The organism is Staphylococcus sp. Marseille-Q5304 (assembly GCF_943737015.1).
Taxonomy (GTDB): Bacteria; Bacillota; Bacilli; order Staphylococcales; family Staphylococcaceae; genus Staphylococcus; species Staphylococcus hsinchuensis.
On the sequence record NZ_CALSFP010000001.1, the window covers coordinates 1 to 57,671 of the forward strand.

The 57,671-nt window shown below is 32.9% G+C and carries 56 protein-coding genes and 5 pseudogenes (1 of these 61 running past the window's edge); 38 read left to right on the plus strand and 23 right to left on the minus strand.

The window, feature by feature from the left end; all coding sequences use genetic code 11:
• Positions 1–485: 485 nt before the first annotated feature.
• Positions 486–1,076, plus strand: a complete 591-nt coding sequence (locus NGI30_RS00005; protein WP_107385207.1) for a type 1 glutamine amidotransferase family protein — start codon at positions 486–488, stop codon at positions 1,074–1,076.
• A 152-nt stretch (positions 1,077–1,228) separates the two neighbouring features.
• On the opposite strand, the gene NGI30_RS00010 is transcribed toward NGI30_RS00005, so the two are convergent.
• Genes NGI30_RS00010 through NGI30_RS00020 form a run of 3 tightly spaced genes read right to left on the minus strand, consistent with a single transcriptional unit; the run spans position 1,229 to position 3,061 of the window.
• Positions 1,229–1,681, minus strand: a complete 453-nt coding sequence (locus NGI30_RS00010; RefSeq protein ID WP_057534294.1) for a DUF334 domain-containing protein — start codon at positions 1,679–1,681, stop codon at positions 1,229–1,231.
• 28 nt (positions 1,682–1,709) lie between these two features.
• On the minus strand, positions 1,710–2,699 hold the full coding sequence (locus NGI30_RS00015; RefSeq protein ID WP_070039660.1) for a relaxase/mobilization nuclease domain-containing protein: 990 nt from the start codon (positions 2,697–2,699) through the stop codon (positions 1,710–1,712).
• Positions 2,681–3,061, minus strand: a complete 381-nt coding sequence (locus NGI30_RS00020) for a plasmid mobilization protein (RefSeq protein WP_046838087.1) — start codon at positions 3,059–3,061, stop codon at positions 2,681–2,683. Before NGI30_RS00020 ends, NGI30_RS00015 begins: the two co-directional genes overlap by 19 nt.
• Before the next feature lie 393 nt (positions 3,062–3,454).
• Here NGI30_RS00020 and NGI30_RS00025 point away from each other — a divergent pair, with 393 nt between their 5' ends.
• The 4 genes from NGI30_RS00025 to NGI30_RS00040 all read left to right on the plus strand — a co-directional run bounded on the left by NGI30_RS00025 (position 3,455) and on the right by NGI30_RS00040 (position 5,895).
• The gene (locus NGI30_RS00025; RefSeq protein WP_057534308.1) at positions 3,455–3,883 is read left to right on the plus strand and encodes a plasmid mobilization protein; all 429 of its coding nucleotides are present in this window, start codon (positions 3,455–3,457) and stop codon (positions 3,881–3,883) included.
• A 66-nt stretch (positions 3,884–3,949) separates the two neighbouring features.
• Positions 3,950–4,486 (plus strand): hypothetical protein, encoded by a 537-nt coding sequence (locus NGI30_RS00030; protein WP_251942369.1) that lies wholly within the window; start codon positions 3,950–3,952, stop codon positions 4,484–4,486.
• A gap of 356 nt (positions 4,487–4,842) precedes the next feature.
• Positions 4,843–4,938 (plus strand): type I toxin-antitoxin system Fst family toxin, encoded by a 96-nt coding sequence (locus NGI30_RS00035; protein ID WP_002441941.1) that lies wholly within the window; start codon positions 4,843–4,845, stop codon positions 4,936–4,938.
• Between the two features lie 282 nt (positions 4,939–5,220).
• Positions 5,221–5,895 carry an IS6-like element IS257 family transposase gene (locus tag NGI30_RS00040; protein ID WP_048787266.1) on the plus strand — a complete coding sequence of 225 codons (675 nt, stop codon included), beginning with the start codon at positions 5,221–5,223 and terminating at the stop codon, positions 5,893–5,895.
• Between the two features lie 208 nt (positions 5,896–6,103).
• On the opposite strand, the gene NGI30_RS00045 is transcribed toward NGI30_RS00040, so the two are convergent.
• Positions 6,104–6,727 (minus strand): poly-gamma-glutamate hydrolase family protein, encoded by a 624-nt coding sequence (locus NGI30_RS00045; protein WP_107386234.1) that lies wholly within the window; start codon positions 6,725–6,727, stop codon positions 6,104–6,106.
• 130 nt (positions 6,728–6,857) lie between these two features.
• Positions 6,858–7,226, minus strand: a pseudogene (locus NGI30_RS00050) (poly-gamma-glutamate hydrolase family protein); the annotation flags it as partial.
• A gap of 295 nt (positions 7,227–7,521) precedes the next feature.
• On the opposite strand from NGI30_RS00050, the gene NGI30_RS00055 reads away from it, so the two are divergent.
• Entirely contained in the window at positions 7,522–7,962 is a 441-nt protein-coding gene (locus NGI30_RS00055) for an NUDIX domain-containing protein (protein ID WP_002476233.1), read from the plus strand.
• 251 nt (positions 7,963–8,213) lie between these two features.
• Here NGI30_RS00055 and NGI30_RS11425 read toward each other — a convergent pair whose 3' ends face one another.
• A complete protein-coding gene (locus NGI30_RS11425) occupies positions 8,214–8,489 on the minus strand; it encodes a hypothetical protein (RefSeq protein WP_353505247.1) in 276 nt (91 codons plus the stop codon).
• Between the two features lie 836 nt (positions 8,490–9,325).
• On the opposite strand from NGI30_RS11425, the gene NGI30_RS00065 reads away from it, so the two are divergent.
• From NGI30_RS00065 to NGI30_RS00095, 8 genes are all read left to right on the plus strand, one after another.
• Positions 9,326–10,021, plus strand: coding sequence for a lantibiotic protection ABC transporter ATP-binding protein (locus NGI30_RS00065; protein ID WP_251942371.1), 696 nt, complete (start codon positions 9,326–9,328; stop codon positions 10,019–10,021).
• A 1-nt stretch (position 10,022) separates the two neighbouring features.
• Positions 10,023–10,787 (plus strand): lantibiotic immunity ABC transporter MutE/EpiE family permease subunit, encoded by a 765-nt coding sequence (locus NGI30_RS00070; RefSeq protein ID WP_049428054.1) that lies wholly within the window; start codon positions 10,023–10,025, stop codon positions 10,785–10,787.
• Complete coding sequence (locus NGI30_RS11480; protein ID WP_049428056.1) at positions 10,777–11,469, plus strand: BsaG family lantibiotic immunity ABC transporter permease subunit; 693 nt, start codon at positions 10,777–10,779, stop codon at positions 11,467–11,469. The genes NGI30_RS00070 and NGI30_RS11480 overlap by 11 nt, the downstream gene beginning before the upstream one ends.
• A 206-nt stretch (positions 11,470–11,675) precedes the next feature.
• Complete coding sequence (locus NGI30_RS00075; RefSeq protein WP_251942372.1) at positions 11,676–12,779, plus strand: helix-turn-helix domain-containing protein; 1,104 nt, start codon at positions 11,676–11,678, stop codon at positions 12,777–12,779.
• Positions 12,779–13,585, plus strand: coding sequence for a membrane protein insertase YidC (gene yidC, locus NGI30_RS00080; protein WP_049428060.1), 807 nt, complete (start codon positions 12,779–12,781; stop codon positions 13,583–13,585). The genes NGI30_RS00075 and yidC overlap by 1 nt, the downstream gene beginning before the upstream one ends.
• Positions 13,586–13,819: 234 nt before the next feature.
• The gene (locus NGI30_RS00085; RefSeq protein WP_073346426.1) at positions 13,820–14,374 is read left to right on the plus strand and encodes a recombinase family protein; all 555 of its coding nucleotides are present in this window, start codon (positions 13,820–13,822) and stop codon (positions 14,372–14,374) included.
• 702 nt (positions 14,375–15,076) lie between these two features.
• Positions 15,077–15,772, plus strand: coding sequence for an ABC transporter ATP-binding protein (locus tag NGI30_RS00090; protein ID WP_002512557.1), 696 nt, complete (start codon positions 15,077–15,079; stop codon positions 15,770–15,772).
• On the plus strand, positions 15,772–16,545 hold the full coding sequence (locus tag NGI30_RS00095) for a DUF2705 family protein (protein ID WP_096811251.1): 774 nt from the start codon (positions 15,772–15,774) through the stop codon (positions 16,543–16,545). The genes NGI30_RS00090 and NGI30_RS00095 overlap by 1 nt, the downstream gene beginning before the upstream one ends.
• 132 nt (positions 16,546–16,677) lie before the next feature.
• On the opposite strand, the gene NGI30_RS00100 is transcribed toward NGI30_RS00095, so the two are convergent.
• Together NGI30_RS00100 and NGI30_RS00105 are read right to left on the minus strand one after the other, a co-directional pair.
• Positions 16,678–16,773, minus strand: coding sequence for a type I toxin-antitoxin system Fst family toxin (locus NGI30_RS00100; RefSeq protein ID WP_014287283.1), 96 nt, complete (start codon positions 16,771–16,773; stop codon positions 16,678–16,680).
• A gap of 142 nt (positions 16,774–16,915) precedes the next feature.
• Positions 16,916–17,752: a hypothetical protein gene (locus NGI30_RS00105; RefSeq protein ID WP_251942373.1), complete on the minus strand. Its 837-nt coding sequence runs from the start codon at positions 17,750–17,752 to the stop codon at positions 16,916–16,918.
• A 74-nt stretch (positions 17,753–17,826) separates the two neighbouring features.
• On the opposite strand from NGI30_RS00105, the gene NGI30_RS00110 reads away from it, so the two are divergent.
• From NGI30_RS00110 to NGI30_RS00120, 3 genes are read left to right on the plus strand one after another with little or no spacing between them, the layout of a single operon-like run.
• Positions 17,827–18,501, plus strand: a complete 675-nt coding sequence (locus NGI30_RS00110; protein ID WP_001105987.1) for an IS6-like element IS257 family transposase — start codon at positions 17,827–17,829, stop codon at positions 18,499–18,501.
• Positions 18,502–18,534: 33 nt separating this feature from the next.
• Positions 18,535–18,948 carry a restriction endonuclease subunit S gene (locus NGI30_RS00115; RefSeq protein WP_286009872.1) on the plus strand — a complete coding sequence of 138 codons (414 nt, stop codon included), beginning with the start codon at positions 18,535–18,537 and terminating at the stop codon, positions 18,946–18,948.
• A 34-nt stretch (positions 18,949–18,982) separates the two neighbouring features.
• Positions 18,983–19,906 (plus strand): DUF5655 domain-containing protein, encoded by a 924-nt coding sequence (locus NGI30_RS00120; RefSeq protein WP_251942374.1) that lies wholly within the window; start codon positions 18,983–18,985, stop codon positions 19,904–19,906.
• Positions 19,907–20,035: 129 nt separating this feature from the next.
• Here NGI30_RS00120 and NGI30_RS00125 read toward each other — a convergent pair whose 3' ends face one another.
• The 5 genes from NGI30_RS00125 to NGI30_RS00145 form a co-directional block, all read right to left on the minus strand.
• Positions 20,036–20,674, minus strand: a complete 639-nt coding sequence (locus NGI30_RS00125; protein ID WP_251942375.1) for an ABC-2 transporter permease — start codon at positions 20,672–20,674, stop codon at positions 20,036–20,038.
• Complete coding sequence (locus NGI30_RS00130) at positions 20,674–21,516, minus strand: ABC transporter ATP-binding protein (protein WP_251942376.1); 843 nt, start codon at positions 21,514–21,516, stop codon at positions 20,674–20,676. Before NGI30_RS00130 ends, NGI30_RS00125 begins: the two co-directional genes overlap by 1 nt.
• A gap of 56 nt (positions 21,517–21,572) precedes the next feature.
• A complete protein-coding gene (locus NGI30_RS00135) occupies positions 21,573–22,295 on the minus strand; it encodes a DUF3169 family protein (RefSeq protein WP_251942377.1) in 723 nt (240 codons plus the stop codon).
• Entirely contained in the window at positions 22,292–22,495 is a 204-nt protein-coding gene (locus tag NGI30_RS00140) for a helix-turn-helix transcriptional regulator (RefSeq protein WP_251521837.1), read from the minus strand. Before NGI30_RS00140 ends, NGI30_RS00135 begins: the two co-directional genes overlap by 4 nt.
• 379 nt (positions 22,496–22,874) lie before the next feature.
• The gene (locus NGI30_RS00145) at positions 22,875–24,872 is read right to left on the minus strand and encodes a DUF8508 domain-containing protein (RefSeq protein ID WP_251942378.1); all 1,998 of its coding nucleotides are present in this window, start codon (positions 24,870–24,872) and stop codon (positions 22,875–22,877) included.
• 241 nt (positions 24,873–25,113) lie between these two features.
• Here NGI30_RS00145 and NGI30_RS00150 point away from each other — a divergent pair, with 241 nt between their 5' ends.
• A complete protein-coding gene (locus NGI30_RS00150; RefSeq protein ID WP_251521843.1) occupies positions 25,114–26,190 on the plus strand; it encodes a YkvI family membrane protein in 1,077 nt (358 codons plus the stop codon).
• Between the two features lie 178 nt (positions 26,191–26,368).
• Positions 26,369–27,736: an MFS transporter gene (locus NGI30_RS00155; RefSeq protein ID WP_251521846.1), complete on the plus strand. Its 1,368-nt coding sequence runs from the start codon at positions 26,369–26,371 to the stop codon at positions 27,734–27,736.
• A gap of 125 nt (positions 27,737–27,861) precedes the next feature.
• Here NGI30_RS00155 and merA read toward each other — a convergent pair whose 3' ends face one another.
• Entirely contained in the window at positions 27,862–29,184 is a 1,323-nt protein-coding gene (gene merA, locus NGI30_RS00160) for a hypothiocyanous acid reductase MerA (protein WP_251521849.1), read from the minus strand.
• Positions 29,177–29,605 carry a redox-sensitive transcriptional regulator HypR gene (hypR, locus tag NGI30_RS00165; RefSeq protein WP_251521852.1) on the minus strand — a complete coding sequence of 143 codons (429 nt, stop codon included), beginning with the start codon at positions 29,603–29,605 and terminating at the stop codon, positions 29,177–29,179. Before hypR ends, merA begins: the two co-directional genes overlap by 8 nt.
• 373 nt (positions 29,606–29,978) lie before the next feature.
• On the opposite strand from hypR, the pseudogene NGI30_RS11430 reads away from it, so the two are divergent.
• A pseudogene (locus NGI30_RS11430) lies at positions 29,979–30,074 on the plus strand (YSIRK-type signal peptide-containing protein); the annotation flags it as partial.
• A 71-nt stretch (positions 30,075–30,145) separates the two neighbouring features.
• Here the strand turns inward: NGI30_RS11430 and NGI30_RS00170 are convergent.
• Positions 30,146–30,898 carry a hypothetical protein gene (locus tag NGI30_RS00170; protein ID WP_251942379.1) on the minus strand — a complete coding sequence of 251 codons (753 nt, stop codon included), beginning with the start codon at positions 30,896–30,898 and terminating at the stop codon, positions 30,146–30,148.
• 1,390 nt (positions 30,899–32,288) lie between these two features.
• On the opposite strand from NGI30_RS00170, the pseudogene NGI30_RS11485 reads away from it, so the two are divergent.
• From NGI30_RS11485 to NGI30_RS00185, 4 genes and pseudogenes are all read left to right on the plus strand, one after another.
• A pseudogene (locus NGI30_RS11485) lies at positions 32,289–33,377 on the plus strand (Rib/alpha-like domain-containing protein); the annotation flags it as partial.
• A 786-nt stretch (positions 33,378–34,163) separates the two neighbouring features.
• Positions 34,164–34,286 (plus strand): annotated as a pseudogene (locus NGI30_RS11490) (LPXTG cell wall anchor domain-containing protein); the annotation flags it as partial.
• 180 nt (positions 34,287–34,466) lie between these two features.
• Positions 34,467–35,465: pseudogene (locus NGI30_RS00180) on the plus strand (metal ABC transporter solute-binding protein, Zn/Mn family).
• 55 nt (positions 35,466–35,520) lie between these two features.
• Positions 35,521–36,729 carry a GTP-binding protein gene (locus NGI30_RS00185; RefSeq protein WP_251521854.1) on the plus strand — a complete coding sequence of 403 codons (1,209 nt, stop codon included), beginning with the start codon at positions 35,521–35,523 and terminating at the stop codon, positions 36,727–36,729.
• A gap of 40 nt (positions 36,730–36,769) precedes the next feature.
• Here the strand turns inward: NGI30_RS00185 and NGI30_RS00190 are convergent, their stop codons facing one another.
• Positions 36,770–37,051 (minus strand): GNAT family N-acetyltransferase, encoded by a 282-nt coding sequence (locus NGI30_RS00190; protein ID WP_285813507.1) that lies wholly within the window; start codon positions 37,049–37,051, stop codon positions 36,770–36,772.
• A gap of 422 nt (positions 37,052–37,473) precedes the next feature.
• On the opposite strand from NGI30_RS00190, the gene lip reads away from it, so the two are divergent.
• From lip to NGI30_RS00225, 6 genes are all read left to right on the plus strand, one after another.
• Positions 37,474–40,050, plus strand: coding sequence for a YSIRK-targeted triacylglycerol lipase (gene lip, locus NGI30_RS11400; protein ID WP_286009858.1), 2,577 nt, complete (start codon positions 37,474–37,476; stop codon positions 40,048–40,050).
• 371 nt (positions 40,051–40,421) lie between these two features.
• Positions 40,422–42,125 (plus strand): ABC-ATPase domain-containing protein, encoded by a 1,704-nt coding sequence (locus NGI30_RS00205; RefSeq protein WP_251521869.1) that lies wholly within the window; start codon positions 40,422–40,424, stop codon positions 42,123–42,125.
• 105 nt (positions 42,126–42,230) lie between these two features.
• Positions 42,231–43,043, plus strand: coding sequence for an alpha/beta hydrolase (locus tag NGI30_RS00210; RefSeq protein WP_251521872.1), 813 nt, complete (start codon positions 42,231–42,233; stop codon positions 43,041–43,043).
• A 252-nt stretch (positions 43,044–43,295) separates the two neighbouring features.
• Positions 43,296–43,619, plus strand: a complete 324-nt coding sequence (locus tag NGI30_RS00215) for a hypothetical protein (RefSeq protein WP_251942381.1) — start codon at positions 43,296–43,298, stop codon at positions 43,617–43,619.
• 168 nt (positions 43,620–43,787) lie between these two features.
• The gene (locus tag NGI30_RS00220) at positions 43,788–44,666 is read left to right on the plus strand and encodes a LysR family transcriptional regulator (RefSeq protein WP_251942382.1); all 879 of its coding nucleotides are present in this window, start codon (positions 43,788–43,790) and stop codon (positions 44,664–44,666) included.
• A 40-nt stretch (positions 44,667–44,706) separates the two neighbouring features.
• Positions 44,707–44,922, plus strand: coding sequence for a hypothetical protein (locus NGI30_RS00225; RefSeq protein WP_251521879.1), 216 nt, complete (start codon positions 44,707–44,709; stop codon positions 44,920–44,922).
• A gap of 75 nt (positions 44,923–44,997) precedes the next feature.
• Here NGI30_RS00225 and NGI30_RS00230 read toward each other — a convergent pair whose 3' ends face one another.
• On the minus strand, positions 44,998–45,990 hold the full coding sequence (locus NGI30_RS00230; RefSeq protein WP_251942383.1) for a DUF418 domain-containing protein: 993 nt from the start codon (positions 45,988–45,990) through the stop codon (positions 44,998–45,000).
• A 138-nt stretch (positions 45,991–46,128) separates the two neighbouring features.
• On the minus strand, positions 46,129–46,743 hold the full coding sequence (locus NGI30_RS00235) for a LysE/ArgO family amino acid transporter (protein WP_251942384.1): 615 nt from the start codon (positions 46,741–46,743) through the stop codon (positions 46,129–46,131).
• 133 nt (positions 46,744–46,876) lie between these two features.
• On the opposite strand from NGI30_RS00235, the gene NGI30_RS00240 reads away from it, so the two are divergent.
• From NGI30_RS00240 to NGI30_RS00250, 3 genes are all read left to right on the plus strand, one after another.
• Positions 46,877–48,283, plus strand: coding sequence for an aminotransferase-like domain-containing protein (locus NGI30_RS00240; RefSeq protein WP_251942385.1), 1,407 nt, complete (start codon positions 46,877–46,879; stop codon positions 48,281–48,283).
• Positions 48,284–48,369: 86 nt separating this feature from the next.
• The gene (locus NGI30_RS00245) at positions 48,370–48,624 is read left to right on the plus strand and encodes an autorepressor SdpR family transcription factor (RefSeq protein ID WP_251521887.1); all 255 of its coding nucleotides are present in this window, start codon (positions 48,370–48,372) and stop codon (positions 48,622–48,624) included.
• A gap of 14 nt (positions 48,625–48,638) precedes the next feature.
• Positions 48,639–49,286 (plus strand): SdpI family protein, encoded by a 648-nt coding sequence (locus NGI30_RS00250; RefSeq protein ID WP_251521888.1) that lies wholly within the window; start codon positions 48,639–48,641, stop codon positions 49,284–49,286.
• 61 nt (positions 49,287–49,347) lie between these two features.
• Here the strand turns inward: NGI30_RS00250 and NGI30_RS00255 are convergent, their stop codons facing one another.
• Positions 49,348–50,127 (minus strand): hypothetical protein, encoded by a 780-nt coding sequence (locus tag NGI30_RS00255; protein ID WP_251942386.1) that lies wholly within the window; start codon positions 50,125–50,127, stop codon positions 49,348–49,350.
• A 282-nt stretch (positions 50,128–50,409) separates the two neighbouring features.
• On the opposite strand from NGI30_RS00255, the gene NGI30_RS00260 reads away from it, so the two are divergent.
• From NGI30_RS00260 to NGI30_RS00280, 5 genes are all read left to right on the plus strand, one after another.
• Positions 50,410–51,099 (plus strand): ABC transporter permease, encoded by a 690-nt coding sequence (locus tag NGI30_RS00260; protein WP_251942387.1) that lies wholly within the window; start codon positions 50,410–50,412, stop codon positions 51,097–51,099.
• Complete coding sequence (locus tag NGI30_RS00265) at positions 51,099–51,998, plus strand: ABC transporter ATP-binding protein (RefSeq protein ID WP_251521895.1); 900 nt, start codon at positions 51,099–51,101, stop codon at positions 51,996–51,998. The genes NGI30_RS00260 and NGI30_RS00265 overlap by 1 nt, the downstream gene beginning before the upstream one ends.
• Positions 51,999–52,331: 333 nt before the next feature.
• Positions 52,332–54,806 (plus strand): MMPL family transporter, encoded by a 2,475-nt coding sequence (locus tag NGI30_RS00270; RefSeq protein ID WP_251942388.1) that lies wholly within the window; start codon positions 52,332–52,334, stop codon positions 54,804–54,806.
• Between the two features lie 17 nt (positions 54,807–54,823).
• The gene (locus NGI30_RS00275) at positions 54,824–55,753 is read left to right on the plus strand and encodes a glycine betaine ABC transporter substrate-binding protein (protein WP_251521899.1); all 930 of its coding nucleotides are present in this window, start codon (positions 54,824–54,826) and stop codon (positions 55,751–55,753) included.
• Positions 55,754–55,995: 242 nt separating this feature from the next.
• Entirely contained in the window at positions 55,996–56,547 is a 552-nt protein-coding gene (locus NGI30_RS00280) for a TetR/AcrR family transcriptional regulator (protein ID WP_251942389.1), read from the plus strand.
• Positions 56,548–56,610: 63 nt separating this feature from the next.
• On the opposite strand, the gene NGI30_RS00285 is transcribed toward NGI30_RS00280, so the two are convergent.
• The 3 genes from NGI30_RS00285 to NGI30_RS00295 all read right to left on the minus strand — a co-directional run.
• Positions 56,611–56,994 (minus strand): hypothetical protein, encoded by a 384-nt coding sequence (locus NGI30_RS00285; protein ID WP_251521904.1) that lies wholly within the window; start codon positions 56,992–56,994, stop codon positions 56,611–56,613.
• A gap of 9 nt (positions 56,995–57,003) precedes the next feature.
• Positions 57,004–57,528 carry an acyl-CoA thioesterase gene (locus tag NGI30_RS00290; protein WP_251521905.1) on the minus strand — a complete coding sequence of 175 codons (525 nt, stop codon included), beginning with the start codon at positions 57,526–57,528 and terminating at the stop codon, positions 57,004–57,006.
• Positions 57,529–57,637: 109 nt separating this feature from the next.
• Positions 57,638–57,671, minus strand: the 3' portion of a protein-coding gene (locus NGI30_RS00295; RefSeq protein ID WP_251521907.1) for a LysR family transcriptional regulator. 857 nt of this gene lie beyond the right edge of the window; the window shows 34 of its 891 coding nt (coding positions 858–891); the start codon falls outside the window, past its right edge; its stop codon occupies positions 57,638–57,640.

Here is a 57,671-nt window from a genome sequence, read left to right on the forward strand (position 1 = left end):
AACTATATGATTTACCCCTAAATCTTTAAAATGCCCCCTTAAAATTCAAAATAAAGGCATTTAAAATTCAAATAGTTCTTGTGATAAAGTTTTTTAAAAAAGGAGGTTATATTTTTATGTGGTTACGTTTTTCTGTGCAATTACTTCTGTCTATTTTGATGTTTGTTTTTATATATCAGCAAATAAATCAAAGTCATTTAGATTTTTGGTTTATTATTTATTTCTTATTTTTTATGGCTGTGGTTTTATTTTGGAAACCTTCAGAAAACAAAAAATAGAACACGCATTTATGCCGAGAAAATTTATTGTGCGTTGAGAAGAACCCTTAACTAAACTTGCAGACGAATGTCGGCATAGCGTGAGCTATTAAGCCGACCATTCGACAAGTTTTGGGATTGTTAAGGGTTCCGAGGCTCAACGTCAATAAAGCAATTGGAATAAAGCAATAAGGTTTATTAATCTAAAAATAAAAGGAGTTTTTAATTTTGAAAAAAGCTTTATTTCTTTTACTAGATGAATTTGCAGATTGGGAAGGAGCATATTTATCTTCAATTTTAAATCAAGATGATAATTGGTCTGTAAGCACTATTTCTGTTGAAGAAAATGTATCTTCTTTAGGTGGTTTTTCTGTTTTGGTAGATTATATTATTGGGGATGAACCTAAAGATTATGATCTGTTAGTTATGATTGGAGGTAATTCTTGGGATAATGATTCTGAGAACCTTTTAAAATTTGTTGAGGAAGCATTTAATAAAAATATAGTAATTGGTGCTATATGTGGAGCAGTTGATTATTTAGCTAGAAATGGTTTTTTAAACAAATATAAACATACTGGTAATTCGGTTTATATTTGGCAAAATTATAAAAAATATAAACCTGAGAATGAATTTTTAGAAAAGCAAAGTGTTGTTGATAATATGCTTATAACAGCAAATGGTACAGCATCACTTGAATTTACTGAATCAATTTTAAGAGAGATTGATTTTGATTCTGATAAAAGTATTGAAAAGACAATATTTATGAATAGGTTTGGTTTTTATAAGTATTGTGAAAAATACGGAAATCCATATTTATAAAGTTGGTTGTATTTGGGTTTTTAGAAACGAGTTGAAAACGAGTTTCTTCTTGTCTTGATACTATATAGAAATAACGTTCTTTTTGAAATAGGCATTCATCGATTTTATCGATGAATGCCTATTTATTTACTGACTTAATAATTTTTTAACTTTTACTTTTCAAATAGTCTTAAAAGACTTAAACAAGCCCATAAAACTAAAATAAAGAGTATATAAGGGACGATATAAGCGATATACCATAAGTAGCCCCATACTGATTGTGTATGTGTAATCGTATGATGTAAGGCACTGTACATGTTATCAATACCTAAAACGTTTCCAATCGGACCAGTCACAATGGAAACTAAGGCCATTAATAAAATAACGAAGTATAGGGCACCAATACCATGCGTCATACTTTTGATACTTGATTTAAACGTACTATTCAACTTTTGATTTTCTTTTAAACTGTTGTTCAATACTTCATGATGTTCTTGGTTGGCCATTCGAATCCCTTTAAGATCCTCATACATCCCATCTTTTTCTTGTCTAAACGCCTTTGCGACATCCTCAGTTATATGTTTGGTATCAATTTTTGCTAACATTTGATTGGAAATTTTAATCACTTTGGTTTCTGTTTTATCTAAGTAGTTTTTAAAGTTCGAGGTCGAAGCCTTTAGTTCGCTTACTAATTGTTGGTTCTGATTCGATCTGTTTTGCTCTCGCTGCTCGAGCTCGATCATCCTGTTCCCGAGCTTCGCGTTCTGCTCTTTCAGCTCGTTCACGACGTTTTCGTTCATTGAAGAGGGCTTGGGTTGATTGGTCGAAAGATGACCAGTTAAGCGTTGTTCTAGATTGTCTATGCGTTGATTGATCTGTTGGAGTTCGTTCAGGAGTTGTTGATTTTGATTCGTATTTTCTTCTTCTACGTTGTTTCTCGGCTTCAAAGCCATGTGTAATGCCTCCTTTGTCATAAATATCACCTAGTTTGCTGCCACGTACTTTTTTATCTGCTTCTATATGTCTATATGTGATGGTTTTATCCGTCACACGTTCAACAATGATGCCTTTCGGACGTAATTGTTCTTGGAAACTTTTCATATCTGTCGCTTGTGTTTCATCAACGGCTAACCGGATATCATTTTTCCATGACGATTTCCCTTTATCTATGAGATTTTGTTCAGCTTGGGTGTAGCGCATTTCTGCTTGATTGTTGGGAATAGATAAACCATGATGACGGCAGACCTCATCATTTGCTTGTCTGATGTCTTTAAGTGCTTGTTTATTATTATTGAATTTTTTACCTGTTTCTAAGTTGATGGCATTAATCACGATATGATTATGCACATGATCGGTATCACTATGCGTATAAATCGCAACTTGATGATCAGGGGCAATTTTTTCGGCGAGTTCTAAACCGAGGGCATTACACTGTTCAGGGGTCACTTCTCCTGGTTTGAATGACTGGATAATCACATGACCTTGGTTGCCGTCTGTTTTACCGTAAACTTCGCGAGAAGCTTTAAACGCACTTTTCGCATAATCGATGTCGCAATTTAAACCACTTTTTTCCTCAGCGCGTTTTTCTGCATAGTTAATGGCTCGTGATGTTGATTTCGTAGCACTTATTTTAGTTGTTGCCATATATGATTCAACTCCTCACGCATGATGGCGATATCTTGTTGCATTTGTTCCATATTTGCGCGTTCGCCATACGTATTTAAAGCTTTCGCGATTTGGTTTAAGTTGCTCCCCAACTTACCCATATCTTTGGCCATCGATTGGCGCGTGACTTTGTCTAATTTGGGCGCCACTAATCGAGCCCCTTGTGCTTTGTTTTTAACAAACAAAGGCACACTCATATTCAAAGTTTCAGCCGAAGCCTGTAACTTTGAATATTCGGATTCGCTCACACGAAAACTAATTTGTTTCGGTGCCTTGCGGTCGGGGATTTGGTTTTTCCCGACAGCTTCGTTACCTTCAGTCATTGTTTTACGTTCGCTCACAATTCCACCTCGCTTTCTAACGAAAGACACGTTGTTCCGTTGATTGTATTATAACATAATACAATCTTCCTCACATCGTTTCAGAGGTTTGGCAAGCAATGGGAATGCTAGCCACTTCGTGCCTAGATACCCTGCTTGTTGGTGGATAAATCCCCCAAGCCCCTTGGGATTTTTTCTGCGAAAAAATAGCAAATACTCATGAGTATTTGCTTAGTGGAACGCGCAAAAATGTGCGCGTTAAACAGTGAGTAATTACTAATTATTTAAATGAAGTTTAATATTAGTAATTACTCATTAAATATCCCCTCATATGTTAAAATAGTAACTAAGCAATCACTCAATAAAAATAGTGTTTATTTTTTGAGTATTTACTTAGTTATGGAGGGGATATCAATGCCAAATCAAAATCATAAAAAAGCTAAAACAATCAATATCAATTTAACTGAAGCCGAGTACGAAAAAGTAAAGCAACTTGCTGAAATCAGAGATTTAAATCCAACGGCATATACACGACTTACTGCATTAGGTAATCGGATTAAACCGACGGTTGTATATCCTGCCGATGAACGCATTGATGCACTTGAAAAAGAGAATCAAGATCTTAAAAAGCAACTTATGGCAGGTTATGGTCAATATGAAGTGACAAGAGAAGATTTCGATAATCTAGAAGAGCAATATTATCATTATGCAGGCTATGTGAATACATTTAAAGACTTCTTAAAGTATGTGCAAAACGATGCGGAATATATAAATTTGAAAGGCTATAAAAATGATGAAAAATTAAAAGAAGAGATTAGGGATGTTATTGAAAAGCTGAAATAAAGAGTTTGAAATTAAATTAATTAAAAATTTAGAATTACTTGTTTAAGTCGAAAAGAGGAGCATATCATGGTAGCAATTGTAGTACATGCGTTTAAGACATTATTAAAATTTGTGGATTTTGAAAAAAAGGTTGATTATTATTTTATATTATTGATGAATATCCTTATTGTTGGGATATGTTTTATGATTCCAGTATTTATAGATTATTTACTTTTATTAAAAATAAAAGACGAATTTCTTTCTATTATATTATCTATCACTACATATGCTCTTCTTTTTGTGTATTACTTAATGTGCATATTATTAATAAAAAAATCATTGAATTTCTTCATTGTTTTTATAGATAAAGATAAACGGTATTTTATAAAACGCAGTTTTAATAGAAATTATTATGAAGAAATGATTAGACTAGATACAGTTAGAGATATAGAAAAACAGATTAATAGTCAAGATGTAGATTATCTTTTAAGAAGATTATATAAGAGCTTACATTATAGATACTATAATCATCATGGAGAAAAATTTGAAGAAATAGCATGTATATTCAATAAATTTTTTATAAAAGATTTATATTCTCTAAAGAACATAAAAAGAAAAAAATAGCATGGTTGATACTGAGTGTATTTACAATTGTACTAACATTGTTATATTCTATCATCTCTAATATTACTTTTTTGAATGATTCAAGCGCTGCAATGTTAAATTTAATAATTTACAATATCTATTATTTTTTAAGCTTTGGGATACTTTCAATGATTATTGATAGTATAGATAAAAAGAATAATAGGGCGAAAATACTTTTATTAAATTATTTTTCTAAAAAAGATAAGAAATGTTAATGTAATTAAAATACATAATTCAACTTATCGGAAGTAGATATGCTTACGTGTTTACAGATGATATAATAATAGAGTCGCCTTAACTTCCGGCGATATTTTCGACGGAAGGAGGTGCTTCATATGCTTATGATCTTCGTTCACATCATTGCACCAGTCATTAGTGGCTGTGCAGTTGCGTATTTTACTTACTGGCTTAGTAGTAAACGCAATAAATAGAAGGCGACGTTAAGCCGCATCAAAAAATCCCCTCACTACCGCAAATAGTGAGGGGATTGGTGCATATATGCATATAATCTTCGTTAAATGTATTATAACATCATAGTGCATAGGAATGCAAAAAGATAATATTTTAAGTAGTCTCTTTGGATATTATCATATGATATATTTATATAATCTGATTTCGAAATTGATTATTTATTAAAGGAGCATATATGAGTAATAAGGTTCTGTTGCAAAGTTGAATTTATAGTATAATTTTAACAAAAAGGAGTCTTCTGTATGAACTATTTCAGATATAAACAATTTAACAAGGATGTTATCACTGTAGCCGTTGGCTACTATCTAAGATATGCATTGAGTTATCGTGATATATCTGAAATATTAAGTGAACGTGGTGTAAACGTTCATCATTCAACGGTCTACCGTTGGGTTCAAGAATATGCCCCAATTTTGTATCAAATTTGGAAGAAAAAGCATAAAAAAGCTTATTACAAATGGCGTATTGATGAGACGTACATCAAAATAAAAGGAAAATGGAGCTATTTATATCGTGCCATTGATGCAGAGGGACATACATTAGATATTTGGTTGCGTAAGCAACGAGATAATCATTCAGCATATGCGTTTATCAAACGTCTCATTAAACAATTTGGTAAACCTCAAAAGGTAATTACAGATCAGGCACCTTCAACGAAGGTAGCAATGGCTAAAGTAATTAAAGCTTTTAAACTTAAACCTGACTGTCATTGTACATCGAAATATCTGAATAACCTCATTGAGCAAGATCACCGTCATATTAAAGTAAGAAAGACAAGATATCAAAGTATCAATACGGCAAAGAATACTTTAAAAGGTATTGAATGTATTTACGCTCTATATAAAAAGAACCGCAGGTCTCTTCAGATCTACGGATTTTCGCCATGCCACGAAATTAGCATCATGCTAGCAAGTTAAGCGAACGCTGACATGATAAATTAGTGGTTAGCTATATTTTTTTACTTTGCAACAGAACCAATCTTTTTTTGGTCCCCTTGGTTATTAACCATAAATAACAATGCGTGTAAAGCATAATCAGTCGCTTTTGAAAATTTCATAAATTCATCATCTTCCTATTATAGATATAATAAATCTATAATAACTTATTAGATTTTCCTTTTCAATATTATGCAATGTTTTTAGTCGCATTAATGATTGCTTGTGCAAAATCATACATAAACTGAGTCCAATTACTGCTGTTTTCTCTACTTTTTTTATTATAGCGTCCATTTTCAAACAATTTTTTTCTTATTCCTGAGGTTAATTCGAGTTGTACACCTTTTTCAGTTTTACAACAATTAATAATATTGTCATCATGTGCACCAGACATATGTGATGGCGCTTGTCTGACATCTATCCCTAGTTTTTCAAATTCTTCTGTCATTGCATCCATTAATTGCTCGTCTTTACCACCCATATAAATAGTTTCATCTTCACCTTTACAACCATGTATAGCGATGGCGTATGGATTATTAGCAATCATTTTCATTAATTTAGGTTCATCATAGTTTCTGGAGGTCACATGTAATTCTGCATTAGCTTTTGTTCTAATTGCTTTAAAAGTAAAGTAGTCAAAACCACCTTTCTCAGCTGTTAATTCCGCCAATTCGGTAGTAGCAGGTTCAATAGCTCCTCCGTGAATTGCAGTTATTATAACATTGCTATTTCGCTCAATAGTATTAATGATCCAATCCGTATTTTCCTCTGTAAGATCCATTAATTCCGTCATAGACTTAAATCGATCAGACATATTCCACCTCCTATATAAATGTACTTTTTTATTTACCACACTTTAGCGTCCACTATCTTAAATTACTGTTAAGTTTTTGCTAGTTTATTAACAAAATTTTTACATTTGCTTCTGAGCAATTTGCAGTTAACTATTTATGGTATGTGATTGCCTTAATCATTGCTTCCGAAAATTCTTTTAAATAAGTTGACCAATTTGAACGATCTTCTCGATCTTTTAGATTAAATTTTTTATTAACAAAACATTGCTTCCTAAAGTTAACGGTCAATTCTAACTGTACTCCCATACCATTCTTGCCACAATTGACAAAGTTATCTTGTTGTTTACCAGAAATATGAGATGGTGCATCCTTTATAATGAATCCTGCTTCATTTAATACTTGTTTTATGTGCGTAATTAACGCTTCATCTCTACCACCGATATACACTTCATTTTTCTCACCCATACAACCATGAATAGATATAACTTGGGCATGTTCGCTCACAATCTTTTGGGTATTCGGATTATCGTGTGGAAAAACATTATAGCTGGTAGATTTTTGCTAAACTAAGGTCAGGCTAGTTGAAGAGTATCTTTTATTTTCTAAGTAATTGTGGTAGCATAAAAATGAACTAGAAAACTGTAGCTAGGGTTCCGCTATCTAGGTAGGTCAGTGACCGAGGGCTACATCTTTTACAATATGTAAAAGGCACCTATTGACATAAAAGGTCCGAGGGGGAAGGTTCAGCGTAGTTGTTATGCGTTGAAATCTTTCTCTTTGGCTCTTTTTTTATTATTTAGGAGGTATTTATCGTATGAAAAGGATCGATGATTTGAAAGCTGGTGTTGCAGTTATTATTTTGAATGAGGAGAACCAAGTTTTGTTGCAAAAAAGGTCCGATGTAGGACTTTGGGGTATTCCTTCAGGACATATAGAAATAGGGGAAACAGTTTCTGAAGCAGCTATTAGAGAAATAAAAGAGGAAACCAATTTAGATATTAGAATTAAAAAGCTTATAGGTGTGTACTCTGAGCCTGATTCTCAGGTTTTTACTTATCCAAATGGAAGAGTAGTGCATTTTATAACAACTTGTTTTCTTGCTGAAATTACTGGGGGTGAACTACGATGTAATTCTTCTGAGTCACAAGAAATTCAATTTTTTGAACAACAAAGTTTACCAAGAGACTTATTGAAAATGCATCCTCAATGGTTAAATGACGCCCTTGCCAATGATGACTTAGCTTTTATTCGTTAAAAAGTAAATCCTTGTTAAGTTAACGGGGGGATTAGTAAAAAGAGGGGTTCAGATAAAAAATTCCACACTATTTTCCGATTACCCATTTTAAATTAAGGGGATTTGTGTCAAAAACGATCTTTTTTGATACCGTATATTTTAACTATTTTTAATCATAATAAAGAACAAAAATTCTCTATATACATGGCAAATTAAATGGTTAGTTAACATAATAAATTTTTATAAGCGCTTATTGCGTTAAATTTACAATATTATTTTTGAATTTCTCGACTTTTAAACATATGTTGATACTCTATTTTTTCGATTTGTGGTAATAATCTATATGGTTTTGATATATAGAAAATTAAACTTGCAATAATAAATAACCCACCACCTATAACTAGAGTAAAATTAATGCCTATGTTTTTTACAAGTAGGCCACCTATAAAACTACCCGCGGGTAAAGAAATTGCTGAAATACTTGTTATAATCGTAGTTAATCTAGCTAGCATATGTTCCGGAATAACTTTTTGTTGTATAGAAGCCAAGGAGACATTGCTGATACTAATTGTTATAAAGGCTACAGGAAATAAAATTATAAAACCGATACTAGGAATATAATTTATTATAATTAATATTAATCCTGATGTGATATTTAAGAGTATAAGTAATTTCCCATATCCAATATGGTTCTGTTGCAAAGTTAAAATTATATGCACATCTATACAAAACTATAAAAGCAAATATTGTTTTAACAGTAAAGAGTTTTGTTAGTATTAATTATTTTTCGTTTTTTAGTATAAATATTACATGATTTTTAACTTTGCAACAGAACCCAATAAAGATATATACTACAAATATATATGATGCTAAAGATTTATTTATAAAAAAAGCAACAGGGGATGTGACTATTATCCATAATAACAACAAAGATAAACCAAGGCTCAAAAGGTTTGATAATCTACTTCCTTCTTTTTCAAGAAGTTTTTTACTATTAAAAATTAAAAAAACTATGAATACTAGTATTGATAAGGAAAGTATAATAAACATAGACGCTATAATATAAATACTAAAGTTAAATATTGCTGATATATAGTAGAAAAATAGTAAACCGAAAATAAGTTGTGCTGTAGCTACAATATAAATGTTAAGTCTACTATGCTTTTTAAACAAAATCACAGTAGTTATAATTAGAATCAATAAAAGTAATATTAAAAGATACATATATGTCCCCCTTATCTTTAACTCTATTTTCTACAAATATATCACATTCTTGTATTCCAATATAAAATTACATATTAGTAATTCTAACAATATTGTTAGGCTGTATATACTTTTTATATGTTAAACTTTAATAAATTAAATCTTAAAGGAGGATTAAATTGTGGATTATTATAAAATAGAAACCCAAAAATTAACTAAGCAATTTAAAAAAGAAACTATTTTAAAAGACATCAATTTAAAAGTCTATCCTAATGAAGTTTATGGACTTTTAGGAATTAATGGAGCTGGTAAATCTACTTTGATGAAAATTATATGTGGAATATTGCCACAGACAAATGGTGATGTCTATTTAGACGGTTCCCCCTTAACCAGACAAGAATTAACCAATATTGGTTCTTTAATAGAATCTCCTCCAACATATAATCATTTGAGCGCACAAGACAACTTAAAAGTTGTAGCATTGAATGAAAATATCGACTTCAGTGAAATACCTAAAGTTCTGGATCTTGTTAACTTAGATGTTGATCCTAAAAAAAAGGTGAAAAATTTTTCTTTAGGGATGAAACAACGTTTAGGTATAGCTATGGCACTAATAAAGAAACCGAAGTTGTTAGTTTTAGATGAACCATCTAATGGGCTAGATCCTTATGGCATTCAAGAATTAAGAGACTTATTAAAAAACTTAACAAAGTCAAATACCAGTGTTATTATTTCAAGTCACATCCTTTCTGAAATACAGCAATTAGCTGATCATATAGGAATTATTCATAATGGCAAGTTAGAATATCAAGAAAAAAATAAAACTGATGAAAATCTTGAAGAAATATTCTTTAATATAACAAAAGGGGGTAGATAGTATGAGTTTATTAAAAGCTGAGGCTTTAAAGTTCAAAAATACTACCGCTATGTATATATTATTTTTATCACCTTTGTTTTTTTTAGCATTCGCATTATTTACTGCTTTATTTGCTCAAAGCAGTCCTAACCAACATGATTTATCTCCATTCTTATCTCTATTATTTAATTTGTGGCCATATTTTGTCATGCCAATTATTATATGCATTTCTTGTAGCTCAATGATTGGTATAGAGAAAAGAAATAGCTTATTCAATTATTATGTAAGTAATAACTGGTCGATTAATAAGATGATTAAAAGTAAAATATTAGTTATGAGTATTGCTTTATTATTCCATACTATAATAATGTTATTTGTCGCAATGATAGGGAATTTATTGGTTGGTGGAAATTCAGTTAGTTTATTCCTTGTATTAGTCACGTTGTTTTTAGTCTTTTTTGTAAGCCTACCGCTGATACCGCTCAATTTTTTGTTTGTTAAGCGTTTTGGCGTGTTTTTTTCTATTTTTTTAAACATTGCGTTAACTATAATCAGTATTGTCTTTATCACTATTACTAAATTCTTTTGGATTCTTCCTTGGTCATATATTGGAAGAATTCCACTAATTACTTTATCATTAAACCCAAATGGTACTCTTATGAGTAAGGATAGCCCATATTTTAACGACTTAAATTCGTTATCTTTAACCATAATAATTAGTATAATTTATTTTTCTATTTTCTTTATGTCAAATACTAAGAAAAGTTGGAATATAAATGAAAAATGAACTAAAAGTAATTAATTTAAAATTTCGTACTCAGATACTAACCTATACTCCCACATTGTTCACAATTTTTTATATTACTTTTATTAATCTTTACTTAGGAGGTAACTGGAATTATACTTCTATTTCTCAATATACCTCTAGTTTTAATGCGTTATCTTCTTTAATTATTGCTATTACTACATATCAAGTAATACATTTTGAAGAAAGTATAGGTCATTTTAACCATATACTAGGCAAATCCAAGAGAAACTTATGGGTTTGCGCAACACTTAGCTATATATTTATCAACTATTTATTTTGCTTATTAATCTCAACAGTTAACTTTATTGTGATGACTCACAATGTAAAACTAACTTTGTTTTATGTAGCTAGTAGTTCTTTTATGAATATAATTATAATACTATTAATATTCATAATTAGTTTATTTACGGGTAGTATTTTCTCAATGGTATCAGGGGTTGTAATTACAATATTTAATATTTATTTTGGTATAGAAATGCTTGGTGATAAATCTTGGTATTATATTCCTATCACCTATTCAACTAGATATACTTCCATGTTTATAAACAATTCAGTCCCTTTCGTTTTAACAATGTCTATTTATATTATAAGTATAATAATGATGTTCATATGTCTTTTAGTCTTAGTTAAAAATTGGTCAGGTAGAAGTATTCAAGATTGAATTTCTTATTTTGAAAAGAACACTATGTCTACAATACTTTATTAACATAATTCTCAACAATGATTTTTAAACCATCTCTTTTAAAAGAGATGGTTTTTTAACATGCTATTATTTCTTATTAGGAAACTTTGTTTCTTTAAGTTGTTATATAAGAAATATACCTTATTTAAAATTTCTAGTAACATTAAAGACAAGAGGTGTTATTAATGATTAAAGTATCTAAAATAATCAAACAAGAACGTTTAAGACGGGTAATGACTCAAGAAGCACTAGCTGAGTATCTTAATACAACAAAAACAACTATTTCTAAGTGGGAAAATGCAACACTTTATCCTGATATTACAATGCTACCAAAACTAGCAAAAGTCTTTAATATTTCAGTAGATGATTTGCTTAATTATAGTGTTACGATGACAGATGTAGAAGTTAAAAAAGTATCTATATCATTATCTAAGATGATCAATAGAACGAGTTATGAGGAATATATATCTACAGTGCGAGATTATTATATAAGTCATTGCAATGAATTTAAGTTTCTCAATTCATTATTAGGCATTTTGGCAAATAATATTTTGTATTGTGAGAATGAAGCACAAGTAAAAGAGACTACAAAATTAGCGCATGAAATAATTCAAACGACAGAGGACAACTCAGAATCTATATACTTGAAAAGACATGCACAAGGATATCAAACGTTAATGTATATGTTTGAAGGAGATTATTCATCAGTTATAGATAATACGCCCGATTTTGATTTGAAAATCGGTGAAAATGCAATACTGACCTTAGCTTATTTACAAAAAGACAATATCTCAAAAGCTAAAAACGTAATTCAAACAGACATGTATCAATCTTTGATGATTTTCATGCATGATTTTGCTTTAATGCTTACCTATGACTTATATTCTATTCCAATAGAATCTTTAGAGTCTAAGCTTCAACATATAAATGAAGCTTTTAATGTAGATTATTTGTATCCACACCTAAGTATGAATTGTTATTATAAACTTGCATTATATTATGTTAAAAATGATGATAATAAAGCCATTCAATATTTGAAGCAGTATTGCCAATGCTTTGATTATTTAGTTACTGACTTTGTGTATCAAAAAGATGAATTTTTTAATGAAATCGATGAGTGGCTAAATACTTTACCGTTAGAAAATCGATTACCAGCAAATTATGAAAACACTTTGAATACAGCAAGTTCTAGGATTTTAGAAAATGAAGATTTTATGATTTTGGATAGCTTTAAATCTATAGAAGAAGATGTACAAAGAATATATAACAAAGGAATGGAAAATAATTGATGCATAGAAAAAAGCTAACAGCATTACTATTATTAAGTTTCACTTTGCTTTCAGCTTGTGATTATTCAAAGTCAGAAAATAGAAATAGCTTTTTCTATAATACTTTTGCAGCTCCTATGGATCATCTTTTACATTGGTTAGGTTCTATATTTGATAATAATTATGGTTTAGCAATAATTGCAATCGTGTTAATCGTTAGAGTTATCATGTTGCCTTTCATGTTAGCTCAATCTAAAAATGGGCATTTGATGCGTAAGAAAATGGAAATTGTGAAGCCTGAATTAACTAAGATACAAGAGAGAATAAAAAATGCACATACACAAGAAGAAAAAATAGCTGCGAATCAAGAAATGATGAATAAATACAAAGAATATAATATGAATCCTATGAAGACAATGCTAGGATGCTTGCCACTTCTAATACAAATGCCTGTTTTATTTGGACTGTACGTTTCATTAAAATGGCCTTCGAGTGGTGGTTTAACTGAACATACTGATTTTCTTTGGTTTAACTTAACACAGCCTGATATTTGGATTACTATAATCGCTGGTATTTTGTACATTGTACAACCCTTAATAAATATGGCAAATATGCCTGAAGAACAACGTTCTATAGGTTATATAATGGCGATTATTTCTCCTATATTCATCATATATATTTCAATCACCTCGGCGTCGGCTTTAGGGTTATATTGGACAATTAATGCTGCATTTTTGATTATTCAAATGTTCTTTTCAAATAAGTATTATTCAAATTTAGCTACAAAAGAGGCTAATCAATTGAAAAGAAAAATTAAAAATAATTAGCATGGTTGCCAAGTATAGTTATCTTTAAAACATTCGTTTTTGACACAAAACCTCTTAACTATAAATTAGGAGGTTTTTCTTGGATATTTAAGTCTATAAACTTGTGCTATAATCAATGTATCATAAATATCAAAAATCATGAGTTTTTAGACGATGAGAGACGCGTTTATTTGCATCGAGAATTAGATTACGTTAATAAGTACCCATAAAACGATTAAAAGAGGTGGTATTCAAATGGCTAAAATTGGTTATGCACGTGTATCAACACAAGATCAAAGTCTTGATGGACAGATTGATACACTTGAGGAATATGGTTGTGAACGTATCTTTAGCGAGAAAGCGAGTGGCCGTAAAACGAATAGAACAGAACTTGATAAATGCTTAGATTATTTACGTGAGGGAGATATTCTAGTGATTTATAAACTAGATCGTCTTGGACGTACAACGAAACAATTAATTGAGTTATCACAATGGTTAGATGAAAACAGCATTGACTTACATATTATAGATATGAACGTATCAACGAAAGATGCGATGGGCAAGATGTTCTTTACCATGATGAGTGCTTTTGCGGAACTTGAAGCTAACCTACTAAGTGAACGTACGAAAAAAGGACTAGAAGCTGCGAGAGCAAGAGGCCGAAAAGGCGGCAGACCTTCATTGCCTGACCATAAGAAAAGAGAAATTAAATTTCTATACGATGAACAAAAACTTACAGGCGAAGAGATTGCTAAAAGCACTGGAGTAAGTCGTTCTACAGTGTATCGAACTGTGAAGGAAAATAAATAAAAGAGGAGTTTTATTAAATGAGTTCGCTAATTTTTTGGCTTTCATTTTGTATTGTAATAATTTTTTTATTTACAATACACTATTACGTAGCTATAGAATCAGGTTTAACTAATTTTTCCTTTGTGATTTCTCTATCTTGTATTTTGCTTTGGGTAATAGGATATGGAGGATCTAGCATTTGGATTTTAAAAAACTATTCAGACAAATTCGAGTTGTTCTTTACTAATTGGAATATCATTTGGTCTTTATTACTCATTACAAATCATAAAAACGTTTATAAAGTTATGAAATTTAATACAAATTTTCAAGAGTACAGTAAACAGATTAATAGGTCCTCAATTAAAGCTAAAGATTTAAATTCAAATGATAGACATAAAATTTATTATCTTATAGAACAAAACGATAGAGAAAGTATTAATGAATTTTATGCCGTAAACATTATCTCTTACATAGTAGTATTATTAATAGTTATTTCCATATATATTGGAATATTATAACTAAATTTTTTACTAGTTACAGTTATCATAACCGTAACTAGTTTATTTGTATGACTAGAGTGTACCCTTAATAGTATAATCTTTTTGACAATATATACACTTTTTTTAATTTAAATAGTATCAATATCACACAATACTATATATTTACAATTGTTTGTTTGATAATATTGATATATAAGTCACAAAACCAAAAAGGGGGAATACTATGGAATTATTAACTTTGAACGAAATTAGTAAAAATATCAAAAGTAAAAAAATTCTAAAAGATGTATCTTTCACACTAAACAGTGGCGATATTATTGGATTAGTAGGTGGGAATGGTGCAGGAAAGACAACGTTAATGAAGGTTATTTTAGGTCTATCCAGCTATCAATCTGGGACTCTAAAATCACATACTTTAAATAAAAGTAATGATATAGGTGCTTTAATTGAAAATCCTGGATTATATCCATTTCTTACTGGTTTTGAAAATATGAAGCTTATTAATGAAGATAAAGACACAAGTAATATTCAGCAAATTGTTGATAAGTTAGAAATGAATGATTTTATACATAGTAAAGCAAAAACTTATTCATTAGGAATGAAACAAAAGCTAGGTATCGCTCTGGCACTTTTAAATCATCCTAAATTAGTTATTTTAGATGAACCAATGAACGGCTTAGATCCAAAAGCCGTAAAAAATGTGAGAGAGACGATTATAGACTTTAAAAATCAAGGTGTAACTTTTTTAATATCTAGTCATATTTTAAGTGAACTTGTAAAAGTTACAGACTCAATTTTAATTATTGATAAAGGTAAAATTATTAAAGAGACTACTATGGAAGAATTGAACCAATCAAATGAAAGTGATTTAGAAAATATATTACTTAATATTATTGATCAAAAGGGGGAACAATCGTAATGGGCACTTTAATTAATCAAGAACTTTATAAGATATTTAAAAAGAAATCATCCATTATTATCCCAATTATAATATTTATTCTAATGATTGCTATGGCAGTTTTAAGTAATAATTATGAAGATATACTTAAGCCAGAATCACAGTTCAAACAAGGGTATACAGGATTTTCTTGGATCTTCTTCTTAATGATTATTCAAGCAGCAACCATAATCACTATGGAATTCCACTATGGTACAATTAAGAACTTACTTTATAGAAACTACTCAAGAATGAGTATTATTTTAAGTAAATTTAGCGCTTTATTTATTTATTCATTAATATTATTTATTGTTACTACTTTGATAAGCTTAGGTTTAAAATTAATCCTATTTTCTGATATGGATATTTTAAAACAATCTGGTGACAATTTATCACTGTTACAAGAGCACTTGTTAACTGCTTTAGCTACTTATATTGGTATGTGGTTAATATTGAGTTTAACATTATTAATTTCTTGCCTTTTAAAATCACCAGGTGTTTCGATTGCTGTAGGAATTGTCTTCTACTTTGCTTCTTCTGTTATTTCAGGCATACTCTTTGCGGCAATTGCTCAATGGGAATGGTTAAAATGGAACCCTATCAACATGTTAAATTTAAGTACACAAGTATTAGATAACGAAGTATTCAAAAAAATGACTAAACTAGAGTTACATGAACTATATATTGGGAACATTGTTTATATTATTATCTTTTTAGCATTAGTTATTTTCGCTTTTAAAAAGAAAAATGTATAATTTTAGATATGCGATTTTGCATTCCTACCAATTATAGTGTTACAATGTAATTAACAAAGATTATCAGGCATGTATGCACCAAATCCCCTTACTATGGCCGTAGTAAGGGGATTTTTTGGTGTGACTAGTCGCCTATTCGTCATTACGCTTGCGTAGCCAATGCGCAAATAGCGCAACGAGACAACCACTTGCTGCTGTGGTCATGATGTTCACAAAGATTTCAGACATCGCGTATGCACCTCCTCTCTACGTCAAATTGACGCCTGAGAGATAGGCGACTCTATTATTATATCATTTGTAAATACATAAGCATATTCACTTCCGATAAGTTGAATTATGTCGAATATTATATCCATACAAACTAATTAATTTAGCGTTTTCTTTTTTTGTAAACCAACCTGTTTTTCCCCAACCAATTTTTATATAGAAAGAATAAGATAATAATAAAATAAGCAAATATTACACAAGGAAAACTAGATATAACTATTTTAAATCCTATCAAAGGTGATCCCAAATCGCTCATCCATATGCCATATATCATTTCTAAGGCATTCCACGTTTCAAATAAAGATGCAAGAGCTATAAATATAAATACTACCCATCTAAACCATATAGGGAAAATTTTACTTTCTTCTATAGATTCCCTATTAATATTAAATATAGATTTTCTTTTGGGTATAAATGTAATTCTACCCTCTCTTTGTTTAATTCTATCTATATCTTCTTCATATTCTTTATAATTATTTTTATCCTTATAAAATAAAACATCTTTCCCCATTATTTTGTTTCGATTTAAAACGGTATATAGTTTTTTTTCGCCCTTAACATGTTCTAATTCTACTTCAAGATATCTTTTATCTTTTGTCCATAGTGGCATTAAGAAAAATGCATATAATACAGAAAATATTGTAAATATAATAAAGATTTGTCCAATTTCTTTCTTATGTAAACCGATTTCCTTTAAGCTTATATCATTATTTATGAATAATTCCATAATACTTACTAGTAAAACTAAATCTATAATGACAGTAGTTATTATAAAGAAAAAGATATTACCAATCCAACGCCCCAATTTTTCTTTATTCTGATTCATAATTCTTTCCCTGCTTCTAAATTTACTGACTATAATTCCGAATAATGGAATAAAACCTATATTTATCAATTGAACAATAAGGTTTAGAATTTCTAAATTTTCTTTAATCTCCAAGTACATCATCCTATTAATGGTTCTGTTGCAAAGTTGAATTTATAGTATAATTTTAACAAAAAGGAGTCTTCTGTATGAACTATTTCAGATATAAACAATTTAACAAGGATGTTATCACTGTAGCCGTTGGCTACTATCTAAGATATGCATTGAGTTATCGTGATATATCTGAAATATTAAGGGAACGTGGTGTAAACGTTCATCATTCAACGGTCTACCGTTGGGTTCAAGAATATGCCCCAATTTTGTATCAAATTTGGAAGAAAAAGCATAAAAAAGCTTATTACAAATGGCGTATTGATGAGACGTACATCAAAATAAAAGGAAAATGGAGCTATTTATATCGTGCCATTGATGCAGAGGGACATACATTAGATATTTGGTTGCGTAAGCAACGAGATAATCATTCAGCATATGCGTTTATCAAACGTCTCATTAAACAATTTGGTAAACCTCAAAAGGTAATTACAGATCAGGCACCTTCAACGAAGGTAGCAATGGCTAAAGTAATTAAAGCTTTTAAACTTAAACCTGACTGTCATTGTACATCGAAATATCTGAATAATCTCATTGAGCAAGATCACCGTCATATTAAAGTAAGAAAGACAAGGTATCAAAGTATCAATACAGCAAAGAATACTTTAAAAGGTATTGAATGTATTTACGCTCTATATAAAAAGAACCGCAGGTCTCTTCAGATCTACGGATTTTCGCCATGCCACGAAATTAGCATCATGCTAGCAAGTTAAGCGAACACTGACATGATAAATTAGTGGTTAGCTATATTTTTTTACTTTGCAACAGAACCAGATATATTAATTACAACTTCCTCAGAAACTCCACATGAAGCAGGAATGAGTTCAATATGGTTATATAGTGCAAAGAATATGTATTTAAATAGTTTTTGTTTTGGGTTTAGGGTGACCACAAAAAATATTGAACCAATATATTTAGCGAGAATTTTAAGAAGCAGTCAGTTAAGAAAGAGAATAACTATAATAGCTCAAGGCTCTACACGTTTTAATGTTTCAAAAAATGAACTTTTAAAATTAAAAGTTCATTTACCTATATTAGAAGAACAAAGAAGAATTGTTGATTTTTTAGATAATATCGATAAAATGATTGAAAATCAATCTAAAAAAATCGATTTATTAAAAGAACGCAAAAAAGGCTTTTTACAAAAGATGTTTGTTTAAGATTTCCTACAAAAGTTCGTGAAGGAGGCTAAGGATGGGTGATATCAAGTTATTTGATATATCTGGTGAGAAGGCTTATGAATTAAAGGGAGCGGCTGTTGTTATAGAAAGGTCGCTTCAAGAGATTATTGAACATAATACAGAAAGTTTATTAGGTATTACATTTTTAGCCTCTGAATATACAACTGGTAAAAAACATTCAGGTCGCATAGATACTTTGGGCATTGATGAGAACTATTCTCCTGTAATACTAGAATATAAACGTGCGACAAATGAAAATGTTATTAATCAAGGGCTATTCTATTTAGATTGGTTAATGGATCATAAAGCAGAATTTGAATTATTGGTAATGAAAAAGGTTGGTAAAGAGGTTTCTGACAAGATAGATTGGAAGACACCTCGCTTATTATGTATTGCTGGCGGGTTTACGAGATATGACGAATACGCTGTTCAACAAATTAATCGTAATATTGAACTCTACCGTTACAAACAATTTGATAACCAATATTTAATGTTAGATTTAATTAATGCTACAGTAGCGAAAAATGCTGAGAGTTACGTAAATCAAAAATCATCAAGTAGTACTGCCAATCATCCAATACAACTTACAGTTAATGAGAATATTGAAAAAGCAGGTCAAGAACTGACGGATTTATATCATGAACTGTATGATTATTTAGATGCATTGGGTGATGATGTACAAGTGAAGGAATTAAAGTATTACATTGCCTTTAAACGAATTAAAAACTTTGTTTGTGTAGAAGTGTACCCTAAACAAAATAAAATACAACTTTACGTTAAAGTAGATTTAACACAAGTAAACTTTGAATCAGGCTTCACTCGTGATGTGACGAATGTTGGACATTACGGTACGGGGAATTTATCTATCACAATTAAAAACCAACATGACTTAGAAAAAGCAAAACCATATATTGAAGAAAGTTATAATAATAATTAAGCGTCCGGGTCACACACCCAGACGCTTTTTCATATCACATTTTAGTCCGTGTTCTACGTGAAACATTCATGCTTTTAAATAATGAAATCTAAATCGAAATAATGATCAACTTTCTGAGTAAACCAAAACTTAAAGGTCTTGTTTTTTGAATACATTTAACGATAATAGGTATGAGCCAACAATACTGATCAGACCAAAAACGCCAAATATGCCTGCGCCGATAAATGTGCTAGGTATTTCTGCAGCTGCTGTATAAGAAAAGTCAGATTTGATGATGTTTGGCAAAATAATACCAAAATAGAATACAAAATAAATTAATAACATAATGATTGCGACAGCTATCATTATCACGTTTGAATTTTCAGGACCGAATTTAAATGTTAATGGAAAGATAATGGTATATACACCAGCAGCTCCAATTCCAATTAGGGCAGTAACTAACATGACTTTAAAGCTTTGTGTAAATATTAATGAAACTATACTCCCGAGGATGAGGCCTGCTAATATGAGTATCCCGAAATATGCGTAATAACCTTTAACATAAAGGCTGCGTCCTGTCGGTAAAGTCGAAATGTAATACATCCATTTTGAGTCCTTTTCATGTTTGATGTTGTCTGTAACAGGTGAAATTAGGAAAACCATAGGTAAAAAACAACACATGTATGGGTTGATGAATGCGAATAGAATACTAGCAATAATGCCTATAACGAGATTTGTATACAGTGATTTTTTCGAAGTATAAAAACTACTTAACATTAAACCTTTCATTATCTATCACCTCGCATAATCAGTTTGGTGGCATCGTCTATACCTTCAATTGGACGTGCTCCTGTGACTTCTTCTCTACGATTGACTAGTGTTATACATGTATTATTTCGTTTTCTCGTCGCAACTAAAGTATGATTTGGAATGTTGAATTCTGCTTCAGGTTGTTCAATAATGCCGTAGTGGTCTAATAAATACTGTTTATCTTCTTCTAAGATGATTTGACCATTTTTCATAAATACCAATCTTGTAGCGAGTTGCTCAATATCTTCTGAAATATGAGAAGAAATCAACACACCGTTACCTTCAGCAATATAGTCTTCCAATATTTCCATCACTTCTTCACGCCCTGAAACGTCCATTCCTGCAGTAGCTTCGTCTAAGAAGAGTAAACGACTGTCATGTGCTAATGCGATGGATAGGGCAGCTTTCATACGCATGCCTCGTGAAAATGTTTTGATGAGTCTGTCTTTAGGTAAGTCAAAATAATCGATAGTTGAGAAAAATTTATCACTATTCCAAGTTTCAAAGATATTCTGAAACACTTTATTAATATCGGTTAACGCTAATTTATTTGGAACACGTAAATCATCAAACACGACACCGATATGTTCTTTATGACTTGAATCATTGCCAGTCACAATTTGGTCGAAAATTTGAATTTCACCAGAATCTTTAAAGCGATTACCTACTAACGTATTGATTAAAGTTGATTTACCTGAACCATTCTTTCCAATTAAACCAACAACCTCTTTCGGTTTAATAGATAATGAAATATCAGAAAGTTTAAATTCTGCTTTATCATAAGATTTATTTAAATTATGTACGTTCAATAGATGTTCCATGACGAGCCCCATTTCTTTAAGATATTCGATATTTCCCAAGTGACACAATTAAATTATTATTTATAAAATTTACGAATTTTAAATATATAACCAAATGTATTATAACAAAATAATATTAATATAATGAGTAATCCAGGTGCTTGGTTGATGTTTGTTCTTAAAGAGAATATGCCCAATAATAAACCAGCTGCCATGAGCATAATAATATTGAATGTATATATTTTATACATTGATACCAATGCAATATGACGTTCACCTTCATCCATCATATATAAAGTTTTTTCTGTATAATTTTTTTCACCTAATTTTGGGTAACGCGAGTCAAACTTTTGAATAAAGAAACCATACATCACACTAGGGATAACTGTGATTATATTTGGTAGTAGCATATATAATTGGTCACTGTCATTGGTACTATTTCCTATTGCAACAAGAAAGACTACCAATATTACTATAAAAATACTTAAATAAGTAATGAAATTAGATTTTAGGAGTTCAATGTTTGCTTTTCTTTCGTATAAGTCTGCATCAGTATCGCTTTCATCATTATCTATCTTTCTTTTATAACTTAATGCCTTTTTTTGTACGAAAAATAAAGCGATCATTAAGCATATATTTATAACTATGCCAATAGTGGACACAATGCTTACGTAATGATGATTAGCAAAATTATTGCGATCTAATAAATTGATATTTTCTGATACACCAATCAGTCCGCCAATTATTCCACCAACTATCCCCCCAAAAAGTACCATCATTAAATAACGTCCTACTTTCATAAATCTTCCTCCTCTACGATAAATATGTTTTCTACAGGTTCGTTAAATATACGTGCAATCTTGACTGCGGTTAGAATGGATGGCGTGAAGTCGTTTCGCTCGATTAAAGAAACGGTTTGCCGGGAGATGCCGGCTTTCTTTGCGAGTTGAGTTTGATTGTAGCCATCGCGTGCACGTAATTCTTTCAATCGATTTCTCAATATTTATCAACTCCTCGCCTATAATATATATTACTTTAGTCATTTTGACAACTATATTTGTCAAAATGACGTGTATATTAGACGGTTTCTGACTCGAAATGATGTCGTTCAGCCTTGTCATAAAGGTTATTTGAGATGTATGAAACTTTTTCAGAAAAAATTCAATTAAATCACAAAATTGTTAGGGTAAGGGTATATTTGAAGTGGAAAATTAGAAGACATATGAAATTATCTTTTCATGATTCCGAGGGTTTTGAGCTTCTAGTTGTTTTAAACGAGTTCGGTGTAACACAATATGCTTTAACAATTAATATCAATAAAAAAACAGTCGAGCACCTGTTTAAGATGCCCGACTGTTTCTATTTATACTTTATTCTCTTTAACGTTGTTGTCTATGTTGATCTCTTGCTTTTTGTTTTACGTCAAGTTGTGCTAGTAATGGATCGTGGTCACTCGCACGACCTGAAACTTCTGTAAAGTCACTATTTACGTGTACTGGATCTAACTTTGTATAATTTGCAAGGTTATCAGAAACGAGTACGTGGTCTAATGCTTGTGAATTACCTTGGTAATTATAAGAATAACGTTGAGATGTTGGTAAGCTATAAATCATATTGTGCATATGATTACCTTCTAAAGTTTTTAATGGTTTAGACCATTGGAAATCGTTGTAATCGCCGACTGACACAATGTTTGCGTTAGGGTTCTCTTGATGAACTTGTTGCACGAAACGGCCAACTGCATTAGCGATTTCAGTTCGTTGCGTTTCACTTGGTAATTGTGGTGGTTGTTGGCTACCGAAGTATGGCGTGTCACCACGTTTAGAGTTCCAGTGATTTGCAAGTACGATGACTTTTTCGCCATGGAATTTAAATTGAGCAGCTAATGGCTTTCTTGAATCATCGAATGCTGGATTTTGTGGATCGATACGGCCAGGATTTAAAGTTAAATTACCATTTTTATAAGAAACTGGTGTATTCGCGTCACCTTGTTTGATTGAATCATCGAAGTCTACACGTTCAGGATTATATAAGAAACCTACACGGATGTTTGCGTTAGGTTGACCACCATCAGCATTCATCACAGGGTCGATATTAACGTATTTGTATTCAGGACCACCATTTTGTTTAATTTTATTAATTAAACGTTGGTAAGATTCGTTGGCATTTGGGCCACCAGCATTAGGACCGTCGTTATCTTGAACTTCAGTCACACCGATAATATCAGGGTTTTTCATGTTTTTAGTAATACCACCAGCGATTTTATTAGCTTTATCTTCAGTTGTCGTTTTTGTATTGTTTGAGAAATTCTCTAAGTTATAAGAAGCGATATTTAACTTTTGGTTACTTGGTTGGATTGTTGTCGGTTCAGGTTGTGATTGACCATCTACATGTGCACGTTTCATATCATCTAAATCAACGTTCAGTTTATAGTTTTGGAAACCGTAGTTTACATAACCGATAATAGGGCCTTTAAACTTATCGCCAGTCTTCACATCGAAGTCACGGGCTTGATAGTTGTCATACATTTTGAAAGGAATGCGTTCGCCATGTTGATTGTTTGGTGTTAATCTTACGCCGCCATGTGTCGTTTCTTCTGGTTGACTATCTTGTACTGTAAAGACGTCTCCGTGTTCTTGTGGGCCAACCGCTCTCACATCATTTGTCTGAACGCGCATGCCTTCAAGTGATTCCCAGTAATCAATTGCGTATTTGTTTCGGTCGAATGTCTGGAATTGATCATTCGCTGAAATTTTATTTGGTACGTTTTTGATTTGAACCGGTTGAGGTAATTGTTGATTACGTTTCTCTATAGAAACGTTGCCACCACGGTCATCACGTGCATTGATTTGTGTCACAGGTAAGTCAGTTTGTTGTTTATCGGCATATCCATCGATGTAATATTCATCAACTGTCCCTTTAACGTTGACTAAATCACCCTTTTGTACGCCGTAATCATTTTTACCCATGTAGACAATCAAACCTTCAGAAGTATTTGGATTATCGTCTTTCATGCTATCGGGTGTTTGAATATGTACGTATTTCGCACCATATAGTTCGTATTCATATGTAACAATACCTTGTACGTTATTTACCTTTTTACCGTCGTATGGTGAGTGATGTCCTTCACCTTGAATATCGTGAATAGAAACACCTTGATTATTTGAAGTTTGTTGTGTTTCTGATTGAGAAGATTGTGTTTGTGGCTGTGTTGAAGTTGTTTGTTGTGTCGTAGATGTTTGCTGAGTCCCTTGTTGTGATGCTTCTGGTTGTTGTGTACTTGCAGCTGGTTGCTTAGTTGTAGTGGCATGAGATACAGAAGGTAAGAGTGCAAGTAATGCCGCAGAAGCCATTAAAGTCGTAGTGATCTTCTTCAAAATTCATTCCCCCTTAATTGAAAATTATATATTCAGTTTAGCAAATCTATTTAGTCGTAAAGTAAATATCACGTAAACTTATATTAAATATTAAGTGTAAAATGAAATAATTACGCGATATTTTAATTGTGATTTAAAATGTTTTGAGATAACTAACAACATGACTTTTCTTATAAAAAATTAATTTTACAAAGTATGTTAAGCTATAAATGTAAAAATACTTTGAGCGAAAGGTGATAACATGTTAAGTAAAGATAATAAAGCATCTATTAAAATTGTGCTTGCTTATCTAAGCTTTATTGTTGGAGCTGGTTTTACAACGGGTCAAGAGTTGTTGCAGTTCTTTGTAAATTATGGGAATTTTGCTTATATTGGAGCTATACTAACAGGCATTATCGTTACGTTTGGTACGAGACAAATTTCGAAACTTGGTTACAGAGTAGATGCAGATACATATGATATTTCTTTAAATCACTTATTTGGAGACAAACTCGGAAAACTTATTGATTTCTTAATTATATTCTTCCTATTTGGGTTGACCGTTGTCATGGTAGCAGGTGGGGGTTCAGCGTTAAATCAAGGCTTTCATTTGCCTATTTGGGTAGGATCTTTACTTATTGTCATTTTATTATTTATCGTATTGCAGTTGAATTTTGACAAGATATTAAAGGTATTAGGGTTTGTCACACCGTTTCTAGTTATCGTAGTATTTATCATTGCTGGAACAAATATATTACATCCGACAATTCCATTTTCAGAAGTGGGTCGTCATATTGATAGTTCAAAGACCTCAAGTCATGTTTGGTGGTGGGATGCGGTAGTATATGGTGGTTTAATCATTGGCAATAGTTTCAGTTTCTTAACAATAGTAGGGAATGATGCGATCAGTCATAAAACTGCAAGACGAGGCGCTTTTTTAGGTGGTCTTGCATTTAGTATTTTATTAATCATCATGGTTGCAGGTTTATTGGCCAACATTGAAACAGCCAATAAAGTTGATATTCCTACGTTATTATTAGCGAAAGATATTCATCCTTTAGTCGCTATACTCATGTCAGCCGTTATGTTCGGTGTAATCTTCAATAGTTGTATCGGGATGTTGTATCCTTTCTTAAAAAGATTTACCCAACCTCGAACAAAACAATACACAATACTACTTACAGTATCATTAGTATTATCATTCGTGCTCAGTTTTGTTGGTTTTGTCGACCTTGTTAACTTTGTTTTTAAAGTATTCGGTTATATTGGATTATTTATTACATTCACTTTACTTATGAGATGGATTTATAATAAATTCAGTAAAGATAAGTTGATTTAGTTCAAAGTAGGAAAATTTTATATATAAAGATAACCAACCTCAAAGCTTGTTTGGAGTTTTGAGGTTGGCTTTTTTAAAATCTTCCGCAAAGACTTAATCTACCATTTTAATAATCACTTAACAGTTATGAGATACAATAAATGGGTATTACATAAATTTCTGAAAAGGGTTTGATTAGATGAAACAGTTGCAGGTGTGTAACAAACGTGACTTACTAGAGATTGTCGAAAATATTGATACGCAAAAGACATCGAAAATGTTGTTATTTATTGCGCTAGGGACGGTATTCTTAGATGCATATGATCTAACAATATTAGGTACGTCGACTGATCAGATTAAAAAGGAATTTCACTTAAGTCCTACGATGTTATCAGTCGTTATGACAGTGATGCCATTCGGTGCATTATTCGGTGCGATATTGGGCGGGCGTTTCGCTGATAAAATTGGCCGAAAAAAGATATTTTCCGTGTCGCTCCTTCTATTAATTATCACAGCATTAGGTGCTGCATTTTCACCGAATGTGATTTTACTCATTCTATGTCGGTTTGTAATGGGATTTGCGATAGGAATGGATAGTCCAGTCGTATTTACATATATCGCAGAAATTAGTAATAAAAGTGATAAAGGTCGTAACGTCAACTACTGGCAAGTGGTATGGTACATTTCTATGGTTGCTTCGGCTCTTTGTGTCATTATGTTCTTCTTACTTGGGACAGGCGATCATTTATGGCGTTTCGCAGTAGGTTTTGGGGCAGTCATTGCACTCGTGTTGTACATTTTAAGACTGAAATATTTAGATGAAAGTCCGATATGGATTGTCAATCACAGACCGTTAAACGAAGCGGCTCAATTTGTAGAACAACATTATCATCTCAAGGTGAATTTAATTGAAGATGATACAACGACACCAGTGAAGAAGCAATCAGATCAAGCACTTCAAGCGTTATTAAGTAAACGCTACTTCCCTCGACTAGCTTTAGCAACCGCCATCGCAACTTTACAAGGGATGCAATACTATGCGATAGGGTTATACATACCACTCATCGCAACTTACATTATTGGTGACGGGAAACTAGAAAGTTTATTAGGGACAGCAATCGTTAACATTGCTGGGATTGTAGGTGCTTATTTCGGTGCAAAGTTCACATTGCGTTTCGGAGCACGCAAGCTAACGATGATTGGTTTCGGTTTAGTACTGCTAGCCATGTTATGTATCGGTTTAATGTATAAATCATTACCAATGATCTTTAACACGTTATTTGTAGCAGTGTTCTTATTTGGCCATGCTGGTGGTCCAGGTACACAAGGTAAGACAATTGGGGCGATGTCCTTCCCGACAAGTCTACGTGGACGTGCAACTGGAGTCGTCGAATCCGTGAGTCGCTTAGGTAGCATTAGTGGGACGTTTGTCTTCCCGGTCGTCTTAGCTGCGGCAGGTCTGTCTAACACAATGTTAATACTCGCGGCGGTTCCTTTTGTCGGTTTCCTTGTTACTTTCTTAATTAAATGGGAACCTGTTGGTAAAAATGTTGAAAATGAAGCATAATTTAATATTTAAAAAAAGAGCCACGTCAGTGTTAGAACTGAGGTGGCTCTATACGTTGCTATAGATTCAACAGTGAATCCTTTGCCGTGTTTCTTCCATTTAAATGGGGGTTTCTCATACTTTACCTATAAATTGAATAAATCATTAAAGGATTCAATCATTGTCGGATGCGTATAAATATTATCTCTTAAGACGTCATAGGTAAGGTTTTGATCTATAGCTAATTTAACCATATTGATTAATTCTTCAGATTGCAGACCATAAAGGGATGCACCGAGAATATGTCCTGTTTCTTTGTTTGCCACAACTTTAAATAAACCGCGTGCATCGTTATTGATTTTATGACGAGGGATAGCTTTGACTGGTAAACGATTTTCTAAAATTTCATAACCTTGCTCGCGTGCTTGCTCTGCAGTTAAACCGACACGGGATAATGGGGGATCAATAAACATCGTATATGGGATAGCCCCTCTATTGTCAGTTGTACGCTTGCCTGTATCAAATAGTTGGTCACGAACAATTCTAAAGTCATCTAACGAGACATATGTAAATTGAGGACCTCCTTTTACATCACCTAAGGCGAAGATATGAGGGACGTCCGTACGTAAATGTTCATTCACTTTAATCTCACCGTGAGAACCAAGTTGTACATCTGTTTGTTCAAGGTTTAAGTCAGTATTAGGTTGACGCCCCGTTGCGACTAATACTGCATCGGCATGAAAATCACCTTTCGTAGTAGAAACTGTCACACCTTGATCATTGTCAGTAAAGTTTGTAGTCTCCACATTGTGTACGATATTAATCCAATTATCGTCCAAATCTTCCTCTATAGCTTGAACAATTTCTGCATCTTCATTTGGCAAGATAGACTCATGTCGATTTAACACAGTGACTTGTGTTCCAAAATTGGCAAAGATTGAAGCGAATTCTAATGCGATATAACCCGCACCAATAATCACAAGTTGTTCTGGTTGTTTAGTCAAATTCATAATACCCGTTGAATCATAAATATGTTGTGAAGATTCGATTCCTTTAATTTGCGGGATAACAGGTGTTGCACCAGTATTGATAACAATATGATCTCCTATGATGGTTTGTTGATGATTGCCATCTTTATCATATAAAGCGATTTCGTTATTAGATACAAATTGTGCCTTATTATCAAATATCGTTATATTCTCTTCATCAGCTAAGTTGTGGTAGTTTTTACTATTGAGTGCTGAGACCACATTAAATTTTCGTTGAATCGCATCTGAAAATTGTTTCCCTAAAACGCCATCATGTACAAGAGTTTTCGAAGGGATGCACCCTATATTAATACATGTGCCTCCATACATCTTTTGTGACTGTTCAACTACCGCAACCGATTGACCTTGTGTTGCAGCATATTTAGCTAAAGTTTTTCCTCCTTTTCCAAATCCAATGATAATTAAATCAAAGTTATTCATTTTTTTCCTCCTCTAAAATACTATGCAATGTCTCTTCAATCGTGAATTTTTCATAATAGTTCGTTAAAACTTCGCATTCGTGTTGTGCATGTTTTTCCATCACTTTGCTTACGCGACTCGCTATTAAGCATTCACTACTTTGGTTGCCCGTATATAAACGGCGTGTTGATTTTGTAGATTGAAATAATTGGAAGAGCTCTGATAGTTTAACCTTTTTAGTTTTTTCATTTGCTTTATAACCACCACGTTGTCCTTGAGTGGAAGTAATAAACTGTTTCTCTAATAATGGTTTGCTTACTCTACGTAATTGCACAGGATTAACACATACTAATGTTGCTAATTGTTTGCTGCTAAATTGTTCATCATCATGCTTAGCTAAAAATGTTAACAAATGAACTGCAACGTTAAATTCAAAGTTCATAACTATCTATTCCCCTTTTTAATGTAACTATTATAGTTGCATTAAAACACATTTAAATTTAAGAAGAAAGTATTTACATACTTGAGTTAATGTTATCTCTTTATTAATATTTTTAACTTTTGAACTATTCCAGTTTGTAAAAATACAACAGGGTATAATTAAATTGCGGGGTATTTGATGAGGGTTTGCAAACTATTTTCATCGATTGATTCGTGTCAAACTATGTTAAGTACGTTGGATTAATAAAATATTTCTATTATTACGAATTCGTATCAAAAAAATTTTCTGTTGCATTACAACATTTAGGGTGGTATCTTATATCTAAAGAATAATTTGTAATTATTCATATTTTATTGGGGAGGATCTTTTGAATATGAAAAAATCTAAAAGACTAGACTTTTTGCCAAACGTTCAAAATAAGTACTCGATCCGTAAATTCACGGTGGGAGCGGCTTCGATTTTAGTTGGAGCTACATTAATTTTTGGGGCAAGTGGCGATGCAAAAGCTGCTGAAGAGACATCATCAAATAGCACAAGCGATCAATCAACATCTGGGGATGCTAACAAAGAAGAAAGCACAACAGATACATCAAATACAACCGCATCAAGTGAAACAGTAACTGAAAGCCAAACACAAAGCACAGAAGAAGCGACAAAAGAAGAACCAACATCAACTGAACAATCGAGCACAGAAGAAGCGACAAAAGAAGAACCAACATCAACTGAACAATCGAGCACAGAAGAAGCGACATAAGAAGAACCAACATCAACTGAACAATCGAGCACAGAAGAAGCGACAAAAGAAGAACCAACATCAACTGAACAATCGAGCACAGAAGAAGCGACAAAAGAAGAGCCAACATCAACTGAACAATCAAGCACAGAGGAAGAAACAAAAGAAGACTCAACATCAACTGAACAATCAAGTACAGAAGAAACGACAAAAGAAGAACCAGCATCAACTGAACAATCAAGTACAGAAGAAGCAACGAACGAAGACTCAACATCAACTGAACAATCGAGCACAGAGGAAGCAACGAAAGAAGAACCAGCATCAACTGAACAATCAAGTACAGAAGAAGCAACAAAAGAAGAGCCAACATCAACTGAGGAATCAAGTACAGAAGAAGCAACAAAAGAAGAACCAACATCAACTGAACAATCAAGTACAGAAGAAACAACAAAAGAAGAACCAGCATCAACTGAACAATCAAGTACAGAAGAAACAACAAAAGAAGAACCAACATCAACTGAACAATCGAGCACAGAAGCACCTTCTACAGAACAAAACAATGTTGATACTACAACAACACAAACTAACGATACAACTGCCGATATCACTTCAGTAAATGACGAAGCTTCAGCGGTTGAATACTACAAAGAAGCTGCTAACGTTTCACAAAGTGACGCTGAAACAGCTGTTAACGATTTAAACTTAGATACTGAAAACGTAACTTCACAACAACTTCAATTCGCTTTACTTAACCAAATTGCAAATGAACAAGATGCAAATACAGCATTAGCAACTTCATCAAGAATTGCGAGTGTTAACGAAGAATCAATCAGTCTTTTATCAAACGAAGCATTCACTACAGAATCTGTAGGATCACCTTCAGAAGTAATTGTAGCTGATGCAATTGCGAATGGTTATATCGATTCAGCAACAGACATGACAAATGCTGCGAACACATTATCAGGTCGTGCATGGGTAGTTGATACAGGTACACCTTCAATAATGAGTAACGGTTTAACACCAGTTCCAGAAGGTACAACAGTATACATGCAATGGATTGATAAAGATGGTTCAGTATCTCCAACATATTCTGCTCAAACAACGAACCAACTTTCAAGTTCAGACGGTTCACAAGCGTGTCCTGGGGCTTACGCTTTCGATTTAAGAGATGGTTGGACAGATGCTAACGGAACTACACATACTTATAATGCGACAGATGGTCAATATTACCGTTTATGGATTCCAGACTATCAAACTGCGGACGGTAATACAGCAACAATGATCCGTCAAGCTGGTGGATTCTTCCCAGGTTCATTTGTTAACTCAGTAACAAATTCAAACTTAGGTCAATTCCCATTAATCGGTACAAATATGCAACGTACTGGTATTTATATGACGGTGGAACCTGAAAATAATTACATGACTACAGATCAATCACAATGGATTCATGATACTGAAGGCCCATTAAGTGCACCAGCAGTAAGTTTAGACGCACAAAATAGTATCTCAGGTCAAGTATGGTTAGAAACTGGGGCTGGAGACCAAGCTAACTCAGGTACAGGTCCTAACAACAATATTGCTGATCCAGAAGCTGCAGGTTACACAGTTGTGATGTCATCATTAACAGCTGAAGGTGCTCAAGCTTATAAAGATCAAGTTGAAAGTTTAGCTGAAGATCAAAGAGCTGCAGCAGCAAAAACTTTATTAACAGATCACCCAGAATATATTTCAGCAACAGTTTATGGTGAAACAGACGAAAACGGTCGTTACACATTACGTTTCCCTGAAGGAACTTTAAATGATGATTACATTTATGGTTATGTAATGGATCCTGACGGTAATGTGGTTAATGCTTATTCTTCTTATACGAGTCCAGAATTTAGAAGACCTAACGCAAACCTTTCATGGACACCACAAACTGCACCAGCGCAAAACTTAATTGAAAATCCAATGTGGTACAACGTAAACTTCGCATTAGTACCAACTACAGATTTAGGTATTGATATTCTTGATTACAACAATACTGATAAACCTGCAGTCGCTGGCGATGTTGTAAACATTGATTTAACAGGAACTCAATTATCACCTTTACCAACTCATATCGAATGGAGAGATAAAGATGGTAATGTAGTACAATCTACTGGAGACATTACTTCTTTAACTGATGGTGAACAACAAGCGACATTCACTGTACCTGATACTGCAGTTGATGGAGATGTTTATACAGCAGTAATCGTATCAGGTGGTAACGATATTGCAGCTGATTCATTCATCGTAAAAGTAACAGATGCTCGTACTTACGAACCAACAGTTGGTAGTGTAGAAAAACCATACGGAGAAGCAACAACAGATGCGGACGTAACAGGAGCAGTAACAGTACCTGATTATCCAACAGATGGAGAACAACCGGTTATCACAGTAGACGATCCAACACAATTACCAGACGGAACAGTACCAGGAACATCAAATGTAGATGTGACAGTGACATACCCAGATGGCACAGTAGATCACGTTCAAGTACCAGTAACAGTTGGAGAGCAAGCAGATAATGATGCATATGAACCAACAGTTGGTAGTGTAGAAAAACCATACGGAGAAGCAACAACAGATGCGGATGTAACAGGCGCGGTAACAGTACCTGACTATCCAGCGGATGGAGAACAACCGGTTATCACAGTAGACGATCCAACACAATTACCGGACGGTAATACACCAGGTACAACAAATGTAGATGTAACTGTAACATATCCAGATGGCACAGTAGATCACGTTCAAGTACCAGTAACAGTTGGAGAGCAAGCGGATAATGATGCATACGATCCAACAGTAGGAACAGTTGATAAAGACTATGGTCAACCAACAACAGAAGGTGACGTAACAGGAGCAGTAACATTCCCAGATTACCCATCAGAAGAAGAACAACCAGTAGTAACAGTAGATGATCCTTCACAATTACCGGACGGTAATACACCAGGTACAACAAACGTAGATGTGACAGTGACATACCCAGATGGCACAGAAGATCACATTACAGTTCCAGTAACTATTGAAGAACCAATTGATTCTGATGCAGATGCTGACGCAGATGCAGACAGCGATGCCGACGCAGATAGCGATGCGGATGCGGACAGCGATGCTGATGCAGATAGTGACGCCGACGCGGATGCGGACAGCGATGCCGATGCAGACGCAGATAGCGATGCGGATGCGGACAGCGATGCTGATGCAGATAGTGATGCCGACGCAGATAGCGATGCGGATTCAGACAGTGACGCAGACTCAGATAGTGATGCCGACGCGGATAGCGACGCAGACTCAGATAGTGATGCCGACGCAGACAGTGATGCGGACTCAGATAGTGATGCGGATGCAGACAGCGATGCCGACGCAGATAGTGACGCAGATGCAGATAGCGATGCAGACTCAGATAGTGACGCAGATGCAGATAGTGATGCGGATGCAGACAGTGATGCCGACGCAGACAGTGATGCCGACGCAGATAGCGACGCAGACTCAGACAGTGACGCCGATGCAGATAGTGATGCAGACGCAGATAGTGATTCAGATGCCGACGCAGACAGTGACGCAGACGCAGACAGTGACGCAGACGCAGACAGTGATGCAGATGCAGACTCTGACTCAGACAGCGACACTGACAACAATGTAGACGATGAAGATGATGATAATTCTGAAACTGGTGCAGTTGCAGGAAATGACAACAATAACCAATCAGGTTCATCTTCACACAATGGAGAAAAAGCAAATAACGCTAATAACCACGGACACAAAGCGGATAATGCTAAAGGACATGACAAACATGATTCAAAAGCATTACCAGATACAGGTGAAAATGGAAATAACAATGCTACAATCTTCGGTTCATTATTTGCAGCATTAGGTTCACTACTACTATTCGGTAGACGTAAAAATAAAAAAGAAGATAAATAATATCTGATTTTCAGCCAGGCCTTTAATTAGGCCTGGTTTTTTTAATTTATGCTAAATATTTTATATTTAAGTGCCTGACTGTAATCGTTAAATCATTCTTTTATAAGAAAAGGGTTGATTTTCTATAAATCTATAGTAAAATTTTAAAACGTAACGATTACGATTTAAGGAGAGGTTTAAATGTACAAAAAAGGTCTCGGTTTACTGTGTTCAGGAGTTTTAACGGTGGCTTTAGCCGGATGTAATAATACAGATAATAAAGAAGGTAAGGGAGAAAAGGTGACGACGAAAGATAAATTAGAAGTTAAGACGACTGTCTATCCACTAAAGTCGTTCACTGAACAAATAGGAGGCAAATATGTCGATGTTAACTCTGTTTATCCAAAAGGCATGGATACCCATACATATGATCCAAGTCAAAAAGATATGGTTAACATAGGAAAATCAGATTTATTTATATATACAGGCGATGATTTAGATCCAATTGCTAAAAAAATAGCTAAATCTATTAATAAAAAGGATAAAACTTTATCATTAGAGCCTTCTATCAAAAAGGATTTACTAAAAAATGAATAGCATGAACATAGTCATGAAGAGGAACACGACCACGAAGGGCACGAACATGAGCATGAACATGAACATCATCACCACGGTCAATATGACCCACATGTATGGTTAGATCCTGTATTAAGTCAAAAGTTTGCAAAATCAATAAAAGATGAACTCGTTGAAAAAGATAATAAACATAAAGACTATTATGAGCAAAACTATAAAAAGCTAAGTAGTGATTTGAAATCAATAGATAAAGATATGAAGAAGATAGGTAAAGATAACAAAGGAGAAACTGCCTATATTTCACACGATTCTATTGGTTATTTAGCTGACAGATATGGTTTCAAACAAGAAGGTATACAAAATATGAATGCTGAAGAACCTAGTCAAAGTGATTTAACAAAAATCGCGAAGCAAATTAAAAAAGATAACGTAAGATATGTCTTAACTGAAGAAAATGTATCTAATAAGGTTTCCGAAACAGTAAGAAAAGAAACAAAAGCAGAACCTTTAAAATTCTATAATATGGGTTCTCATACGAAGCAACAAGATAACGAGAAAAACAATTATCAAACATTTATGAAGAAAAATATGAATCATATTGAAAAGGCGTTAAGTGATAAATAAGGCTTTTTATTTTTAACGTTTAATCGTAATGATTTCAATTTAAGGTGGTATAAAAATGAAAAAAGTACCAGTGACGGTATTAAGTGGATATTTAGGTTCAGGTAAAACAACATTACTCAATCACATTTTAAATAATCGAGAAGGACGTCGTATTGCAGTAATTGTAAATGATATGAGTGAAGTGAATATTGATAAAGATTTAGTTGCAGATGGTGGTGGTTTATCGAGAACGGATGAGAAACTCGTTGAACTATCTAATGGTTGTATTTGTTGTACTTTAAGAGATGATTTATTGAAAGAAGTAGAACGCATCGTACAGAAAGGCCATATTGATTATATTGTTATAGAATCTACTGGAATTTCAGAACCAGTACCTGTTGCACAAACATTTTCTTATATAGATGAAGAGATGGGGATAGATTTAACTTCAATTTGTCGATTAGATACGATGGTTACGGTGGTTGACGCGAATCGTTTTACGAATGATATCAAATCAGAAGATTTACTCGTGGATCGTGACCAAGGTGTGGACGATACGGATGAACGTACGATTGCAGATTTATTAATTGATCAAGTAGAATTCTGCGATGTATTGATTATTAACAAAACAGATCTAATCTCAGAGGATGAATTAGTTAAACTGGAACAGGTATTAACGCAGCTACAACCTGAAGCGAAGTTAATTAAAACGACACAAGCGCAAGTTGATATTGATGAGGTGTTAAACACGCAAAGATTTGATTTTGAAAAGGCAAGTCAGTCTGCCGGATGGATAAAGGAACTCACAGACGGCGGTCATGCGAACCATACTCCAGAAACTGAAGAATATGGGATTAGCTCGTTTGTTTATTCGAGAAGGTTACCATTTCACGCAGAACGTTTCCATAATTGGCTAGAAAGTATGTCAGACAATATTGTTCGGTCTAAAGGTATTGTATGGTTAGCTCAATACAATAAGGTAGCGTGTTTATTATCCCAAGCAGGATCGTCTTGCAATATCAGTCCTGTAAGTTACTGGGTAGCAGCGATGTCACCAAATCAAAAAGAAAGTATATTACGCGAAAGACCGGATGTAGCTGAAAGTTGGGATATAGAATACGGAGATCGCAACACACAATTTGTGATTATCGGTACTGATCTAGATCAGAAACAACTTGAAGCTGAATTAGATGCATGTTTATTAAATGGTGAAGAAATTGAAAGTGATTGGTCACAATTGAATGACCCATATCAGTGGAAAATTCGACCTGCCACATCAGTATAATTGAAAAAAAGTCTGAGACAACTATTTTTGTCTCAGACTCTTATTTTAGATAAAGTAATTTTAATGATTTACGCATTTTATAATATTGGTAGTCACCTTGTCCTGTTTCTCCTATAAATTGATAGCCTTGCTTTTTATAGAGTCTTTGGGCAGGGACTTTCTCAACATCTACCGTTAAGGAAATATGCGTAAAGTTTTTATTTAATGCAAGTTGTTCAGCGTAAGTTAACAATTTTTGGCCCAAGCCATTGCCTCGATAAGATTCTAATGTTGCTAACATGCTAACGTGATATTCGTTAAGATCTCCTTCGTCTAAGTTAATGACCGTAAGGAGGTCTTATTTTGATTTTTGACACTTGAACAACCTCCATTTTATAGTTTCCATTCACAATCCATATTTCAAAATTGGTATAGACGAGATAAGTTCAAATTTATCATAGCATCGTTCATTGTTTGGATAAAAGTTAAGTAAAATTCATTAGCGATTAATTGGAAAAATAATTAATTACTTTTAATTGGAAATATATATGTAATATTCATTTTATTAGAAATTAACGCTACATTAACAATGGATATATATGATAGATGTTGTATGAAGTTTTTTTATCGTATAGGAAAGGATGGTCATCGTGGAAGAGTATTTTGCTAAAATTTTAGAATGGATCCCGCGCTTAATCGTTAATATCTTTATCTAATCACTTTGCCATTTATGACATTTTATAAAATTAAATAGAGGTGCTAAAAATGAAAACGAGACAAAACAAATATAGTATTCGTAAATTCAGTGTAGGTACGGCATCTGCTTTAATTGGTGCGCTACTATTCATCGGTGGAGGCCAAGCGCAAGCAGAGGAATCACAAGAACAAACATCACCAGAGACAACACAAGCACAATCTATCGATAATAAATCTGATGAAACGCAACAATCTCATTCAACAACTCAAGATAATCAACCAACAATACATAAAGCACAAAAGCCTTCACAATCTGAAAATAAACAGAAAAATGAAACCATAACAAGTGATAAACATTCAGAAAATTCAGACGAAAATAAACGATTACAACAACAAGAACATTCAAATGTAGATCATTCTAGGCAAGAAACACCTAAATCTTCAGAACAAACTTCATCAGAAACACAACCTTCATCTAAAAAAACAGACGATACAACATCAGAAGTAACAGACAAACACTCTGACAAAAAAGAAAACCAGCAAGAAGGACTATCTGATGACCAACAGAAAAATGCTAAACAAGAAGATCGTTCTGATGCGGAACAACTTAATGAAGACAAAGGTTTCAACACGCAATTATACGATCACAAAGAAGAACAAACTAATAAGAAATCGGAGCATCAACCACGAGCTGAAAAAGAAGATAAAGCACAAACTGAAAAAGAAGAGGCAACACAAACATCTGAAATTAATGACGAGGACAAATCAACAGAAACACAACCAACATCACATGTTTCTACGGAACATACATCAAAGTCAGATGAAACAACAACTGAAGATAAAGATGAGAAAGACGTAGCAACAAAAGATTCTACAGAAACGCAAACAGAGGAAGCACCACAAACTGAAGAAAATCAACCATCAGAATCTAAGGGTGACAATGATTCATCTGAAGACGAACAAAATAACGAAGAAGAATCAACGAAAGAAGCATCAACTAAAGACGATGAAAGAACAGAACAACAACCTTCAGAAGGTGAAGAAGACACATCTTCATTAGAAAAGTCACAAGAAGATTCAACTGAGGAGAAAGCAACTGAAGCACAACCTAAAACAGATGAACCACACGATGTATCTCAATCAAATGAAACAGAAACATCATCTAGCGAAGTAGCTTCCACAGAAGAATCGACTTCAGAGGATCAATACACACAACAGACAGAAGAGGTTCCTACTGAAGACACGTCTCAACAATCAGAAGAAAATCGAAATGATGAGAATCGTTTCCCGTTAGCAGGTGAACGTACAAGTGAACAAACACAAGATAGACCAACTACGCAACAGCAACCCAATCGTACTGTTTCACTTGAAGATTTAGAAAATACACCAATGTTACCTGGAAGTTCTCAAAATCAAGATGATAAACAACAACAGAAAGAACTTGCTGCTTTAAAAGCTAATTCACAAGCAACGACAGATCAAACAAATAAAGTTGCAAAGCAAGCGGAATACAAAAATGAAGATCCAATCATTTTAGTTCATGGATTCAATAGTTTCGTCGGTGAAAATGCAGACGGTGAAAATAACTGGGGCGGAGAAGTATTAGATATCGGACAATATTTAGAAAATAATGGATACGAGTCTTACCAAGCGAGTATTAGTGCTTATGGAAGTAACTATGACCGCGCAGTAGAGCTCTATTATTACATTAAAGGTGGTACTGTCGACTATGGTGCTGCCCATGCAGAAAAATACGGACACGCTCGTTACGGTAAGACATACGAAGGTGTTTATAAAGATTGGCAACCAGGTCAAAAGGTGCACCTCGTAGGCCATAGTATGGGTGGTCAAACTGTACGTTATTTAGAAGAAATGTTGAGAAACGGTAATCAAGAAGAAATTGAATACCAAAGACAACACGGCGGTGAAATTTCACCTTTATATCAAGGTGGACATGATAATATGGTATCTTCAATTACTACAGTTGTGACACCACATAACGGTACGCACGCTGCTGATTTATTAGGTAATGAAGACTTTATTAGACAAGTGGCTTACGATTACATTACGTTAAATGGTAGTAAAACGGCTAAAGTTGATTTTGGTTTATCACAATGGGGTCTTAAACAACGTGAAGATGAGACATATCTTGAATATGTTGATCGCGTGAAGAAGACGAGCAAGATTTGGACTACAAAAGATAATGCTTTCTATGATTTAACTACACAAGGTGCAGAAGAACTTAATAATAAAACGACTTTAAATCCTAATATCGTTTATAAAACTTACACTGGTGAGTCTACATATGAAGGACTTAACGGTGAGCAAAAAGCAGATATCCATATGGCACTATCTAAAATCTTAACGGCCAACGTCATTGGTAAGGTGCCTGAGAAAGAATGGCGTGAAAATGACGGACTCGTTTCAGTGATTTCAGCACAACATCCATTTGGTGAAAATAGCACAGCTGCTACTGATCAAGTTCAAAAAGGTATCTGGCAAGTGACACCAACAAGACATGACTGGGATCACAGTGATTTCGTAGGTCATGACAAAACAGAACAAAATGTAGATGCAGAAGAATTAAAGAAATTATGGGGCGGTATTGCTGAAGACGCCGTGAAAGCCGAACATGTAGTAGGTTAAATTTGATTTTAGAAATGATAAAGGAGGTCTTGTGATGACTGCTTCAATTCCTGAATTAATCGAATCATTCTTCAATGTAGTGAAAGTATTATTTTCATAAAATATTAAATATATCAAAGGGCTAGCGACTTGAACATAGCCCTAAACATATATGAACCCTTCACACATAGGCGTGTAGGGTTCTTTTATTTATTGAGTTATTATATTTAGTCTTTTTTAAAATTTTATAATTCATCAGATATTAAAATATAGAACACAGTATCTTTCATTTTTGATTAAATCTAATCATGTTACAATAATTAAGTTGAATTAAGCGTATAACTAGGGGCTGAAACTTAATTTAATAGACTTTGAATGAAGGAGTTTTTTCAGTGAAAGATGAACAATCACTTAAGAAGCAATTATTGTCCTTAGATGGGCAAAAGTATGGCGCTTATAAACGTTTGAAGGGAACATATCAATTTAAAACGTTTCAACTTGCGATTGATCATGTACAAGTAGATCCATACGCACCACCTTCAAAGATGCGTGTGATTATCGACCGAGATACAACTGAAATACCAAATGAACTATTGGATTCTAAAGCGAAGCGTATTGCAGTTTCTGACTTTCTGGCTAGAACTTTTCATCAAGCGATTCGACACAACCAAAGTGGTAATAAACGAATGAATATTTCTATAGATCGTTGTGGACAAGAAATGTTAGAGCGCAGTGCGGTTGTAATAGGTGAACGTCAAATTGAAGCACGAATTGAAGTTGGTTTACCAGCAGCGGGACGTAAAATATTAGGTAAAGCAGCGATGCATACGATTATTGATACACTGCCACAGATCGTACAAAAAGGTTTAATGTACCATCAATTTGACCATAAAGCTTTAGAAGAACAAGTTACGTTAATGTTAGATCAAGAATATATAAGACAACAATTAGAAACACAAGGACTTGTCGCATTTATTGGTAATGATGCTGTACTACCGCGTAAAAGTGGTGTGTCAGATCAACCATTATCAAATGCAGTGTCATTTACGAGTCCTGAACGTTATGAAATCAATATGTCATTACCAAGTGGTAAGCAGTTGAAAGGCATGGGTATTCCTGAAGGTATTACGTTAATCGTCGGCGGTGGTTTCCATGGTAAGTCTACGATTCTCGAAGCACTCGAACGTGGCGTTTACAATCACATTGTTGGCGATGGTCGTGAATATGTGATTACACGTAACGATGCGATGAAGATACGTGCTGAAGATGGTCGTCATATAGAAAGCGTGAATATTAGTCCATTCATAGATAACCTTCCAGGTAAAAAGGATACACAACAATTTACGACTGAAAATGCCAGTGGTAGTACATCACAAGCAGCCAATGTGATGGAAGCCTTGGAAGCACAATCTTCACTATTACTCATAGATGAAGATACATCTGCGACTAACTTTATGATTCGAGATGCGCGTATGCAACAATTGATCGCACCAGATAAAGAACCTATCACACCATTTGCTAGTAAGGTAGCTCCTTTATACGATGATTATCATGTTTCTACTATATTAATTGTTGGTGGTTCTGGAGATTACTTTGATGTAGCAGACAACGTGTTGATGATGGATGAATATGTATTGAAAGATGTCACTTCAGATGCCAAAGCGATTGTTCAATCAGAAGCGGAAACTAATAAAGAAGCGAAACAACAATCATTTGGTGACATTCCGCACAGAACTCCGCTACGCTCTAGCTTTTCTAAACGTGGTAAAGACGATCGATTTAAAGTTAAAGGTAAGTATACGATAATGTATGGTAAAGAGCCGATTGATATTACTGGTTTAGAGCAATTGGTAGACCATAGTCAAACGCAAGCACTTGGAATGATGATTGATTACTATCAAAAACATCTGCTTAATGATCAAGATACGTTAGCAGAAGCGGCCGATAAATTGTACAACTATATTGAAACGCATGGATTAGATGCGATTTCACCTCATGATGGTCATCCTGGTAACTTAGCTTTACCAAGAAAACAAGAATTCTGTGGCACGTTGAATCGATATCGTGGATTGAATATTGCACATGGGAACCAGTAACGCTTTTTTAAATTTAAAAATATAGCACGTCTAATTAGAAATATTTTAATTAGTTGAAAACCAGGGTATAACAGACTAACGACATGACAAAAAGGGGTAGATGGTGTGAACTATATTAAATATTTAACTTCGGACGATGAAACGCGTATTTATACGAAAATTAATGATGTCGCCCAGCCTAAAGCAAATGTCATTATAGCCCATGGTTTAGCAGAATCATTAGAGAGATATGATGCAGTTACGGACTTTTTAAATATTAATGAATTTAATGTTATCCGATATGACCAGAGAGGACATGGTCGATCAGGCGGTCAAGAAACATATTATAGTCGCGTAGATGAAATAACTGAAGATTTATCGACAGTATTATCATTTGTAAAACAACACTTTGAAGGGCCAGTTTATTTACTAGGGCATAGTATGGGTGGTTATACAGTTACGTTATTTGGTACGAAATATCCAAATCAAGTGGACGGAATCATCACGACGGGCGCACTGACACGTTATAATACTAAGCTGTTTGGTACGCCTGACCAAAATTTGTCACCGCAAAGTTATTTTGACAATGAATTAGGTGACGGTGTGTGTAGTGACCCAGAAGTGATTAGAAAATATGAACAAGATGATTTAAATGCGAAACGTATTTCTATGGGGCTTGTCTTTACATTAATGGACGGTATAGATTACTTAAAAGCAAATGCTGAACAGTTCACAGATAATGTGCTGATTCTACATGGTAAAGAAGATGGCTTGGTGAGCTATAGAGATTCATTGCAACTGTTTGAACAAATAGGATCTAAACATAAATCTATTCATATATACGATGGTTTACAACACGAGATATTGAATGAAAGTTCGTATAATTACAGTATTTTTGGAGAAATTGTAGATTGGCTTAACAATGAATTGGAACATTAACCTTTAAAAATATATTGTGGATTCGACCAGAGTCACATCTTAAGTAGGTGTGTGGCTCTGGTTTTTTTACATTATAAGACATTGGATGCACGAGGTTATAAATATTGCTTAGATAAAAAATTTCATTATACAATTAAAAATACTATCTCTAATTTTTAGTAAGATAAACTATTAAAAAATATAAAATTATAGTTGTTTAGTTTTTATGTTGTGATAAAATATATTTATATCAATTGAAAAGGGGATAAATATATGAAAAAGATTTATTTAGTAGGTTTAGTTATTATTTTAACGTTAGTGCTATCAGCGTGTAGTGATGCACAAGATAAAGCACAAGGTAAATGGGAAACAAAGACCGCACAAGGTAAAATGACAATGGTTATTAAAAAAGACAAAATGAAAGTCGATGCTTCAGGTGTGACTTTACTTGAAGGTAAAATCATCGATAAAAACAAAGATAGTTTTATTGTGAAATTAAAAGATTATAAAACGAAACATAAGTTTACTTTCAAAGGGGACGACAAGTTGAAAGCTAAAGAAGGCAATACTTGGAAGAAAGTAAAAGATAAAAAATAATATAAAACAAAGTGTGATACGAATTATATAAATCACAAAATGTAGAGGGTGAAGGGAAGCATGCCGTGTCACTCTCTTTTTTATTTATGGTAAAGTGTAGGAAATAGCATGACTCATAGTTATAATGAATATGAAACTATACGCTTTAACTATAGAGAGGTGTAAAAGATGGAAACACGCGTGTTGAGATACTATTTGGCTGTGGTAGCTGAAGGGAATATTAGTGCAGCAGCAAATGCTTTACATATTACGCAACCGACATTGTCTAGGCAAATCAAAGAATTAGAAGAAGAGCTTGATGTGACTTTATTTTATAGAAAGGGTAAAACTATAGAGCTCACTAAAGAAGGACGTTATTTAGCAGAACACGCCAAAGATATTGTGAGATTAATCAACAAGACAACATCTAATATAAATCAATCAGAAGAAATATATGGCGAAGTTAATTTAGGTTTAGCCGAATCTATTGCCATCCAAAAGATTGCGCACACGATTAAATCAATTACAGAATCGTATTCAGAAATTAAATACAATTTATATAGCGGAAATGCAGAACAGATTATGGAAAAGTTAGAAAATGGATTATTAGATTTTGGGGTCGTTATCGAACCAACAAATAAAGTTGAGTATGAAACACTTTCATTAAAAGCCACTGACCAGTGGGGCATTTTAACGCGTAAAGATTCAGAGTTCGAAGGGTTAACAACAATAGAACCGAGCATGATATTACATAAACCACTTATGATTTCAGTGCAACGCGGCGTTGAAACGATGATTGCTAACTTGTTGAATGTAAATAAAGATCATTTAAATATTATCGTACGTTACAATTTATTATATAATGCGGCTCTGTTGGTTAAAGAAGGTGTGGGTCATGCGATAACAATCGACGGTATCATTAATACGGATAACACAGATTTAAAATTTATTCCTTTTAACCCCTCAATACAATCAGAGTTAAGTTTAATTTGGAAAAAAGACAAACCATTGTCAGAAGCGTCAAAGGTGTTTTTAGAAGAAATGAAATATTTTTTATTAAATGAATAATGGTAATTTGGATGTTCAACTAAGTAGGGAGAGTCATGTGATGAAAGCTTTAAACATTATTTTAAATATTATATTTATTGGCATATTGATTTACGGTGTGATTATGATGATTAGTGATTTATTAGGGTATGTGGAATTTGATGGTCAAATACTCATCATCGGTATAGCTATGATTGCTTTAAGTGAATTAATCAAACACAAAACCACTGAGATGATACTACTCATGTTAGGGACGTTATTGATAATTTTTGGATAAATTGTGAAAAGGTTTTGAAAAACCCCCAAAAAGATTTTTCTATCTTTTGGGGGCTTATTTGTATTGAAAATATATTTATATTTTAACTGTATGTTGTGCTGACTGCGTTTTTGATTGAGTTACATTTTTATATGTCCATTTGCGCCATAACTTTTCAAGAGGTCCTTGTTTAAAGTGTTTTAACCAATAGTGTGAGAGTAATACATTAATTACGATAATGATGATTGAAACAAAAATGCCTACTTTTGGTGTGAGATATCCAAATATTCTTAACGTAATAATGATAAGTAAGCCTTGTAATATAAAGTTAGTAAAGGCCATTTTTCCTATTTTTTCAAATGGAGTAAATACTTTTTTCATAAATGATGATTGGAATACAAGGAATAGAATCATTAAATAACCAATTGCTTGGAAAGGTTCTGCTAGACCATGTGCAAGCTTGCCACTTATTGTGCCAGTATAGTATAAAGTTAAACAAATTATGACAGGTATGCATGCGATAAGTAAAGTCGTATATAAGAAGTAGTAATGACGCTTAAGATTGTAAATGATTTTACTTTCGCTTAAATATAATCCGAATAACATTAGGAAGAATAAAGTTAATGTCATACTAGGCGTATTACCATTATGAATAATTAGATTTATAAGAGAAAAAATTAATGGAATAAATGATATTGCTAATATAACCCAAGGTTTCTTAATTTTAGTTGCAAACATTACAAAGAATCCTACGAAAGCGTATTGTAAGAAAGGCATACCTAAAATCATACAAGGAATACCAACGACAAATAAAAAGATTAAACGTCTAAACATTAATTTATAAGGCGGTCTTTCTTTGAACTTTGCATTATCTATAAAAATGCCTATACCAATACCAAATAAAATAGTGAAGACGCTAATGAATTTTCCACTAATAACAATAGAATAAATCGATTCAATAACCTTATCAACGTTTGTAAAATTGTGTGTATCTGATGGAACGGGTGTCATATATTGCATATTCACGAAAAGTACAGCACATATAGCAAGGCCTCGTATAATATCAAGGGACGTAATACGCAGTTGCATAGTAATTACTCCTTTCCTGTTCAATTTCTCTACAATATTCATTGTAAATCTATACAAAAAAGAAGTAATTTGAATCAAGTGACAATTTCGGCTATCAACTTACAAAATTGTCATGTTGAAATAGAAATTTGATGTTATTTAAAAAATTAACTCAAAAAGACTTTTAAATATAAGAATACTGATTATTAAAATAATGATACTAGAGCATTTATTGATGAGAACGATATATTTACCAGACTTATCTATATGACCAATTTTTTTACCAACGATAGCTAAAAAGAGAAACCAAATCCATGAAACTGAAATAGTCGTTAAACTAAAGAAGATTTTGTCCCATCCATCGTAAATATTAGCATTTGTTCCAATAACACCAATTGTATCCATAATTGCATGAGGATTAAGTAAAGATACAGATAAAGCAAAACTGACTTGTTTTTTAGCACTCATCGAATTGTAGGTATTGAAAGTACTAGGTTTTTCATGCCATAAACTCCAAGCCATATATATTAAAAATATGAGTCCAATAATGTAAATCATAATTTGTAAAATAGGCATGGAGATGATTATGAGAGAAACGCCTAATATTGCTAAAGTGATTAAAAATGTATCGCAAAGTCCTGCTGCAATAATAACTGGTAATGTTTTGAAAAGACTTTTATGGTTTGCTGCTTGGTTAAATATAAATACATTTTGAGCACCTAAAGGTAAAATCAAACCTAAGGATAACAAAAATCCATGAATAATAGATTGCATAAATGCCACACCTTTGTAATTTTATGATAAATCTAACGATTTAATTTGTTGCGATAGTTGTATGATATAATAAAAACAAATTTTTAAAACCTACCAGTATTGAAATAAAATACCAACCAGATTGGATGATTTTATGACTGAGTTCAAATATAAAAAGATAGTGGATGATGTGATACAACAAATAAATGATGGTTTGTTGAAACCTGGAGATAAATTACAGTCTCAACGTGAAATAGCCAACCAATACCACGTGAATAGATCAACTGTAGTTCAGGCGTTAGATATTTTAAAAAGTTATGGGATATTAGATTCATTTGAAAAAAGAGGAATATTTGTTTCAGAGAATAAATGGCACGTGTATATGACAAGTAATATACGATGGCAAGACTTTATTGGAAATAGTATTTCTAAAAATAATCATTATCACATACAAAAGATTAATGAATTAGAATTTGATAATAATATAATTCGGGTTGGTACGGGAGAGTTAGGGCCAGATATGATTCCTAATGATAAATTTGCAGATATAGTTAAATCTGCTGGTACGGAGTTATCAACTAATTATGAAGAACCTAAAGGAAATTTATTATTAAGACAGCAAATAGTTAAGTATATGAAGAGGAAGAATGTTGAGTGTGAAACAGATAATATTTGTATTACTTCCGGAGCATTACAGGCATTAAAATTAATAGCTGACGGATTATTAGTACCACAATCTAAAATAATAATTGAAACACCTTCTTATATTAATTCAGTTCGTACATGGCACAATATTAGAGCTAATATTATTCCTTTTAAAATAGAAGACATTAAGCGAAATATTAATAATCTATTTAAAGTAAACAGCGATTATAATAATAGTATTTTTTACTGTATTCCAACTTTACATAACCCTACGCAAAATACATATACAAAAAGTGAAAAACAAAAAATAATAGATCAATGTAATGTAAGAGGCATACCAATAGTTGAAGATGACATTTATGCGGATTTAATGTTTGATAGTCGAGAAACAATGCCAATGAAATCTTTAGAAAATAGTAATAATGTTTTATATTTAGGGAGTTTATCAAAAACGGTAAGCCCTGGTTTAAGAATTGGATGGATAGTTGCTGATAAAAAGGTGATTAGACATTTATCAGATTTGAAAATGCAAAATGATTATGGTGCGAGTTCTATTTCTCAGTACATTGCGAAAGAATGGTTGGAAAAATATCACGTAAATCATATTGAAAATTTAAATAAACAGTTAGAAAGTAAACGAGATGAATTTATACGATGTTTAAACAAATATTTATCATCTTTTGGTACATGGAAAGTGCCTGAAGGGTCTTTTTACATTTGGTTTGAATTAGATAGTAGAGTCAATGTTAAACAGCTATTTAATCATGCACTAAATGAAAATATACTCATACAGCCAGGAGAAATATATGACCAAGAAGCGGCCAACCACATACGTTTTTCATATTCATATATTAAAAGAGATGAAATAGATTCAACTTTACAAAAATTAAGTGCTATTATCGAAAGGCTTATTTAATATACGCATTTGACATCTAATGAATTTAGCTATAACATTTAAGTAGTTACTTAAATGATTAAATGAGTAGTAGAAAGGTGTGTTTTATGAGGGATGTATTTAAAGCTTTGTCGGACCAGACTAGACGGGACATATTAGAAATGCTTAAAGATAAGAAGTTAACGGCGAGTGAAATTTCAAGTCATTTTGATATGAGTCAAGCGAGCGTATCTCAGCATTTGAAGATTTTGAAGTATAATGACCTAATTTATTCTGAGAGACAAGGTAAGTATATTTATTATCATTTGAATTTATCAGTATTTGAGGAAGTCATAAAGTGGATTACGCAATTTCATAAATAAAAAGGGGACATTGTATGAAAACACTTTTAAAAGAAACAAAGTTTACGTGGTCGATTATTGTATTGCACATTTTAACATGGTTATGTACATTACCATTTTTAAGAAAAGAGATACCTATGCAATATAGTTCAAATGGTGACGTTAATTGGTCAACGCACAAAGTATTAGCAGCGTTGTTTATGATTGGCCTAGCTATAGTGATATACTTTATTTCTAATATAAAATTGTTGAAAGATCATAAGCAACGAGCATATTCGCATACGTATCGTTTAAATAGCCTTCTGAATTCAATAATTCAACTGTTTGTATATATCATAAGTTTAATGATGATTTTAAAAGCATTTGGTTATAATATTTCTCCTCAATTTGTGACACCTATCATCGTAGGGATATTATTAATCGTCGTAGGTAATTATCTTCCCAAAGTTCCCAAAAACAACACGGTAGGTATAAGTAATAAATGGACAAGAAGTAGTGAAATGATTTGGAAAAAGACACACAGATTTACTTCACGTGTTTACTTAATTTGTGGAGTGATTTTAATATTACTCAGTATCTTTCATTTAATTAATACTACTGCCACAATAATTCTCATTATTATATTAGTGTTAATACCTGCACTTTATTCATTTATAAAGTATCGTAGTATAGCTGAAAATTAAAACGTTAACGAATGAACCACCTGAAAGTATTTAACTTACAGGTGGTTTTTAGTATGTCATATTATTTTTGTTGTTGCTTATTAATCATTACTTGAATATATAATCCAATCCATAACGTCACTGGATATGGTGTCGCTTCTTCAGTTAGCTTAATGTTATGCGTTTCACCTTTACGATTCGTAAAGCTATTTGTACTTAAATCCCATATCGAGCGATTAGATTTTAATATTTGTAGTTTATCTTCATTTGTTATTGTTGTTGAAGTAGAAAAGTAAGCATTGTGAAATTTGTATGTATGATGCTTATCTTTGAAGACAAAAGGTGTTTGTTGTTTAATTCCACCCTTAATTAGTCTTTCCATTTCAAGTGTCCCAATTTCTTTATCGTTTAAAAAGACTTGGTAATAAGGACGGATTTGGTATAATTTTGTTCTTTTTAATATGACTTTATTATTCATAGAAGTTACTTTAACACCTGTTGCAGAAATAAAGTTATAGTCACTTAACCATTTTAAAAAGTTATTATTAAAATAAGGTTTCCAAAGACCATCTTCTAACCCATGTATTTTAATATGCATATCACCAAATAAATAAAAAGGTGCTTGGTAAAAATATTCATTTTTACGTAAATAAGGGCTTTCCTCTTTCTCTGAAACTTCCTTTTTGAATTTATTTAAATTGTGTTTTCTAATATAAATTGCTGCAACTAAACAAATAATACTAGCTATCCAAAAAATTAAAACTACCATTGGATCAAAAACAGCTTTAAATAAACCGAATAAACTCCCGATCATTAAAATCGTAAAAAATAATGCATCTAAAAATAATATTAATATAGTCATTTTATCCCTCATTATTAAATTACTTATTTTTACCGTAACATATATTATTTTTAATAAGTGGTTTTTCTCTAAAATTGTTAACGTTTTCTTTATTTTAATTAACGCATAAGCGTTAGTGTGATAACCTTAAATTATTATGTCATTATTATATAAATTCAACTGCTTTGTTTTGCGCTTTTAAAATTAAAATTAATGCATTAATCATACCGTTGGAATTTATAATAATAGATGAATAAATATAATTTTATAAAAATAATCATAAGGACTTAAGGAGGAAACAGCTTGCTTAGCGTTACATTACATGAGTTGAAGAAACAGATGAAGAGCATTAAATCAATAATTGTTGTGTTCATCATCTTTGCAGTAACAGTTGGAGTGGCAGCGGGTGTGAAGAGATATGCTGCATTTATCGATATGCAGCCAGGCAATGATGTTTATACGACAGGGTTGATGTTAACCATATTGTTTGCAGGCCCATTATTTACTTTGTCATTGTCACATAACATTATTAATGAAGAAATGAAAACGAGAACGATACGCTTTATTGCTACGAAGACAAGTAGGACGAATATCATCATTGGTAAATATTTAAGTATTGTCATATTTTGGTTTATTTGTTTGTTAGTTTCTTTATTATTAATTATGATTTTTGCGCATCAATTCTATTTTGTAAGAGGGTTTTCGTTATTTTCATTTGTTACATACTTTATCGGTTTAACAATTCTACTTTCAACATTGATAAAGAACCCATTAGTTACTAATTTGTTAGGTATATTTTTATCGATTATGTTTACAGTAGTTGGTATATGGTCAGCGGTATCCCACAATATCTTGCTAAAAATAATTAGTTTCATTACACCGTATCATTATCTTTTTTACGAAAATACTTCCCTATTTGCAGTCTGGCCAATTTTAATATCAATTATATTCGTCATTATTAGTATCTTAGTTATGAGAAAGAGGGATTTATAATGAATGCAATTGAAACTAAAGATTTGGAAAAAGTGTATGGAACGAATTCAGTTGTTAACAAGGTAAATTTAAACGTTGAAAAAGGTATAATTTTTGGATTTTTAGGGAAAAACGGAGCAGGGAAATCAACATTTATTAATATGCTTACTGGTTTAACTCAACCTACAAGCGGGACGTATCAACTTGCTTCACGCAAGGAAAAAGTAGGCGTACTACCTGATTATTCGACATTATATGACGATATGACAGCACTGGACCATTTGAAATATTTCAATAAATTATTAAAAGCTGAAATGCAAAATGACCAATTAGTTCAATTATTAAAGGACGTTGGCCTGAATGATGCGATTCATTTAAAAGCGAAAAAATATTCATTTGGTATGAAGAAAAAGTTAGCATTTGCACAAGCGATGTTGAATAATCCAGAAATTGTATTCTTAGACGAGCCTACGTCTGGTGTTGATGCAAATTCAATTTTGACGATTCATGATTTAATGAAAAAACTTGCAAGGCAAGGTACTACAGTATTCTTCACCTCACATAACCTCGATGAAGTCGAAAAGCTAAGTGATAAAATCGCAATCATGGATCAAGGACGTATTAAAGTTCAAGGAGATATGGAATATTTAAAGTCTTCAATAGAACAAGACATTAAAGTAGATGTTAAGTTCATGAATGATTCGACGTTGGATACAGCTGGTATTGAACAGAAATTGAGTGAGTTTGTGACGGAATGCCATTGGAAACCGCATCGACTCCAAGCAACATTAAAATCTAAACAGGACGTCTCAACAATCAATAAAATACTTGTCCTCAATGATGTGGAAGTATACGCGATTGATTTACACGAACCAAGTTTAGAAGAAATATTCATTAAAACAGGTCAAACATCGCAATAAATTTTACACTATACGTATGTAATTAAATACTAAAAATATGTTGATTTTACCTCGAAAAATTCTACATATATACATCGTGTTGCAAAAATGTTTTTACATCAATAAAAACAAAATACTATAACACAAGGTTTTCTTTTGCATTTTTATCATAAAAAACAACAAAAGTTGGTCATTTTTTAAAATGTGTTGCATTTTTCAACACATTAAAAAAAGTAATGGTGTAATGATGAAAAAATAGTTGATATATTAATTGATGTAATTTACATGACACGTTCAATAACTAATTAATAGATACATGCCCGATGTGAAAATAGAAAAATAGGAGGGAAAATATTGGCAAAACTTTTATACAAACTAGGGAAAGTTATAGCTAATCATAAGTGGTTTAGTGTCATTGCATGGTTAATATTACTACTCGTGATTATCCTACCATTAATGAGCCATGCTCCTAAATTTAATAGTGATATCACTATGAATGGCTTAAAATCACTAGATACGAACGATAAGATGAGTAAGGAATTCCATCAGGATAGTCAGAAGGCAGCGATGAAAGTCGTCTTCCATTCACATAAACATGATGGCATTAAAGATAAAGATACGAAGAAAGATATTGAAGATGCATTAGATAACATTAAACAAAAAGATGATTACGTATTAAACGTGTCAGATCCATATAAAGATGGTCAAATTGATAAAGGTGGCGACACTGCAATTGCTACAGTGAATTACGTTACGCCACAAACATCATTACAAGATTCATCTAAAAAAATCATTGATGATGAAATTCAAGATATAAAAGCAGACCATAATCTTGAAATAGAAAAAGCAAGTGCATCTGCGATGAAGTCAGATGTTGGCGGTAATTCAGAAATGATTGGTATTGTGGTAGCATTTATCATTCTACTAATCACGTTTGGTTCGCTAATTGCAGCAGGTATGCCAATCGTAAGTGCCATCATTGGATTAGGTTCTAGTGTTGGTATCATCTCACTACTCACATTGGTATTTGATATTCCAAATGTAACTTTAACCTTAGCAGTTATGATTGGTTTAGCAGTCGGTATCGACTACTCGCTCTTTATATTATTCAGATATAAAGAAAATGTGAAAAAAGGCATCCAACCTATTGAAGCAATTGCCTTAGCTGTTGGTACTGCAGGTAGTGCAGTAATCTTCGCAGGTACTACAGTTATCATGGCCGTTTGTGGTTTATCCCTTGTAGGCATTGATTTCTTAGCAACGATGGGCTTTGCTTCAGCATTGAGTGTGTTATTCGCTGTATTTTCAGCTTTAACATTATTACCTGCGTTAATCTCAATTTTCCATAAACAAATTAAAATTAAAGATAGAAAGAAAAATAAAGCCGTTGAAAAGAAAGATAATCCTTGGGCTAAATTTGTAGTTGGTAAACCATGGATTGCAGCGATTTTAAGTATATTTATTTTAGCATTAGCAATTATACCAATTAGTCAAATGAGATTAGATATGCCAGATAATGGAATTAAACCAGATGGTTCACCTGAGCATAAAACATATCAACTGATTTCAGATAATTTCGGTGCTGGTCATAACGGCCAAATTGTAATGCTTGTAAATACTAAAGATGGTGGCAACGAAAAATCAATTAATAATGATTTAAATAATATTCGTCATGATATTCAAGATTTAGATCATGTTGATTCAGTAGCAAAACCAAAACTAAATGGTAATAATCATTATGCATTGATTGCAATTACTCCAGAAGAAGGGCCAAACGCGAAATCAACAACAGATTTAACTTATGAACTACGTGATTATCATGACCAAGCGCAACAAGATTACCACTTCGATACAGAAATCACAGGTCAAAGCGTAATCAACATCGATATGTCAGAAAAACTTAACGGTGCCATTCCAGTATTCGCAGGTGTCATCGTAGCATTAGCCTTTGTATTATTGATGATTGTATTCCGTTCAATCATAGTTCCGTTGAAAGCAGTACTCGGTTTCGTACTTACGTTACTAGCGACATTAGGCTTCACAACATTAGTTATGCAACAAGGTTTCTTAGGCGGTCTCTTTGGCGTTGATAACACAGGTCCAGTACTCGCATTCTTACCTGTTATAGTAATTGGATTGCTCTTCGGTTTAGCGATCGACTATGAATTGTTCTTAATGACACGTGTGCATGAAGAGTACAGTAAGACAGGTGATAACGATTATGCAATTCGCACAGGTATTAAACAAAGTGGTCCTGTCATAGTAGCTGCAGCATTAATCATGTTCAGTGTATTTATCGCCTTTGTATTCCAAGATGATACAACAATTAAATCTATGGGATTAGCGCTTGCGTTCGGTGTATTATTTGATGCATTTATCGTAAGAATGACTTTAATCCCAGCATTAACAAAAATATTCGGTAACGCTTCTTGGTATTTACCAAAATGGTTAGCAGCGATTATTCCAAATGTAGATGTTGAAGGTAAGGCATTAGAATCAGATAATAATAATGATGATGATGGCCATACACACACAGATCATAGCGTTGATAGTCATTCTGAAAATGATAAATCTAATAATGAAAATTACATGCATTTTTCAAAGTTTAATGACGATACACATCATGGAGATGCTCATAAAATAAGAGAACTGAAAACAACAAATTTATACCAAACGTTAGTATGGAAAACAGATGATCATAATATTCTATACAATGCATTGATGCTCTATGCAAAAGCACATCACAAAGAAGTATACGATGAATATCATGAAGATGAGTATTACATGAATGACCACCATGATGACGCTCATGACGATAATAAACATTAAAAAGGAGGGAATCGTGAATGTTCAAACACAGAAGTTTAAAAATACTGGGTTTGATTGCCACACTTGCCTTAGCCATTGTGCTAAGTGCATGTGGTAATGGATCTTCTAGTCAGAAAAAACCTTCTCTTGGTAACAAAGATATAGAGATTCCATATGTGGCGACAGATAATTCTGCAGCCCGTTCCTTAGTTATTGCAGAAGTATTGAAAAAAGCAGGCTATGATGTGACGACAACACCTGTACAAGCAAGTGGTCCATTATATGCTGACGTTTCAGGCAATAAAGATGCTTTTCATGCTTCAGGGATCTTCCCAACAGTTGATAAATCATACTACGATAAGTTCAAGAGTAAGATAACTAAGTATGATAAACACAGCTTTGTAGATGATGTGAAAGTTGGTTTAGCTGTACCACAATATGCACAAAATATTAATTCTATCAGTGACTTAAAAGACAACGAACAATTTGGTAAAGCTGTAAATCACAAAATTCAAGGAACTGATGCAAGAAACGGTGTGATGAAGGCTACGAAAGATGAAATTGGTTCGGGCGATCTAAAAGACTATGAACTTAATGAATCTTCAGACCAAGCACAGTTCAAACAACTTCAAAAAGCACATCAAGCACAACAACCAATTCTATTCACAGCTATGGAACCGAGTTGGATTGCTAAAGAGCTGAAATTCAAAATGCTAGATGACCCTAATAAAATTTATGGTGATGATAACCAACATATTAATCTAGTATTTAATAAAGACTTTGAAAAAACACATCCAGCTGCATATCAAATTGGAACACGTATGTCAGATGATTGGAGTCATTCAGACGAAGAAACAATAGCTAAGAAAATGTTCGTCGATCGAAAAAATCCTGAAGATGTAGCGAAAGACTACGTGGATAACAATGAAAATAAAGTAGATGACTGGATTAAAGATATTAAAAAATAGTTGATAAAGATGCTGTTATATTTTTCATATAAATAAAACCTCCAAAGTTAATAAATAAAATTGTTAAATTCTCCAGACGACTGGGACATTATCGTAAAGATATGTCCCAGTTTTTTATAAAAGTATACGCTAAAATATAATGTGCGCTATTACATTTTGGAAAAATACGAATAATTGTGGTACCTTAAATTTATTGAAATTTATAGTTCGAGAAAATGTAGGCGTTAATGAGGAGTGTTGGAATGGAAACTTCTGCACAAAAAAGAACCGTCAGACATATTATTAGTACATCTTATCAACTATTAGAACATCATTACTTTGATAGCGTTACCGTACAACAAATATGTCAGGAAGCGGAAATCAATCGAAGTACCTTTTACCGTTATTTTGAAGATAAAAATGATTTATTGTACCATATTATGCAATATATTGGAGAATTACTATTTGGTACCAAACATATACATCAAAAGCGAAACGCGATTGAGAGTTTATTTCATTACATTGATGATCACCGAAGTACATTCAGACATTTATTACTTTCTTCCAAACAAGAGGATGTCTTCCGTGACTTCCAACAAATTATTAGCAATGAAATGTTTGAAGGGGCTTTTGCTAAAACGGATTGCGAAGAACACGAAGATGAACTTGCCGCTCATATTCGTGAGTCACGATTCCCGCATTTAATTTGTGATGTAAAGAGTATGATGTTAGTTGAAGTATTGCGTCAATGGTTGGTCCATAAATATGAATTTACACCGAAAGAACTCATAAAATTTATAGAAGAAGAATTATAGATAAAAAAAGAGATTTTTGCAGAAACTACTGCAAAAACCTCTTTTTTTGGGGGTTACGCTTCATTATTTAATAATTGTATTTTGGAATACGAAGCTAGGCTCAGCACCTAATATTAATAAAAACATTTGTGAGTAAGTCACGTTTTGATAATCATTAACGAGTTCTACAAAAGCGTTAAACTCTGGATGCGTGCTTACCTTTTTAACTTCACCTTCGTATAAATCTAGTACTGAATTACTAATTAATGCGGGTCTATTTAACTCTAATGTCTTTTCATCGTTTGAAAAAATTAAGAGCCCTAAATATTTATATGGCACACTTAATTGTCTTGTGAGACTGGCAATATATTCTAAATTGCTAAATAAATCAGGGTTAGATTTTCTTAATTCGTCGAAATCTTGAGTTAATTGATTTAGTTCTTCCATTTCATTTTTTAATTTAATCATCTTCAATCACTACTCCACTTCCCAAGGTTTATTGATATCTAATGCTTCTAGAATTAACTTACTTTGCTTTCTTTTATTTCTACGAATTTCTGCTCTTTCTGCGCCGTGATCGTATAAAAACTGTTCCTCATCCGTTTGGGGTTTAATTTTAGGGATTGTAATAGGCTTTTTATCCTCATCTAGGGCTACGAAAGTAAGAAATGCAATGGCAGCAATCTTTCTTTCTGCTGTAATCATATCTTCTGAAATCACTTTACAGAAGATTTCCATTGATTTTGTTCCCGTATAAACGACAGAAGACTCAATACAAACGGAATCAGATTGTGTAATGGGGTGTAAAAATTCTACAGAGTCAGTTGAGGCTGTAACACATTCTTTAACTCTGGCATGTCTACGTGCTGATAGGGTCGCGTTATTGTCGATTTTCTTCATCAATACGCCACCGAAAAGGGTATTGTAATTGTTCAAGTCATTAATCAAAACTTGATCCGTACTGACAATCTTACTTTCTTTAGGGTACTTATATCTTTCCATCAAAAAACTCCCGTAATATTTATTTTTACGTATTATAGTTTATGTGATGAGCAGATAAATATAAAATATCCATTTTTTATAAAGGTATAAATTTCACAAATGACCTTAGCTAATATTTTTTTAGTAAATAGTTTTCTTGAATA

Bases quoted from the DNA above. Each gene is read 5' to 3' on its own strand.
- NGI30_RS00250 (WP_251521888.1), top strand. From the start codon at position 48,639: ATGAAAACACTTTTAAAAGAAACAAAGTTTACGTGGTCGATTATTGTA.
- NGI30_RS00185 (WP_251521854.1), top strand. From the start codon at position 35,521: ATGAAAAAAGTACCAGTGACGGTATTAAGTGGATATTTAGGTTCAGGT.
- NGI30_RS00125 (WP_251942375.1), bottom strand. From the start codon at position 20,674: ATGAAAGGTTTAATGTTAAGTAGTTTTTATACTTCGAAAAAATCACTG.
- NGI30_RS00045 (WP_107386234.1), bottom strand. From the start codon at position 6,727: ATGTCTGATCGATTTAAGTCTATGACGGAATTAATGGATCTTACAGAG.
- NGI30_RS00025 (WP_057534308.1), top strand. From the start codon at position 3,455: ATGCCAAATCAAAATCATAAAAAAGCTAAAACAATCAATATCAATTTA.
- NGI30_RS00075 (WP_251942372.1), top strand. From the start codon at position 11,676: ATGATTAAAGTATCTAAAATAATCAAACAAGAACGTTTAAGACGGGTA.
- NGI30_RS00235 (WP_251942384.1), bottom strand. From the start codon at position 46,743: ATGCAATCTATTATTCATGGATTTTTGTTATCCTTAGGTTTGATTTTA.
- NGI30_RS00255 (WP_251942386.1), bottom strand. From the start codon at position 50,127: ATGACTATATTAATATTATTTTTAGATGCATTATTTTTTACGATTTTA.
- NGI30_RS00290 (WP_251521905.1), bottom strand. From the start codon at position 57,528: ATGGAAAGATATAAGTACCCTAAAGAAAGTAAGATTGTCAGTACGGAT.
- NGI30_RS00035 (WP_002441941.1), top strand. From the start codon at position 4,843: ATGCTTATGATCTTCGTTCACATCATTGCACCAGTCATTAGTGGCTGT.
- NGI30_RS00155 (WP_251521846.1), top strand. From the start codon at position 26,369: ATGAAACAGTTGCAGGTGTGTAACAAACGTGACTTACTAGAGATTGTC.
- NGI30_RS00040 (WP_048787266.1), top strand. From the start codon at position 5,221: ATGAACTATTTCAGATATAAACAATTTAACAAGGATGTTATCACTGTA.
- NGI30_RS00215 (WP_251942381.1), top strand. From the start codon at position 43,296: ATGAAAAAGATTTATTTAGTAGGTTTAGTTATTATTTTAACGTTAGTG.
- NGI30_RS00245 (WP_251521887.1), top strand. From the start codon at position 48,370: ATGAGGGATGTATTTAAAGCTTTGTCGGACCAGACTAGACGGGACATA.
- NGI30_RS00085 (WP_073346426.1), top strand. From the start codon at position 13,820: ATGGCTAAAATTGGTTATGCACGTGTATCAACACAAGATCAAAGTCTT.
- NGI30_RS00240 (WP_251942385.1), top strand. From the start codon at position 46,877: ATGACTGAGTTCAAATATAAAAAGATAGTGGATGATGTGATACAACAA.
- NGI30_RS00120 (WP_251942374.1), top strand. From the start codon at position 18,983: ATGGGTGATATCAAGTTATTTGATATATCTGGTGAGAAGGCTTATGAA.
- NGI30_RS00100 (WP_014287283.1), bottom strand. From the start codon at position 16,773: ATGTCTGAAATCTTTGTGAACATCATGACCACAGCAGCAAGTGGTTGT.
- NGI30_RS00070 (WP_049428054.1), top strand. From the start codon at position 10,023: ATGAGTTTATTAAAAGCTGAGGCTTTAAAGTTCAAAAATACTACCGCT.
- NGI30_RS00015 (WP_070039660.1), bottom strand. From the start codon at position 2,699: ATGGCAACAACTAAAATAAGTGCTACGAAATCAACATCACGAGCCATT.
- merA (WP_251521849.1), bottom strand. From the start codon at position 29,184: ATGAATAACTTTGATTTAATTATCATTGGATTTGGAAAAGGAGGAAAA.
- NGI30_RS00030 (WP_251942369.1), top strand. From the start codon at position 3,950: ATGGTAGCAATTGTAGTACATGCGTTTAAGACATTATTAAAATTTGTG.
- NGI30_RS00135 (WP_251942377.1), bottom strand. From the start codon at position 22,295: ATGAAAGTAGGACGTTATTTAATGATGGTACTTTTTGGGGGGATAGTT.
- hypR (WP_251521852.1), bottom strand. From the start codon at position 29,605: ATGAACTTTGAATTTAACGTTGCAGTTCATTTGTTAACATTTTTAGCT.
- NGI30_RS00220 (WP_251942382.1), top strand. From the start codon at position 43,788: ATGGAAACACGCGTGTTGAGATACTATTTGGCTGTGGTAGCTGAAGGG.
- NGI30_RS00265 (WP_251521895.1), top strand. From the start codon at position 51,099: ATGAATGCAATTGAAACTAAAGATTTGGAAAAAGTGTATGGAACGAAT.
- NGI30_RS00150 (WP_251521843.1), top strand. From the start codon at position 25,114: ATGTTAAGTAAAGATAATAAAGCATCTATTAAAATTGTGCTTGCTTAT.
- NGI30_RS00130 (WP_251942376.1), bottom strand. From the start codon at position 21,516: ATGGAACATCTATTGAACGTACATAATTTAAATAAATCTTATGATAAA.
- NGI30_RS00110 (WP_001105987.1), top strand. From the start codon at position 17,827: ATGAACTATTTCAGATATAAACAATTTAACAAGGATGTTATCACTGTA.
- NGI30_RS00095 (WP_096811251.1), top strand. From the start codon at position 15,772: ATGGGCACTTTAATTAATCAAGAACTTTATAAGATATTTAAAAAGAAA.
- NGI30_RS00055 (WP_002476233.1), top strand. From the start codon at position 7,522: ATGAAAAGGATCGATGATTTGAAAGCTGGTGTTGCAGTTATTATTTTG.
- NGI30_RS00285 (WP_251521904.1), bottom strand. From the start codon at position 56,994: ATGATTAAATTAAAAAATGAAATGGAAGAACTAAATCAATTAACTCAA.
- NGI30_RS00230 (WP_251942383.1), bottom strand. From the start codon at position 45,990: ATGCAACTGCGTATTACGTCCCTTGATATTATACGAGGCCTTGCTATA.
- NGI30_RS00090 (WP_002512557.1), top strand. From the start codon at position 15,077: ATGGAATTATTAACTTTGAACGAAATTAGTAAAAATATCAAAAGTAAA.
- yidC (WP_049428060.1), top strand. From the start codon at position 12,779: ATGCATAGAAAAAAGCTAACAGCATTACTATTATTAAGTTTCACTTTG.
- NGI30_RS00225 (WP_251521879.1), top strand. From the start codon at position 44,707: ATGAAAGCTTTAAACATTATTTTAAATATTATATTTATTGGCATATTG.
- NGI30_RS00275 (WP_251521899.1), top strand. From the start codon at position 54,824: ATGTTCAAACACAGAAGTTTAAAAATACTGGGTTTGATTGCCACACTT.
- lip (WP_286009858.1), top strand. From the start codon at position 37,474: ATGAAAACGAGACAAAACAAATATAGTATTCGTAAATTCAGTGTAGGT.
- NGI30_RS11480 (WP_049428056.1), top strand. From the start codon at position 10,777: ATGAAAAATGAACTAAAAGTAATTAATTTAAAATTTCGTACTCAGATA.
- NGI30_RS00280 (WP_251942389.1), top strand. From the start codon at position 55,996: ATGGAAACTTCTGCACAAAAAAGAACCGTCAGACATATTATTAGTACA.